The organism is Pseudomonas sp. B26(2017) (genome assembly GCF_002113045.1).
Lineage (GTDB): Bacteria > Pseudomonadota > Gammaproteobacteria > Pseudomonadales > Pseudomonadaceae > Aquipseudomonas.
The window spans coordinates 1-56,027 of the sequence record NZ_NEJJ01000008.1 but is presented as its reverse complement, the minus strand read 5'-3'; the positions used below and the strand labels follow the sequence as shown (position 1 = coordinate 56,027).

Below are 56,027 nucleotides of genomic sequence, written 5' to 3'. Positions count from 1 at the left end.
TGCGGCTGCGGAGGCCGGTGTCGGTGCCGGGCTGGTGCGTGGGTTATTGGCTGCCGATGCGTTGCGCAGCGGACGGCTGGTGGCGTTGAACGAGGCGCAGATTGCGGCGCATTACAACCTGTATGCGGTGTGGCCCCATGGGCAGGCCGAGCGGGTGGCGCCGGTGGTTGATGCGATCAAACAGCTGGCTTTGCATACACAATTCTGACGTCTTCGCGAGCAAGCTCGCTCCCACGGGTGGCGGCATTCCAACGGGGTGAATGCGGTCAAATTGTGGGAGCGAGCTTGCTCGCGATGAGGCCATCACTATCACCACAAAAAACCAAAACCATATCGAACAAGTATCACCACCCCACCCAATTAATATTGTACGAACCCTCCCCCGCCTTCCAATACTCGCCTCAAGCAACCACCCACCCGGGCCGGATGCGAACAGGCGAGGGAATGCGCGATTGCCGCGCATAGAAACGGCCGATTGCCCGGGACGTGGATGCTGTGAGCCGCAAGGCTCCCTTCCCCGCTATCAGGAGATCGACTTCAATGATCATCGATATCAGCTGCTATCCCACGGATCTCGTGGACCTCGCCTGGAGGCATGACGGTGACCCGTTCACCGGCGAGCGTCTGCTGGAGATGATGGATGGCCCGTACATGGTCAACGGCAAACCTCGCCGCATCGACAAAGCCTTCATCCAGCCGCCGCAGGGCAACACCATTTACACCTGGACCGACGGCGAACTGTCGGGCCGCGAATCCATCGACGCCTACATGGCCTACACCCTGAAAATGGTCCAGACCTACCCGGACCGTTTCATCGGCTGCTTCGTGTACAACCCGCGCTGCGGCGTGGAGAACGGCGTCGAGGCGATCGAGCGCTACGTGAAAGAGCACGGTTTCAAGATGGTGCAGATGCAGGCCAACATGCACGCCTACCGTCCTGACCGTGCACTGGACTGGGTGCGCCCGGCCTTCGAGAAATGCGCCGAGCTTGGCATTCCGGTCAAGCTGCACACCGGCGACGGGCCTTACAGCATCCCGTCGGAATGGGTGCCGATGATCAAGGAATTCCCCAACGTCGATTTCATCATGGCCCACTTCGGCGTGCAGACCGGCGGCGTCTATGTGTTTGAACCGATGCAGTGGGCGATGGAGTTGCCCAACGTCTATTGCGAATCCGGCTGGTGCCTGCAATCGCGGATTGTCGAGTTCGCCAAAGTCCTGCCGCCCCACAAGATCCTGTTCGGCACCGACACCCCGCCGAACGAACCGGGCATGTGGCTGCGCCTGCTCGAAGTGCTCTGCCACGAGCCGCCGCAGGGCCTGAACCTCGACGAGGACACCCTCGAAGACTACCTGGGCAACAACACCGCACGGATGATCGGCCTCGAGCCGTCCCCGCCGCCGCGTTCCGTTTCCGAAGCAGAGGCGCAACTCAAGCGCCCCGTCACCACCCAACTGGCCAGGAGCTGAACCGATGATCATCGACACCCATCTGCACCCCACCAACCTGGTCGACGAGGCCTGGCGCCACACCGGCGAACCGTTCACCGGCGAGCGCATGCTCAAGCTCATGGACGGCCCGTACATGATCAACGGCAAGCCGCGCCGGATCGACATGGGTTTCATCCAGCCGCCACCGGGCAACACCGGTTATCGCGACGGCAACCGCCGTGGCCGCGAGGGTGTGCGTGACTACATGTCGTACGTCGCCGAGCTGTGCGTGAAGTACCCCGACCGCTTCATCGGCAACTTCAACTTCAACCCGCGCTGGGGACCGGAAAACGGTGCGGCAGAGCTGGAATTCCACATCAAGGAATACGGCTTCAAGATGCTCAAGCTGCACGCCAACATGCACGGCTATCGTCCGGATCGCGCACTCGACTGGCTGCGTCCGGCGATGAAAGTCTGCGCCAAGTACAACATCGTGGTGCTGATTCACACCGGCGACGGCCCGTACACCATTCCAACGATGTTCTACCCGATCATCCGCGAGTTCCCGATGGTCAATTTCATCATCGGTCACTTCGGCATCCAGACCGGTGGCAACTACTCGTTCGAGGCGTTCTGGATGGCGATGGACACGCCGAACGTGTACTGCGAGTCCGGCTGGTGCTTCCAGTCGCGGATCGTCGAGTTCGCCAAGGAACTGCCGCGCAACAAGATCGTGTTCGGCACCGACTCGCCGCCGAACGAGCCGGGCATGTGGCTGCGCGAGCTGGAAGTGTTGTGCTCGCCGGCGCCGCAAGGCCTGGGGATCGACGAGGATCACCTCGAGGACTACCTGGGCAACAACATCGCAAGGTTGTGCGGAATCGAACCGACCCCGCCGCCCAAAGACCTGGCCGAGGCGGACATTCGTCTGACCACGACCTACCTCTAAACCCGTACACAGCGACTTTACAGGCGCGAAGATGACCCGGCGTTCGCTCGACCGGCAGGCCAACGGCTTGTCGATCGAACGCCGGCCTCACCCCTGCGCGCCTGCTTTTTACGAGGTGAAACCATGACCCGTTCGACGCTCGGCGACTCTCAGGACTTTCACGTATTCATCGACGCCTATCGCCGCCAGTACCCGGACGATGTGCTGACCATCACCCACCCTCTTTGCGCCGATCAGGACGTCACCGCCCTGGTCGATGCCCTTGCCGCCCAGGGTCGCGATCCACTGCTGATCTGCGAAAACGTCGGCAACCTCGGTGTGCCGGTGGCAACCAATCTGTTCGCCTCCCGCCGGCGTATCGCCCGACTGTTCGGCGTCGGCGCCGCGCAGTTACACGAAACCTTCCAGACCCGCGCCAACCAGCCGATCGCGCCGCGCTACGTCGAAACCGGCCCGGTACTCGACGAGGTGTTCGAAGGTGAAGCGCTGGACCTCGCACTGCTGCCGATGCTCAAGCATTTCGACAGTGATCGCGGCCCGTACATCACCAACGCCATCATCATCGCCGAGGACCCGCTCACCGGCATCGCCAACATGAGCTATCACCGCTCGATGCGCCACGCCCGTCAGGCATTGGCCACCAGCCTGCATTCACGCGGACATCTGTGGCGGATGTTGCAGACCGCCCGCGAACGTGGCGAAGAATTGCGCGTGGCCATGGTGGTCGGCGCGCACCCGCTGTTCATGCTCGCCGCCGCTGCCCGCCTGCCCTATGGCAGCGATGAACGCGCGGTGGCCGGCGGGCTTTTCGGTGCGCCGCTGGAACTGGTCAAGACCCCGCGCTACGGCATCGGCGTGCCGGCTTACGCCGAGTTCGTGCTCGAAGGCGCGATAGACCCGACGGCCTATGCCGAAGAAGGTCCGTTCGGCGAATTCAGCGGTTATTCCTCGGATCGCTCGACCAACAACGTGCTGCGCGTCGACACCCTGTTGCGGCGCAGGGACGCGTGGCTGGTGGACGTGATGGGCGGACGTTACGCCGAGCACCTGACGCTGGCGCGGCTGCCCCGTGAAGCGGAAATGAGCGAGAAGCTCAAGGCACGCTTTCCCGCCGTCACCGCCGTGCATTACCCGAACTCCGGCACGCATTTTCATTGCTACGTGGCGCTGGACCAGAGCCGCGACGGCGAGGCCCGGCAGATCATGCTGGCCCTGCTCGGCTGGGATCCGTATCTGAAAACCGTGATCGCGGTGGACAGCGATATCGACCTCACCGACGACAGCCAGGTGCTGTGGGCACTGGCCACGCACTTCCAGCCGCACCTCGACATCTTCACGATTGACGGTTTGCCCGGCAGCCCGCTGGACCCGTCATCCTCGGTCAATGGCACCACCTCGCGCATGGGCCTGGATGCCACGCGCGGCTCGGGGTTTGACGGGATCAAGGCGCAGCTCGATCAGGACGTGCTCGAACGCGCGCGGCAACTGCTCGACGGTCTGCCATCGTGAACCGTCAGCGGATGGTGGTCGGTATCAGCGGCGCGTCCGGCTTCATTTATGGCGTACGCCTGCTGGAGCTGCTGGCCGAGCTGAACATCGAAAGCCACCTGATCATCAGCCGCGCCGCGCTGCTGACCATGGCCCACGAAACCGACTACAAACTGGCGGACGTCATCGCCCTCGCCAGCCATTACCACCGCGCCGATGACGTCGCCGCCGGGATCGCCAGCGGTTCGTTCCGCTGCCTGGGCATGGTGGTTGCGCCGTGTTCGATGAGGACGCTGGCGGAGATCGCCACCGGCACGTCATCGGGTCTGATCGGCCGCGCCGCCGACGTCACCCTAAAGGAACGCCGCACTCTGGTACTGATGGCCCGCGAAACACCGCTGACCCTCGCGCACCTGCGCAACATGACTGCCGTCACCGAAATGGGCGGCATCATCGCCCCGCCGGTGCCGGCCTTCTACGCCCGCCCCGACAGCCTTGCGCAAATGGTCGATCACAGCCTCGGCCGCGTCCTCGACCTGTTCGGCCTCGATGCCGGCGTCGCCCGCCGATGGCGAGAACCCACAGAACCCTGTGGGAGCGATCTTGCTCGCGATGGCGGTCGATCAGTCGCCATCACCGCTAAATGACACACCGCTATCGCTAGCAAGCTAGCTCCCACAGTAAAGCGTCATCACTCAATTCATCGTGCACCGGTAATCACCAAGGAGCCTCACATGAACACCCCCTTCAACGCCCCGACCCCGAACACCAAAATCCCGGTCACCATCCTCACCGGGTTCCTCGGTGCCGGCAAAACCACCCTGCTCAATTACATCCTCAAGGAGAACCATGGCCGCAAGATCGCGGTGATCGAAAACGAGTTCGGCGAGGTCGGCATCGACGGCGATCTGGTGCTCAGCTCCGAGACCGAAGAGATCTACGAAATGGTCAACGGCTGTGTCTGCTGCACCGCAGAAGTCCGCGAAGACCTGGTGCGCATCGTCCGCGAACTGGTGGCGCGCCCGGTACGGCTCGACCATATCCTGATCGAGACCAGCGGCCTGGCCGACCCGTACCCGGTGGCCCAGAGCTTTTTTATCAACGACCCGATTGCCGAGGAAGTCGAACTCGACGCCATTGTGACCATGGTCGATGCCAAGCACATCGCCCAACACCTGGAAGACCTGCAACTGGACGGCGTCGACAATCAGGCGGTGGATCAGATCGTCTGCGCCGATCGTATCGTCATCAACAAGGTCGATCTGGTCAGTCCTCAAGAGGTGGAAACCCTGCGCGGCAAGATCCGTGGCTTGAACGCCACGGCGGATCTGGTGACCTCGACCCACGCGCAGATCGACCTGTCGAAAATCCTCGGTATCGGCGCCTTCGAATGCACGCAGAAGCTGATGGAAATCGGCGCGAATCAGCACGATCACGATCACCACGACCACCCCGCTGAAGAGCCCGACCACGAACACGATCCGAGCGTGTCCTCGGTGGGCATCGCCGTGGATGGCGCCGTCAACCTGATGGCGTTCCACCGCTGGATCAGTGAGTTGCGCAACGCTCAGGCCGACAACCTGTACCGCATGAAAGGCGTGCTGGCGGTGGCCAACGAAGACCAGCGCTACGTGCTGCAAGGCGTGCACAGCCTGGTGGAGTTCCGCGCCTCGACCGCATGGGGCAGCGAGCCGCGCTCAAGCAAGATCGTGTTCATCGGCCGCGACCTGGATCGGGTGGCGCTGAACCAGGGCTTTGCCGCCTGCCTGGCCGGCTGAAGCCCGGCATCGGAGCCGGTGGATGGCGGTTCCGGGCACACAGAACGAATGACTGATGCACGCCATGGGAATAACACAAAACCCTGTGGGAGCGAGCTTGCTCGCGAAGAGGTCGGCACACTCAACCCCTCAGTTGACTGACCTGCCGCTTTCGCGAGCAAGCTCACTCCCACAAGGTTCCACAGTGTTCTCGAGCCAAGCCGCATCAGACGAATACCCCTCTGTACCGAATAACAACAGCTAGAGGTGATTCCCCATGTCGTCAGCCAGTTCCTCCTCCACCGTCCACCCTGTCGACCGCGTCTTGCCGGTGCGACAGATGCTCACCCTCGGCCTGCAGCACATGGCCGTCTCGTACATTGGCGCCATCGCCGTGCCGTTGATTGTCGCCAGTGCCCTGAAGATGTCCCACGCCGACACGGTGATACTGATCAGCACCACGCTGTTCTGCTCGGGCATCGCCACGCTGTTGCAGACCGTCGGTTTCTGGAAGTTCGGCGTGCGCCTGCCGATCCTGCAAGGCGTGGCGTTCAGCAGCGTCGGCCCGGTAATCGCCATCGGCAGCAACCCGGAAGTGGGATTTGCCGGGGTCTGCGGGGCGGTGATCGGTGCGGGGATTTTCACCCTGCTGATGGCGCCGTTCGTGGGTCGCTTGCGACGCTTCTTTCCGCCGGTGGTGACTGGATGCATCGTCACAGTGATCGGCTTGCAACTGTTCCCGATTGCCTATGAATGGGTCGGCGGCGGGCGCAACGCGAGCAATTTCGGCGCGCCGGCGTTTCTCGCCGTGGCCGTGGTGGTGCTGCTGACCATCCTGCTGGTCAACCGTTATGGCAGCCCGTTGCTGCGCAACATGGCGGTGCTGGTGGGGATGTTGGTGGGCGCCGGTCTGGCTTACGGTCTGGGGATGGGCAACTTTCACAGCGTCGAAGACGCACCGTGGCTGACCGTGCCCTACCCGTTCTATTTCGGCCTGCCGACCTTCAGCCTGATACCCATCGCCACCATGGTCGTCGTGATGATCGTGCAGATGGTCGAGTCCATGGGGCTGTTTGTAGCCATCGGCGACATCGTCGACAAACCGGTAGACGACAGACAAGTAATCAACGGCCTGCGCGCCAATGGCCTGGCCAGCACCATCGCCGGGATGTTCGCCGCGTTCCCGTTCATCGCCTTCATGGAAAACGTCGGGCTGGTGATCCTGACCGGTGTACGCAGCCGCTGGGTGGTGGCGATCAGCGGTTTGCTGATGTGCTCGATTGCACTGGTGCCGAAAGCCGGGGCGATTATCGCCTCGATGCCGACCGCTGCGCTGGGTGGTGCCGGCATCGCCATGTTCGGCGTGGTCGCGGCGGCCGGCATCCAGACCCTGGCCAAAGTCGACTACGAGAGCAATCGCTACAACGTGCTGATCGTCGGTTTCACCATCGCCGCCGCTCTGGTGCCAGTGCTCGCCCCGACCCTGTTCAAACAACTGCCCGAGTGGTCACAGCCGTTCCTGCACAGCAGCGTGGTCATCGCCTGCCTGGTGTCGGTGCTGCTCAACGCGGCGCTCAACGGCGTCAGCGTGCCAGAAACCACACCCGGCAAATCCGCCTCGCATATCCTCTGACTGGAGCTGCCCATGACTCAACTTCAAAACATCCTGATCAAGCAACCGGTCGCGGTGATGAGCGGCCTGCGCGGCCCCCGCGCACGGGCCGGCGCCCTGGACATCCGCGTGGTCAATGGCCGGATCGCGGAAATGGCCGCCAACCTCGAGCCGCAACCTGGTGAACGAGTGATCGACGCGCGTAATTCGTTGGTCTATCCGGGCTGGATCAACACCCACCATCACCTGTTCCAGAACCTGCTCAAAGCCGTGCCCGAAGGCTTGAATCAGGACCTGCAAGGCTGGCTGGCGAGCGTGCCTTATCCGCGCCTGAACCGCTTCACTCCGCAACTGGCGCGGATCGCCGCACGGCTGGGGATGGTCGAGTTGCTGCTGTCTGGCGTCACCACCTGCGCCGATCACCACTACCTCTACCACGCCCACGGCAGCACCGAGACCGGCGACTTGCTGTTCGACCTCGCCGAAGAGTTCGGCCTGCGTTTCGTGCTCTGCCGTGGCGGCGCACTGGAGTCCGCGAGCGCGCATCCGGGTTTCTCGAAAACCGCGCTGCAACCGGAATCCCTGGAGCAAATGGTCGGTGATATCGAACGGCTGAAATCACGCTACCACCAGGACACCCCGGATGCTCTGCGCCGGGTGGTCGTGGCGCCAACCACGCCGACCTTCTCGCTGCCGCCAACCCTGCTGCGCGAACTGGCGCATACCGCGCGAGGCATGGGACTGCGTCTGCACACGCACCTGTCGGAAACCCAGAACTACGTGAATTTCTGCCGCGACAAGTACAACTGCCTGCCGGTGGAATTCGTCGCCGAACACGAATGGCTCGGCCCGGACGTCTGGTTCGCCCACGCTGTACACCTGCAACCGGGGGAAATCCGCATGCTTGCCCAGACCGGCACCGGTGTCTCCCACTGCCCGGTGAGCAACGCACGGCTGGGCAGCGGCGTTGCGCCGATTCCGCAAATGTACGAGGCCGGCGTGCCGATCTCCCTCGGAGTCGACGGCGTCGCCTCCAACGAATCCGGGAGCATGGTCGGCGAAGCCAACACCGCATGGCTGATCCACCGCGCCGAGCAAGGCGCCTCGGCCACCACCGCCGAAGACGTGATCCACTGGGGCACGGCCGGCGGCGCACAAGTGCTCGGCCTCGGCGCGGTCGGTTCGCTGGAGGTTGGTCAAGCGGCTGATCTGGTGATCTACAGCCTCGACCATCCGCGCTTCTACGGTTTCCACGACAGCGCCGTCGCACCAGTCGTCGCGGGTGAGCCAATCGCTGTGAAATACAGCCTGGTGGGTGGGCGAATCGTCGTCGATAACGGCGTGATTCCGGGGCTGGATATCGAACGGATGCGGGCCGAGGCCTGGGAGGGTGTGCAGGCGATGATGAAGGCCGATGATTGATGCATGACCAATGGGAGCGGCGGTGCGACGATTCGCCTCGTCAGCTCCCACCGGCGGCATTAGCGCCCTGCGATTTTGTCGACTAAAGTCAGTACCTCATCGGATTGAGCCACTGCCAGCGACACCGGGCTCTTGATCAAGGAGAGACTGATGACATCCAACCGCCTCATCGAACAGACCTATCGCACCTGGTCCAGCCCCATCCTGCTGGAGCTGAAAAAGCGCGAACACGAGATGGCGCCGGCCGAACGTCAGGCGCTTGAGAATGTGCTGGTGGAAAGACGATTGCTGGACGTTGGCAATCCGAATGGCAGTAACCGTCGCAGAGGTTCGGCAAACAACAACCAAAGGCCCGGGTAATCGTGTACCGAATCTGTGGGAGCAAAATCGCTCCCACAGGTAAAACCTTGCCTGGCTATTGAATGTTGTGCCGATTCATCCAGCGCACTGTGTTTACACCGCCCGTTGTCCTTTTGCCACCGCCGCCGAAGCCGCCAGCATCGCCCGCAACAACACCGCACAACCGGCTGCCAGATCATCCGGCGCGGCGTTTTCGATTTCGTTGTGGCTGATGCCGCCTTCGCACGGCACGAAGATCATCCCGGCCGGACCGAGTTCGGCGAGGAAAATCGCGTCGTGGCCGGCGCCGCTGACGATGTCCATGTGCGACAGGCCCAGCCCCTTGGCTGCGCCGCGCACGGCTTCGACGCAACCTTTTTCGAAATAAAGCGGCGGGAAGTCGGCGGTCGGGGTCAGTTCATAGGTCAGGCCGTGTTCTTCGCAGGTGGTTTCGATGACTTGCTTGACCTCGGCGATCATCGAGTCGAGGCGCGCCGGTTCAAGATGCCGGAAGTCGAGGGTCATGCGCACTTCGCCGGGAATCACGTTGCGAGAGCCGGGATAGGCTTGCAGGCAACCGACCGTGCCGCAGGCGTGGGGTTGATGGCCGAGGGCCGCGCGATTGACCGCGCCGACGATGACCGAGGCGCCGACCAGAGCATCCTTGCGCAGGTGCATCGGGGTCGGACCGGCGTGGGCTTCGACGCCGCGCAGTTTCAGGTCGAACCACTTCTGCCCCAGTGCGCCGAGCACTACGCCGATGGTTTTTTGTTCATCCTCAAGGATCGGACCTTGCTCGATGTGCGCCTCGAAATAGGCACCGACCTTGTGTCCGCTGACCTTGCGTGACCCGGCGTAGCCAATGGCGTTCAGCGCTTCGCCGACCGTAACGCCGTCGGCATCGACTTTGGCCAGGGTTTCTTCGAGGGTGAATTTTTCCGCGAACACCCCGGAGCCCATCATGCACGGGGCGAAACGCGAGCCTTCTTCGTTGGTCCAGACCACCACTTCCAGCGGCGCCTCGGTTTCCACGCCAAGGTCGTTGAGGGTGCGCAACACTTCGACCCCCGCCAGCACGCCGAAGCAACCGTCGAACTTGCCGCCGGTGGGCTGGGTGTCGATGTGACTGCCGGTCATCACCGGCGGCAGGTTCGGATTGCGACCGGGCCGACGGGCGAAGATGTTGCCGACTTCATCGATCGTGACGCTGCAACCGGCGTCCTTGCACCACTGCACGAACAAGTCGCGGGCCTGACGGTCGAGGTCGGTCAGGGCCAGGCGACAGACCCCGCCCTTGACCGTGGCGCCGAGCTTCGCCAGCTCCATGAGCGACGCCCACAGGCGATCGCGGTTGATGTGCTGATGGGTCGATTGCAGAACGTCTACGGCTGCGTTCATGGGGATCTCCTCAGGCAGTTTTCTTATCGATAGTTCCCACGTCCAGGCGTCGAACCGTTTGCGTGGGAATTCATCCATGGACGCTCTGCGTCCGCTTTGGGGACGCAGAGCGTCCCGGGCTGCATTCCCACGCAGAGCGTGGGAACGATCATCTGCTATACCGGTGATTTCACTACCGAAGGCGTCGTACGCATCGCGCACAACCCGTAATAGATCAACCCGCCCAGCGCCGAGCCGGTGAACCAGCCGTAGCTGTAGAACCAGCTGAATGCGCTGCTGCCCAGCGACAGCAGGGTCAGCGCCACCGGCACGCCGAACGCGATGAACCCGGACCAGTTCCACGCCGGGTACACGTCGTCGCGATACAGGCCGGCCAGGTCCAGTTGCTGTTTCTTGATCAGGAAATAGTCGACCACCATGATCCCGGCAATCGGCCCGAGCAGGCTGGAATAGCCCAGCAGCCAGTTCGAATACACGGTTTCCAGGCTGACATCGGAGACGATCAGACCCAGCTTTTTCAGCAGTTCATGCCCCATCAACGCGAGCCCGACGAACCCGGTGAGGATCACCGCTTTTGTGCGGTTGATCACCTTGGGCGCAATGTTCTGGAAGTCGTTGGTCGGCGAAACGATATTGGCGGCGGTGTTGGTCGACAGCGTGGCGATGATGATCAGCGCCATGGCTACCGCGACCCACACCGGGCTCTGGATATGGCCGATCAGAGTCACCGGATCGGAAACGCTGACGCCCACCAGTTTCACCGATGCCGCAGTCATCACCACGCCCAGCGCGGCGAACAGGAACATGGTCAGCGGCAGGCCGAAAATCTGCCCGAGGATCTGATCCTTCTGGCTGCGGGCATAGCGGCTGAAATCGGGAATGTTCAACGACAATGTGGCCCAGAAACCGACCATCGCCGTCAGTCCCGCAGCGAAGTAACTGACCACGCTCGCGCCTTCGGGACGCTTCGGCGGAATCGCCAGCAGTTCAGTCATCGACACATTCGGCATGGCCCACACCAGCAACCCGATACCGACCGCCACCAGCAGCGGCGCCGACAGGGTTTCCAGCCACTTGATCGACTCGGCGCCACGGATCACCACCCAGAGGTTCAGCGTCCAGAAGATCATGAAACCGATCACCTCCCCCGTCCCGCCGAGGGATTTCCAGCCCTCGAACACCGAGCCGAGAAACAGATGAATCGCCAGCCCGCCGAACATGGTCTGGATGCCGAACCAGCCGCAGGCCACCAGCGCGCGGATCAGGCACGGCACGTTGGAACCGAGGATCCCGAACGACGAGCGCAGCAGCACCGGAAACGGAATGCCGTATTTGGTGCCGGGAAACGCATTCAGCGTCAGCGGGATGAGGACGATGATGTTGGCGAACAGAATCGCCAGCAGCGCCTCGCCGACGGTCAAACCGAAATAGGCGGTGAGCACGCCGCCCAAAGTGTAGGTCGGCACGCAGATCGACATGCCGACCCACAGCGCGGTGATGTGCCATTTGTTCCAGGTTCGTTCGCGCACCCTGGTCGGTGCCATGTCGTGGTTGTAACGGGGACTGTCGAGGACGTCGCTGCCGGCTTCGAGTTCGAACAAGCCGTCGCGCTCGGTAACTTGCGATCTGTTCTGTTGCATGGCCGCTCCACTGTTCTTCTGATTATTTTTTGCTCATCAGGCGGCTGCACACGCGGGTGCGAGCCGGACGATGGCCGGAGGAACTGACAACTTTCATGCACCGGCCATGGTGTCAGCGGCGGCATCAATAAACGTGCCGGGGGAACCGCCTGGCGCCAGGGCCGTGCTTTCTATTTCCTGCAACTTACTGATGTTTAACAGTTTTAATTATTCACCGGGTGAGGCCGCGAAAACTTGACTGAACACTCAGGCCAAATGCCAGGCAAGTTGTCCGAACTGTCAGGACTCAATCTGGTGCACTGCAATATTTTTCTTCAGAACGCATCACCCGCAGCTCAACTTCAAGCGGCTGATTTCACATAGGAAATCTTGCTCATATTTCCAACCTGTCAAGTGCGTCAAAATGGTGAAGCGCCTCACCATTTTGGTGATTTTTCATTTTTATCGTTATTTTTCAGCAAGTTAAAACATACATAAGCTTATAAAAAATAATCTTGATCAATTGCAGAACTGCGACTAGCGTCTATTCCTGACAGCGCTGACAAGATTACGCATTTCACGCTGCAAACAATAAAACATCTAGAACCGGCACAAGTCGGTCATGCCTGCGAGGAACTCGGAATGTCTCTGTTGATCCGTGGCGCCACCGTTGTTACCCATGATGAAAGTTACCGCGCCGATGTCTATTGCGCTGACGGCGTGATCAAAGCCATTGGTGAAAACCTGGATATTCCCGCCGGCGCCGAAGTGCTCGATGGCAGCGGTCAATTCCTGATGCCCGGCGGCATCGATCCGCACACCCACATGCAACTCCCGTTCATGGGCACCGTGGCCAGCGAAGACTTCTACAGCGGCACTGCCGCAGGACTGGCCGGTGGCACCACCTCAATCATCGATTTCGTGATTCCCAATCCGCAGCAATCGCTGCTCGAAGCGTTTCACCAGTGGCGTGGCTGGGCGGAAAAGTCCGCGTCCGACTACGGCTTCCACGTCGCGATCACTTGGTGGAGCGAGCAGGTCCGCGAGGAAATGGCCGAGCTGGTCAGCCATCACGGGATCAACAGCTTCAAGCATTTCATGGCTTACAAGAACGCGATCATGGCCGCCGACGACACGCTGGTGGCGAGCTTCGAGCGTTGTCTGGAACTCGGCGCGGTGCCGACCGTGCATGCGGAAAACGGCGAGCTGGTCTATCACCTGCAACGCAAGTTGATGGCCCAGGGCATCACCGGGCCGGAAGCGCACCCACTGTCACGTCCGTCGCAGGTTGAAGGCGAAGCCGCGAGCCGCGCGATCCGAATTGCTGAAACCATCGGCACGCCGCTGTACCTGGTGCACGTCTCGACCAAAGAAGCCCTCGACGAAATCACCTATGCCCGCAGCAAGGGTCAACCGGTCTACGGCGAAGTGCTGGCCGGGCACCTGCTGCTGGACGACAGCGTCTACCAGCACCCGGACTGGCAGACCGCCGCCGGTTACGTGATGAGCCCGCCGTTCCGCCCGCGCGGGCATCAGGATGCGCTTTGGCAGGGTTTGCAGAGCGGCAATCTGCACACCACCGCCACCGACCATTGCTGTTTCTGCGCCGAGCAGAAAGCCGCCGGCCGCGACGATTTCAGCAAGATCCCCAACGGTACCGCAGGCATCGAAGACCGCATGGCGGTGTTGTGGGATGAAGGGGTGAACACCGGGCGGTTGTCGATGCAGGACTTCGTCGCCCTCACCTCCACCCACACCGCCAAGATCTTCAACCTCTACCCGCGCAAAGGCGCGATCCGCGTCGGCGCCGATGCCGACCTGGTGCTGTGGGATCCGCAAGGCACCCGCACCATCTCCGCCAAGACCCACCATCAGCAGGTGGACTTCAACATCTTCGAAGGCAAGACCGTAACAGGCGTGCCGAGCCATACCGTCAGCCAGGGGAAAGTGGTCTGGGCCGATGGCGACCTGCGCGCCGAGCGCGGGGCGGGCCGGTATATCGAGCGTCCGGCGTATCCGGCGGTGTTTGGTTTGCTGAGCAAGCGGGCTGAGTTGCATAGGCCTGTGGCCGTCAAGCGCTGATTCCCTGATTGCCGATGATCGTTCCCACGCTCTGCGTGGGAACGATCAAACACAACACACAAAACCACTGCCCGACAGAGGCAGAAAACCTCAAATAACCGTGAGGCAAAAACCGTGATCGAGACCCTGAACCATCTCCCGCATCCGCACGAAAGTGCGGCCGCCCTCGCCGGCCATTTCAGCGATCTGGCGCCGCCGCTCAACGACCGTCAGGCGCATCTGGAAGCCTCGCGCTGCCTGTATTGCTACGACGCACCATGCGTGAATGCGTGCCCGAGCGAAATCGACATCCCGTCGTTCATCCGCAATATCCATCAGGACAACGTGCAGGGTGCGGCGCAGAAAATCCTCTCGGCAAACATCCTCGGCGGCAGTTGCGCCCGGGTCTGCCCGACCGAAATCCTCTGCCAGCAAGCCTGCGTGCGCAACAATGCTCACGAGTGCGCGCCGGTGCTGATCGGCCTGCTGCAACGCTACGCCGTGGACAACGCGCACTTCACCGAGCACCCGTTCCAGCGCGCCGCCGCCACCGGCAAACGCATCGCCGTGGTCGGTGCCGGCCCGGCGGGTTTGTCCTGCGCGCATCGCAGCGCCATGCACGGGCATGATGTGGTGATTTTCGAAGCCAGGGAGAAGGCCGGCGGCCTCAACGAATACGGGATCGCCAAGTACAAACTGGTCGACGACTACGCACAGAAGGAGCTGGATTTCCTCCTGCAAATCGGCGGCATCGAAATCCGCCATGGCCAGAAACTCGGTGAAAACCTGACCTTGAGCGAACTGCATCAGCAATTCGACGCGGTGTTCCTCGGCCTTGGCCTCAACGCCAGCAAGCAACTCGGCCTGGCCCACGAAGACGCCCCCGGCCTGCTCGCCGCCACCGACTACATCCGCGAGCTGCGCCAGGCCGATGACCTGTCGCAACTGCCGCTGGCCGAACACTGCATTGTCCTCGGCGCCGGCAACACCGCCATCGACATGGCCGTGCAAATGGCCCGTCTCGGTGCGCGCGACGTCAATCTGGTCTATCGCCGTGGCGCGGCGGACATGGGCGCCACCGGCCATGAGCAGGACATCGCCAAGGCCAATCAGGTGCGGTTGCTGACCTGGGCGCAACCGGACGAAGTGCTGCTCGATGCTCAAGGCAAGGTGCGCGGTATGCGCTTCGCCCGCACCCATCTGGTGGAAGGTCGCCTGCAAACCACCGGCGAGACTTTCGAACTGGCCGCCGATGCCATCTTCAAAGCCATCGGTCAGGCTTTCGACGGCAGCGCCCTCGCCGACCCGCTGGCCCGTGAGCTGAAACGTCAGGGAGAACGGATTCAGGTCGATGAAAACCTGCGCACCAGCATTCCCGGTGTGTACGCCGGCGGCGACTGCACCAGCCTCGATCAGGACCTGACCGTGCAAGCGGTGCAACACGGCAAACGCGCTGCCGAGGCGATCAACGCTCAACTGATGCTCAACGTGGAGGCTGCGTAAATGGCCGATCTCTCGATTGTCTTCGCCGGAATCAAAGCCCCCAATCCGTTCTGGCTGGCCTCCGCGCCGCCGACCGACAAGGCCTACAACGTGGTGCGCGCCTTCGAGGCCGGCTGGGGCGGCGTGGTCTGGAAAACCCTGGGTGAAGACCCGGCGGCGGTCAACGTGTCCTCGCGCTACTCGGCGCATTACGGCAACAACCGCGAAGTGCTGGGTATCAACAACATCGAACTGATCACCGACCGCTCGCTGGAGATCAACCTGCGGGAAATCACCCAGGTGAAAAAGGACTGGCCGGATCGCGCGCTGATCGTGTCGCTGATGGTGCCCTGCGTCGAAGAGTCGTGGAAACACATCCTGCCGCTGGTGGAAGCCACCGGCGCCGATGGCATCGAGCTGAATTTCGGTTGCCCCCATGGCATGCCCGAACGCGGGATGGGCGCGGCGGTCGGTCAGGTGCCGGAGTACGTCGAGCAGGTCACGCGCTGGTGCAAGACCTATTGCTCGCTGCCGGTGATCGTCAAACTGACGCCAAACATCACCGACATCCGCGTCGCCGCCCGCGCCGCACACCGAGGTGGTGCCGATGCGGTGTCGCTGATCAACACCATCAACTCGATTACCAGCGTCGATCTGGAACACATGGTCGCCCTGCCCACCGTCGGCAGCAAAAGCACCCACGGCGGTTATTGCGGCTCGGCGGTCAAACCGATCGCGCTGAACATGGTCGCGGAAATCGCCCGTGATCCGCAGACCCAGGGCTTGCCGATCTGCGGCATCGGCGGCATTGGCAGCTGGCGTGATGCAGCGGAGTTCATCGCCTTGGGCAGCGGCGCGGTGCAGGTGTGCACGGCGGCGATGCTGCATGGTTTCCGGATTGTCGATGAAATGAAGGATGGCTTGTCGCGGTGGATGGACAGTCAGGGTTACGCCAGCATCGCCGAGTTCTCCGGGCGTGCGGTGGGCAACACGACTGATTGGAAGTACCTGGACATCAACTATCAGGTCATCGCGAAGATCGACCAGGAGGCGTGCATCGGTTGCGGGCGTTGCCACATTGCCTGCGAGGACACGTCACATCAGGCGATCAGCAGTCTGAAACAGGCCGATGGCACGCATAAATATGAAGTCATCGATGATGAGTGTGTGGGGTGCAATCTGTGCCAGATCACCTGCCCGGTGGCGAACTGCATCGAGATGGTGCCGATGGAGACGGGCAAACCGTTTCTGGACTGGAATCATGATCCGAGGAACCCGTATCACGTCAGCCCTTGAATGATCGTTCCCACGCTGGAAGATCGTTCCCACGCTCCGCGTGGGAATGCAGCCCGGGACGCTCTGCGTCCCACTGGAACGCGGAGCGTCCCTTGAGGCATTCCCACGCAGAGCGTGGGAACGATCAGTTACGGCTCCAATCCAATCCCCCGCAAAATCACGCTGGTCACCGTCTGTACCGCCCGCTCGAACTGCATGTCCGACAACGGCTGATGCTCATTCAGGATATTCACCTGATGATCAAAGTCGGCATAGTGCTGGGTCGACGCCCAGATCATGTACAGCAGGCTCGACGGTTCCACCGGTAGAATCCGCTTGTCCTCGACCCACTGCCGGATCTTCGCCTCTTTCATCTTTGCCCAGTCATACAGGCTCACATCCAGCGCCTCGCCAAGGGTCGGGGCGCCGTGAATGATTTCGTTGGCCCAGACTTTCGAGCCGTAGGGCCGGCTGCGCGAGTGGTTCATCTTGGCGCGGATGTAGCTGCTGAGCACCACGCGCGGATCGTCGAACATCTCGAAGCACAGCGCGTCCTGCTTCCACACTTCCAGCAGGTCGAACAGCACGGCGCTGTACAACTCGCTCTTGGTTGAAAAGTAGTAATGCAGGTTGGATCGCGGCAGCTGTACTTCAGCAGCGATGTCCGCCATGGCGGTGCCACCGAAACCTTTTTCGGCGAAGACTTTTTCCGCTGCCAGCAGAATCTTGTCGACGTTGGTGCGGCGGATTTCGATCTTGTGATTGCCCATGAGGGCTCCCTGAAGACAACGTTGTTGAAGACTAGCATCCGCTCTGGGCAAGGGGCGACAGCCGAGAACGATTCTTCACACACTTGGGCTTTTTTCTGGTTTAGGATCGCCCTCCTTCTTCCCGTCAGACACTGAAGGATCCTGTCCATGACCATTCGAAAGCGCATCGCTGCGGATGATCCGCAACTCGCCGCGCTATGGGAGCGCTCGGTCCGCGCCACCCACGATTTCCTCCCGGAAGACGACATCCACCGGCTGTTCCCGCTGGTGCGTGACACCTACCTGCCAGCCCTGGACGTGCAGGTTTTCGAGAACCCCGACCACTCCCCGGCAGGCTTCATCGCCACCGACGACGACACCGTGCAGATGCTGTTCATCGACCCGGCTCAGCGTGGTCAGGGGATCGGCCGGCGCTTGCTCGACCATGTCCGCCGCCCGCTGCTGAAGGTCGATGTCAACGAACAGAACCCGCAGGCCCACGGCTTCTACCAGCACTACGGATTCGAAGACATCGGCCGCTCGGCACTCGACGGCGAAGGCCGGCCGTTTCCGGTCATTCACATGCGCCTGAAAGCCTTGTGATCCAGGTTCTATACTCAGCCCGCCATTTCACTGAAGGGAATCTTTCCATGTCGATGAAAAACCTGTTCACCGCTGGCGCGCTGCTGGCTTCGCTGATTGTCACTTCTCAGGCTTTCGCCCACGCCCATCTGAAAAGTCAGACCCCGGCCGCCGACAGCACCGTCGCGGCACCGGCGGATCTGCGTCTGGTGTTTTCCGAAGGCGTCGAAGCCAGCTTCACCAAAGTCACCGTGACCCACGACGGCAAGCCGGTGGCGGTCAAACCGCTGACCACCGAAGGCGACAAGAAAACCCTGATCGTCACCCCCGAAGCACCGCTGACCGCGGGCGAATACAAGGTCGAATGGCACGCGGTGTCGGTCGACACGCACAAGAGCGAAGGCGCCTATCAGTTCAAGGTTGGCCAGTAATTCATGAGTGAAGCGCTGGTGCTGTGCCGGTTCCTGCATTTCATCGTGGTGTTGATGCTGTTCGGGGCTTGGCTGTTCAGGCCGCTGCTGCTCAAGGGTGAAGCGCCGGCACTGGACCGGCATCTGGCGCGGCTGGCTCGTTGGCTGGTGGCGATCGCGCTGGTTAGCGGCGTTGGCTGGGCGTTGCTGATTACCGCCAGCATGGCCGGTTCGGCGGCTGCGGCGTTTGATCCGGCCACTGTCGAGCTGGTCCTCGGTCATACATTTTTCGGCCAGGTCTGGCGCTGGCATCTGTTGGTCAATGCCTTGCTGCTGGCGGTGCTGTTTACGCCGTGGCGTTCGAACCGGCCGTTGCCGCTGGGCCTGAGTGCGCTGCTGCTGATGACGCTGGCACCGGTCGGACACGGGGCGATGCTCGACGGTTTCAGCGGCCAGATGTTGATCCTCAATCAAGTGATCCATCTGACCTGCGTCGGCGCCTGGCTCGGCGGGCTGTTGATGCTGGTGATGATCCTGCGCCAGTCCGGCGAAACGGTGCGCTACGTCTTGCAGCGCTTCAGCGGGGTCGGCTACGTGTTGGTTGCCGGTCTGCTGATCACCGGTTTGATCAATGTGCGCGTCCTCACCGGCCAGTGGTGGCCGACGCCGCTGTTCTCGGGATTTGCCCTGATCCTGCTGATCAAAGCCTTGCTGGTGCTCGGGATGTTGGGGCTGGCGCTGTTCAACCGCTTGCGCATCCTTGACTGCGAACAGCGGATCGACACCCTCAAGCGCAGCGTCATGCTCGAATGGCTGCTGGGGATCGGCGCCGTGGCGGCGGTTTCGGTGCTTGGCACCCTGCCGCCGATGATCGCCGCCTGAGGTCAGTGTTTCTGGGTGTCGCCCGCCGCCGTGTCAATGCTGACCACCACCGACATCCCCGGCCGCAAGCGTTCGCTCTCCTGCTGATCCGGATCGATGGTGATGCGCACCGGCACCCGCTGGGCGATTTTCACGAAGTTGCCGGTGGCGTTATCGGCCTGCAACAACGCGAATTCGGAACCGGTGCCCGGCGAGATGTGCTGCACGTGGCCGGTGAATTTGCGGTGGTTCAGCGCATCGACGGTGAAGCTCACCGGTTGCCCGACCCGCACGTTATCCATCTGGGTTTCCTTCATGTTGGCGATCACCCATTTTTGATCCGGCACCAGCGCCATCAACTGCGCCCCGGAGTTGACGTAAGCGCCCAGACGCACGCCAATCTGCCCGAGCTGACCGTCACGCGGAGCGATGATCCGCGTGTTGGACAAGTCGATCCGCGCCAGTTGCACCGCCGCTTCGGCACTGGCCACCGCCGCTTCCAGAGAGCCGCGATTGACGATCACCGTTTGCAGATCCTGCCGGGCGATTTCCAGATTGGCCTTGGCCTGCGCCAGCGCCGCAATGCTCTGCGCGTTGGCGGCCAGCGCCACGTCCATCTCGCGCCTGGACACGGAGCCGTCATTGACCAACGCCTTGTTGCGCCGCAGATCCGCCTCGCTTTTACGCAGCTGCGCCTCGCTATCGGCCACCACCGCCTGCCGCAGCTTGATCGTGGCTTCGGCGCTGTTGCGCTGCTGCACCACGTTGGCCAGCGAGGCCTTTTGCACCGCCAGCTGCGCCAGCGACTGATCCAGACGCTGCTGATAGATCCGGTCATCGAGGCGCACCAGCAAATCGCCCGCCTTCACAAACTGGAAGTCCTGCACCGGCACCTCGAACACGTAACCACTGAGCTGCGGCCCGATGATCGTCACCTGCCCGCGCACCAGGGCGTTTTCGGTGGTCTCGACCGCGCTGCTGAACGGCGGCAACTGCCAGGCATACAGCACGATCAACACACCGACGATGGCAATCGCGGCGAAGCCCAGCGACGAGATGATCCGCACCCGCAACGAGCGCGGCTCGGTGTTCGGTGATGACGGTGGCGCCACGCCTTCAGGGGTGGCGGCGATGGCATTGGTGGTCGTGGTAGTCGGTTCGGTCATGAAGAAGTGGCACCGCTGGAAGGTACGGAAGGTGTCGGGGCGACGGTTCTGGTGGTGCTGATCAGCCACAGCGCACGGATGGAAATCCAGATCATGGTCAGAATCGCGATCACCGCGATCAGCATGAACACATCGTTATAGGCCAGCACGTTGGCTTCGCGGGTGGCCGCGTTGGCCAGGCTGCGAATGCCTTGCAGGTTGCGCAGGCTTGGGTCGGCAATCACGGAACCGACCGCCGAACCGCCGCTCTGAACCCGGGCGGCGACGCGCGGGTCGGACATTACCAGTTGCTCGACGATGTGGCTGGAATGAAATTTCTCGCGCACGATCTGGAACGTCCCCAGCAACGCTGCGCCGATCAGGCCACCGAGGTTGTTGCAGATCCCGAACAACACCGAAAAACTCACAAGGTTGCGCGGATTGGTCAGCACGTTGCGCGTACCCAGCACCATGGTCGGGCCGAGGAAGAACGTACTGCCGAACGCCAGCAGGAACTGGCTGAAATACAGGTTGCCGGGGCGGGTCAGGTTGTTCGATGAGCTGTCCATGATCGAGCCGGTGGCCATCAACGCCAGCGAGACGATCAGCGGCATCAGCAGGTGTTTCGGGTCGATGGTCAGCGCGCTGGTCAACAGCCCCGCGACGCTGCCGATCAGCATCACCACGTACAGGCTATGAAGCTGCTGGCTGCTCATGTTCAGGTTTTGCATGAAGCCCACGGCGCCGGTGGACTGCTCCGAGATAACCATGCGAATCAGGATCACCGCCAGCGCCAGGCGGATCATCACCCCACTGCCGAGCCAGCGGGTCATCAACATCGGGTTGCTGCGGTTATGTTCGATCGCCAGCCCCGCGAGAATCAGGACAATTGAAGCGGCCAGGGCGATGCCGATCCAGTCGGCTTCCAGCCACCAGTCGATCCTGCCCAGGGACAACACGGCACACAGCAGCGCCACGCCACTGGCAAGGATCGCGAAGGTGAGGAAATCGAGAGGCTCGAAGGTCTTGAACCGGTCACCCGGCGGCAGCTTGAGCATCAACACGCAACCCAGCGACAGCAGCGCCATGCCCAATTCGAACAGGTACAGACCACGCCATTCGGCGATCTGCAACAGATCCTCGGAAAACAGTCGTGCCAGCGGCAAAGCCAGTTGCGAAGTGCCAAGCCCCAGCACCAGCGCCTTCATCCGCCATTTGGCCGGGAACGCCTGCACCATGTAATACAGGCCCAGCGAACTGAGCGCCGCACCGACCATGCCGTGGGCCGCACGCACAGCGACCGCCGAATTCAGGTCATTGACGAACAGATGGCCGAAGGTCACCAGCGCGTACAGCACCAGAAACACCTCGGTGAACGCCCGCAAACCGAACTGCTGGCGAAACTTCACCAGCAGCAGGTTCATCGATACGTTGGTCATCACATACGCCGCCGGCAGCCAGGCCATCTCCGCCGTGGTCGCCCCGAGCGCGCCTTGCAGATAAGGCAGGTTGGCGACCACCAGCGAATTGCCCAACCCGCCGGTCAATGCCACCAGCAACCCGACCAGCGCATAGGCCAGGCGCTTGGGGTTGGAGTGCAGCGGCGTCGAAGGGGAACCGGGCAGACTGGGCTTCTCGTGCGGCTGCCAGTTGCGCGGGGCGTATTGATCCATTGAAAGGCCTTGTCTGGTAGTCGCTTAAGTGTGCCGCAAATCCTGGCCAAACACCTATCCACTGTGGGAGCTCGCTGCCACGAAGGGATTTTGGGTGGATTCGTAAATTCTGTTTAAAAGACATCTCGCCCGCAGCCGATTTTTCCCAAGCGTAGCGGATGCCAACCTTGCAGCACTTCTCAACCTGCAAGGTGCCCGATATGACCACTCCCCGCTCGCAACGCTCCCCCCGTCTGCTGAAAAACCTGCTGGCCGCCGCGCTGTTGTTGCCCGCCCTCGCCTTCGCTCAGGAACGCCCATGGCCGGATGGCTCGCAACTGGTGATTTCGGTGTCGATGCAATTCGAAACCGGCGGCCAGCCCGAAGGCGCTGAAAGTCCGTTCTCCGGTACACCACTGCCGAAAGGCTACCCGGATCTGCCGGCCCAGACCTGGTTCGATTACGGCTACAAGGAAGGTCTGTGGCGCATGCTCGATCTGTGGGATCGCACCGGTATCAAAGTCACTTCCCACGTGGTCGGCGAAGCGGCGCTCAAGCACCCGGAACTGGCCAAGGCGATCGCCGAGCGCGGTCATGAGCTGGCGGCCCACGGCATGCGCTGGGCCGATTCGTACAACATGAATTACGCCCAGGAAAAACAATTCATCGGCGACGGTGCCGCGGCGGTGGAAAAAATCACCGGCCAGCGCTCGGTCGGCTACAACGCCAACTGGCTACGGCGCAGCCCCAATACGCTGAAGGTGTTGCAGGACCTGAACTTCACCTATCACATCGACGATGTCAGCCGTGACGAGCCGTTCGTGACGATGGTTCGCGGGCGCAAATTCGCCGTAGTGCCGTACACCCTGCGCAACAACGACATCGTGCTGGTCGAAGGTCGGCACTTCTCCGCCGAGCAGTTCTACCAGCAACTGGTGCTGGAATTCGATCACCTCTACGCCGAAGGCGCGAGCAAGCGGCGGATGATGTCGGTGAGTCTGCACGACCGGATCGGCGGCACGCCGGCGATGGTCGAGGCCATGGAGCGTTTTATCCGGTACGCCCAATCGCATCCGAAGGTGAGTTTCATGCGTAAGGATCAGATCGCGCAAATCGTGCTGACCGAAAAAAACCCACTGATCGATAACACTGAAGCGCTCTACAACCAGTAAAAACGGTCGAAAGCAGCCCTCTTCACAGCGTTTGGAGGGCTGCCCGCTCACGCAAAGTCATCGTACAACGCCCTGTTGACATTTCCGGAAAACCTCGCAAATATCCGCAACCATGTTGTACGACGACGTATAACAAATAATAAAAACAACAAACGAAACAGGGAGCGTCACAGTGAGCACACTCGTCCGCAATTCCGTCCGCACGTCCCGTTTTTCTGTCCCCCGCCCGCGTTCCACCCTGAGTTTGATCGGCTGCAGCGGTCTGGCCCTCATCTTGCCGATGAGCGCCGATGCCGAGGGCTTCATCGAAGACAGCAAAGCCACGCTGAACCTGCGTAACGCCTACTTCAATCGCAATTTCGTCAACCCGGACTATCCGCAAGGCAAGGCTGAAGAGTGGACACAGAACTTCATTCTCGACGCCAAATCCGGCTTCACGCAGGGCACTGTCGGCTTTGGCCTGGATGTACTGGGGCTGTACTCGCAGAAACTCGATGGCGGCAAAGGTACCGGAGGTACGCAGTTATTGCCGATCCACGATGATGGCCGCCCGGCGGACAATTTCGGGCGCCTGGGCGTGGCGCTCAAGGCCAAAGTGTCGAAGACCGAATTGAAGGTCGGTGAATGGATGCCGGTGCTGCCCATCCTGCGCTCGGACGATGGCCGCTCCCTGCCGCAGACCTTTCGCGGTGGCCAGGTCACGTCTACCGAAATCAATGGCTTGACCCTTTACGGCGGCCAGTTCCGCGGCAACAGTCCGCGCAACGATGCAAGCATGGAAGACATGTCGATGAACGGCCGAGGCGCATTTACCTCCGACCGCTTCAACTTCGGCGGCGGCGAATACACCTTCAACGACAAACGCACGCTTGTCGGTGTGTGGTACGCCGAACTCAGCGACATCTACCAGCAGCAGTATTTCAACCTCAGCCACAGCCAGCCCCTGGGCGACTGGACACTGGGCGCCAACCTCGGCTTTTTCACCGGCAAGGAAGACGGCAGCGCTCAGGCCGGCGATCTCGACAACAAAACCGCGTTCGCCCTGCTTTCGGCCAGGTACGGCGGCAACACGTTCTACATAGGCCTGCAAAAGCTCAGTGGCGACGATGCCTGGATGCGCGTCAACGGCACCAGTGGCGGCACTCTGGCCAACGACAGCTACAACGCCAGTTACGACAACGCGAAGGAGCGCTCCTGGCAGATTCGCCACGACTACAACTTCGTTGTTCTCGGCGTCCCCGGGCTGACGTTGATGAACCGCTACATCAGCGGTGACAACGTGCACACCGGCACCATCACCGATGGCAAGGAATGGGGTCGCGAGTCGGAACTGGCCTACACCGTTCAGAGCGGTCCGCTGAAGAATCTCAACGTCAAATGGCGCAACGCGACGATTCGCCGGGACTTCAGCACCAATGAATTCGATGAGAACCGGATCTTCATCAGTTACCCGATTTCGTTGTTGTAAACAGCGGCATGGCGTGAACGGAGAGTGCATCCGCCTTCTGTCACTTACACCGAAAGTCGCGTTGACAAGTTCCGGAAACCCTACCGATACTTCAGCGCAGTCATACGACAACCTACAACAACCCTAATAACAACGCGTAAGGGATTGCCATGACGCCCACCTCCACCGCCCCAACTCCGTTCAATCGCCTGCTGCTGACCGGCGCCGCCGGTGGCCTGGGCAAAGTCTTGCGTGAACGCCTGCGCCCGTATGCCAACGTGCTGCGCCTGTCGGACATCGCCGCCCTCGCCCCGGCCATCGATGACCGGGAAGAAATCGTGCTCTGCGACCTCGCCGACAAAACCGCCGTGCATCAACTGGTCGAAGGCGTGGATGCGATCCTGCATTTCGGTGGCGTTTCAGTGGAGCGCCCCTTCGAAGAAATCCTCGGTGCCAATATCTGTGGCGTGTTCCACCTCTATGAAGCGGCACGCCGCCACGGCGTCAAACGGGTGATCTTCGCCAGCTCCAACCATGTCATCGGCTTTTACAAACAGGATGAGCGCCTCGACGCCAGCTCTGCTCGCCGTCCCGACGGCTATTACGGTCTGTCCAAGTCCTACGGCGAAGACATGGCCAGTTTCTACTTCGATCGCTATGGCATCGAAACCGTCAGCATCCGCATCGGCTCGTCGTTTCCCGAACCGCAGAACCGCCGAATGATGCACACCTGGCTGAGCTTCGATGACCTCACCCAATTGCTGGAACGTTCGCTGTACACCCCCGACGTCGGCCACACCGTGGTCTATGGCATGTCCGCCAACAAGGAGGTGTGGTGGGACAACCGCTTCGCCAGCCACCTCGGTTTCGCGGCCAAAGACACGTCTGAAGTGTTTCGCGAAAAAGTCGAGGCGCAGCCGATGCCCGCCAACGATGACCCGGCGCGGATCTATCAGGGCGGAGCCTTCGTTGCGGCCGGCCCTTTTGGCGACTGACCGGCGCGATTGACGTCTCCAATAAAACCAAGGGAATGAGTATGCAAGCCGAAATGATCGTCGACACCCGCAACGCGGTGGGTGAAAGCCCGGTGTGGGTGCCGCAGGAAAATGCGCTCTACTGGGTCGATATCCCCAACGGTGGACTGCAACGCTGGAGCGCCGACACGGGCCACGTCCACGCTTGGAAGGCTCCCGAAATGCTCGCCTGCATCGCGCGACACAGCAGGGGCGGCTGGGTGGCCGGCATGGAGAGCGGGTTCTTCCACTTGCAGCCGCACGGCGATGGCAGCCTCGACAGCGACCTGCTCGCTCCGGTCGAGCACAGCCGCCAGGACATGCGCCTGAACGACGGCCGCTGCGACCGGCAGGGCCGGTTCTGGGCCGGCAGCATGGTGCTGAACATGGGCCTGAATCTGCCCGAGGGCCGGCTCTATCGCTACGCTGCCGGTCAGACGGGCGTGATCGAAGCGCAGCTTGATGGCTTCATCGTGCCCAATGGTCTGGGCTTCAGCCCGGATGGCAAAACCCTGTACCTGTCGGATTCGCACCCGAGCGTGCAACTGATCTGGGCTTTCGATTACGACACCGAGACAGGCACCCCCTCCAATCGACGGGTGTTCGTGGACATGCATCATTATTACGGCCGCCCTGACGGCGCGGCGGTGGATGCCGAGGGTTGTTACTGGATCTGCGCCAACGACGTCGGCCTGATCCACCGGTTCACCCCCGAAGGTCGCCTCGACCGCTCGCTGCAGGTGCCGGTGAAAAAACCCACCATGTGCGCCTTTGGCGGAAGCCGGATGGATACCTTGTTCGTGACCTCGATCCGCCCCGGCGACGACCAGGATCCACACTCCCTGGCCGGCGGGGTGTTCGCCCTCAACCCCGGCGTCAAAGGCTTGCCGGAGCCAATCTTCGATGACCTGCTGTAACCGCCCCCGCTGCATCGCTGTGCCTTGAACACAAAAACAACAAGACTGGAGAACCCCTCATGGACTTCAAACGCACGTTGCTCGCCGCCGCCCTGCCCCTCGCGCTCACCTTCGGCAGCGCGGCCCAGGCACTGGAAATCAAATTCGCCGACATCCACCCCGCCGGTTATCCGACCGTGGTCGCCGAAGAACAATTGGGCAAGACCCTGGTCGCCGAAAGTGACGGCAAGCTGACCTTCAAGATGTTCCCTGGCGGCGTACTCGGCTCGGAAAAGGAAGTGGTCGAACAGGCCCAGGTCGGTGCCATCCAGATGGCCCGCGTCAGCCTCGGCATCGTCGGCCCGGTGGTACCGGACGTAAACGTGTTCAATATGCCGTTCGTGTTCCGTGACCAGGCGCACATGCGCAAGATCATCGACGGTGAAATCGGTGACGAGATCCTCGACAAGATCACTCAATCGGAATTCAACCTCGTCGCCCTGGCGTGGATGGACGGCGGCACGCGCAACATCTACACCAAGAAACCGTTGCGCAGCCTGGCAGACCTCAAGGGCATGAAAATCCGCGTGCAGGGCAATCCGATGTTCATCGAAACCATCAATGCCATGGGCGGCAACGGGATCGCCATGGACACCGGCGAAATCTTCAGTGCCCTGCAGACCGGCGTCATCGATGGCGCGGAAAACAATCCACCCACCCTGCTCGAACACAACCACTACCAGAACGCCAAGTTTTACAGCCTGACCGGGCACCTGATCCTGCCCGAGCCCATCGTGATGTCAAAAATCACCTGGGACAGACTCACCCCCGATCAGCAGACGCTGGTGAAGAAAGCCGCCAAGGCTGCGCAGGCTCAGGAGCGCACGCTGTGGGACGCCAAGTCCGTCAGCAGTGAGGAAAAACTCAAGGCGGCCGGCGTAGAGTTCATCACCGTCGACAAGAAACCCTTCTACGAGGCCACCGCCTCGATCCGCGAGAAATACGGCGCCCCCTACGCCGACCTGATCAAGCGCATCGAAGCCGTTCAGTAACCCTCCCAGCCCTCTGCAAAAGGCCCGGCAGCGCTGACGTCGCCTGATGTCCGCGCGTGCCCGGTTACGGTGGAACCCGATGAAGAATTTGCTGCTGCGCATCAATGACCGGATCTACATGGCCTGCATCTGGGTCGCCGGTCTGTCGGTGCTGACCATTGCTCTGATCATCCCCTGGGGCGTGTTCGCCCGTTACGTGCTCGGCACCGGCTCGAGCTGGCCGGAGCCTGCCGCCATCCTGCTGATGATGGTCTTCACGTTCATCGGCGCGGCCGCCAGCTACCGCGCCGGCGCACACATGGCGGTGGCGATGGTCACCGACCGCCTGCAACCGAATATGCGCCGAACCATGAGCATCGTTTCACAGGTACTCATGGGCACCATCTGCCTGTTCATGACGATCTGGGGCACGAAGTTGTGCCTGTCGACCTGGAACCAGTTCATGAGCGCCCTGCCGACGTTGCGGGTCGGCATCACCTACATGCCGATCCCGATTGGCGGTGCGCTGACGCTGATTTTCGTACTGGAAAAACTGTTGCTCGGCGATCAAAGCAACCGCCGCGTGGTGCGATTCGACCTGGTTGAAGAAAACGAAGGGGCTGCCTGATGGACGCATTGATTCTGCTGGGCAGTTTTATCGCACTGATCCTGATCGGCATGCCGGTTGCCTACGCGCTCGGGTTGTCGGCGCTGATCGGCGCTTGGTGGATCGACATTCCGTTCCAGGCCTTGATGATTCAGGTGGCGGGCGGGGTGAACAAATTCTCGCTGCTGGCGATTCCGTTCTTCGTGCTCGCCGGAGCGATCATGGCCGAGGGCGGCATGTCGCGGCGGCTGGTGGCGTTTGCCGGGGTCCTGGTGGGTTTCGTGCGTGGTGGCCTGTCGCTGGTCAACATCATGGCCTCGACCTTTTTCGGCGCGATTTCCGGCTCGTCGGTGGCCGACACCGCATCGGTGGGTTCGGTGCTGATCCCGGAAATGGAGCGCAAAGGCTACCCTCGGGAATTCTCTACAGCGGTCACCGTCAGCGGTTCGGTACAGGCTCTGCTGACCCCGCCCAGTCACAACTCGGTGCTCTACTCGCTGGCCGCCGGCGGCACCGTTTCCATTGCTTCGCTGTTCATGGCCGGCGTGGTGCCGGGCCTGCTGATGAGCGCGTGCCTGATGGTGTTGTGCCTGATTTTTGCGCGCAAACGCGAATACCCCAAGGGCGAAGTGATCCCGCTGCGCGAAGCCCTGAAAATTTGCGGCGAAGCGTTGTGGGGCCTGATGGCGATGGTGATCATTCTCGGCGGGATTCTGTCGGGGATCTTCACGGCCACCGAGTCGGCGGCCATTGCCGTGCTGTGGTCGTTTTTCGTCACCATGTTCATCTACCGCGACTACAAATGGAGTGAACTGCCGAAACTGATGCACCGCACGGTACGCACCATTTCCATCGTGATGATTCTGATCGGTTTCGCCGCCAGTTTCGGCTACATCATGACCCTGATGCAGATCCCGGCGAAGATCACCACGCTGTTCCTGACCCTGTCCGATAACCGCTACGTGATCCTGATGTGCATCAACGTCATGCTGCTGTTGCTCGGCACCGTGATGGACATGGCACCGCTGATTCTGATCCTCACACCGATCCTGATGCCGGTGATTCTCGGTATCGGCGTCGATCCGGTGCAGTTCGGCATGATCATGCTGGTCAACCTCGGTATCGGCCTGATAACACCGCCCGTGGGAGCGGTGCTGTTCGTGGGTTCGGCGGTGGGCAAGGTCAGTATCGAAAGCACGGTGAAGGCGCTGCTGCCGTTCTACGCCGTGCTGTTCCTGGTGCTGATGCTGGTGACCTACGTTCCGGCGCTGTCGCTGTGGTTACCGCACCTGGTGTTGTAACGCGATTGCTGTGGCGAGGGCGTTCGTTCCCTCGCCACAGGTTTTGTCTCACGCACGCAGCAACATGTAAGCGGCGACCACCAGACACACGCTGGCGAACCCCACCTGCAACGTCCTTGCCGGCACCCGCGCGCAGAGTTTGCGGCCGACAATCATGCCGACGATGCTGGCGACGATAAACGATGCGCCCAGATGATCGATCCGCACCCCGGCATGAAACGCGCCGACCACGCCGATGGCAGAAATCAGGCTGATGACCATCAGTGAAGTGGCGACGATACCGCGCATCTGTACATCCGTCAGTTGCTTGAACGCCGGCACGATCAGAAACCCGCCGCCAACCCCCAGCAACCCGGACACCACACCAGTGACCGCACCCAGTACCGCAAGGGTTGCGGTGCATTTGGCGGTCCAGTCGAAACGGCCGGTCTGCTCATTGAGCATGCAGTTTTTCTGGCCCCAACTGGCGTGACCATGGTCGCTCGGCCCCTCCTGCTGGCGTTCGCGGCGCAGCATGCGCCACGCCACCATCACCATCAGCAGGCTGAACAGGATCATCAGAACCTTTTCCGGCAACTGATGGGCGAAGTAGATGCCCACCAGAGAAAACACCGCGCCAAGCGCCGCAATCAGCAGCGCCGCGCGATAACGCACCAGACCATGACGCAACCCATCAATCGCGCCGACCGCCGCCGCGCTGCCCACCGCGAACAACGCCACCGGCGCTGCTTGCGTCATCGTCCAGCCAAGACCCAGCACCAGCGCCGGCACGGCGAGAATCCCGCCACCGGCTCCGGTCAGACCGAGGATCAACCCCATCACCACGCCAAACAGACTTGCCAGCAACATAGAGTGTTCTCAGTCGACCCTGGACAGACTCGTCAGCCATTCGCGCCCCTTGAGCATGCCGTTCCAGTAGAACCATGGCAGCAGCGTCGCCTTCAGCCACCACGCGGAACGGCGTGGCACCGTCGGGTCGAGGGGAAAGGTCGGCAGCAGTTTTCCGGCGTAGCCAAACTCGGCGAGGATCACCTTGCCCTTCTCCACCGTCAGCGGGCAGGAACCGTAGCCGTCGTACTTCAGCGGCAGCGCCAGTGCCTTGCGCAGGGCCAACAGGTTTTCCGCCACCACCACGACCTGCTTGCGCACTGCCGCCGCGGTTTTCGCATTGGTGGTGCCGCAGATATCGCCCAGGGCAAACACTTCGGGATAGCGCGGGTGTTGCAGTGTGTGCGGGTTGACCTCGCACCATCCGGCAGCGTCGGCCAACGGGCTCTGGGCGACGAAATCCGGCGAAACCTGCGGCGGGACGACGTGCAGCAGATCGAATGTTTTCGCCTGACGGGTGACGTTGCCGTCCGCGTCCTTGACCTCAAACCAGGCGGTTTTCGCTGGGCCGTCGACTTTTACCAGATTGGAATTGAACGCCAGCCGCGCGTTGTATTTTTCGATGTACTTCATCAGCGGCGGCACGAAGGTCGGGACGCCGAACAGCGCGGCGCCGGCAAGATTGAACTCGACGTCGACCTTGCCCAGCACATTGCGCTTGAGCCAGTGATCGCAGGACAAATAAAGCGCCTTTTGCGGCGCGCCGGCGCATTTGATCGGGATCGGCGGCTGGGTGAACAGGGCTTTGCCGCCGCGCAGCTTCTGCACCTGATCCCAGGTGTATTGCGCGTGCTGATAGCTGTAGTTGGAGGTGACGCCGTGCTGGCCGAGGCTTTCCTGCAGGCCTTCGATCTTCTCCCACGCCAGGCGCAGGCCGGGGCAGACGATCAGGTTCTGATAGGTGACAGTGCGTTGATCGTTAAGCGTGAGACGGCGCTGATCGGGATCGATGCCGGTCACCGCCGCCTGAATCCAAGTGGCCTGGCGCGGCATCACCTTGTTCATCGGTCGGGCGGTGTCTTTGGCGTCATAGGCGCCGCCGCCGACCAGCGTCCAGGCCGGCTGGTAGTAATGCTGGGTACTCGGCTCGATCACCGTGATGTTCAGCCCGGGATCGCGCTTGAGCAGGCTTGCGACAAAACCGATGCCGGCAGTGCCGCCGCCGATGACCACGATGTCCGCACTGATGGTTGGGCCCCAGTGTTGATCGTTCATTGTTTGTTCCTTATGGCTGCACGCAAGGATAGCCGGGTCTATTGCGCCCAGCTTTTGAGCACGGCTCCGCAGTAGAGTCCGGACAGGGTTTTCATCACCTGGATCACTTCGTGACTGGCGAGACCGTAAAAAATGTACTTGCCTTCACGACGGGTCGCGACCAGCCCTTCATCGCGCAGGATGCCCAGTTGCTGGGACAGGGTTGGCTGACGCACGCCGGTCATTTTCTCCAGCTCGCCAACGTTGCGCTCGCCCTGGGTCAACTGGCACAGGATCAACAGCCGATCCTCGTTGGCCAATGCCTTGAGCAGCGAACAGGCCTTGGAGGCCGAGGCGCGCAGTTGGGCGACTTCACATTCGGTCAGACTGGATTGCATTTGCAGGATGCCTTCAACGTCACTTAAGCTGCGGACATTATGTGTTTACATAAAGTGTTGCAACCCTGACTTCCCACTTTCCTGCACAGGACCGTGTTCATGCCCGCGCTGATTGAAGCTTTCCTCGACCCCGCCTCTTCGACCTACAGCTACGTGGTCTACGAGGCCGACGGCGGGCAGTGCGCAATCGTCGATCCGGTGCTCGATTACGACGGCGCCGCCGGTCGCACCTGTACGGCTCAGGCCGACAGGATCATCGCCTTCGTTCGCGCCCATCACCTGCAAGTGCAGTGGCTGCTGGAAACCCATGCCCACGCCGATCACTTGTCCGCCGCTCCGTACCTGCGCCGGGAACTGGGCGGGAAAATCGCAATTGGCGAATCGATCAGCAAAGTGCAGAACGTGTTCAAGGCGCTGTTCAACCTGGAGCCGGAATTTCGCGTCGACGGCTCGCAGTTCGATCACCTGTTCGCACCCAACGAGTCGTTCCGGATCGGCAACCTCAAGGCCACCGCCCTGCACGTTCCCGGCCACACTCCGGCGGACATGGCTTACCTGATCGATGGAGAACAGATCCTGGTCGGCGACACCCTGTTCATGCCTGACGTCGGCACCGCCCGTTGCGACTTCCCGGGTGGCAACGCCCATCAACTGTTCAATTCGATTCACAAGCTGCTGGCCTTCCCCGCCAGCGTGAAGCTCTACGTCTGCCACGACTACCCGCCGCAAGGTCGCGCCTCGCAATGCCAGACCACCGTGGGTGAGCAGCGTAAAAGCAATATCCATGTGCATGACGGCGTCGACGAAGCCGCATTTGTGGAGATGCGCACCAAACGCGATGCCGGGTTGGGCATGCCGACGCTGTTGCTGCCGGCGATTCAGGTCAATGTGCGGGCGGGCAATTTTCCAGCGGCAGAAGATAACGGCGTGGTGTATCTGAAGATTCCGATCAACAAACTGTAATCAATTGATCGGGAGCGCCCGAGGCGGCACCCCCACGCAGAGCCTGGGAATGATCTTCAAACCCCCAGCGTCAAGCCATTCGCCGGCAACGGCAATGCTGTCTTGTAGCGCACCTGCTTGAGCGCAAAGCTTGAGCGGATATTTGCCACACCAGGGACTTTGGTCAGAAAGTCCATCATGAAGCGTTCAAGCGCCTGAATGGTCGGCACCAGCACCCGGATCAGATAGTCCGGGTCGCCGGCCATCAGGTAGCACTCCATGACTTCCGGCCGGTCGGAAATCGCCTCCTCGAAATGCTGCAGCGCTTCCTCTACCTGCTTCTCGAGGCTGACGTGGATGAACACGTTGACGTGCAGCCCCAGCAGGTCGGCGTCGAGCAGCGTCACCTGCTCGCGGATCAGCCCCAGTTCCTCCATCGCCTTGACCCGGTTGAAGCACGGCGTTGGCGACAGATTGACCGAACGGGCGAGGTCGGCGTTGGTGATGCGCGCGTTCTCCTGAAGGCTGTTGAGAATGCCGATGTCGGTACGGTCCAGTTTGCGCATGAGACAAAACCACCTGTTTTTTATGTTTATGCAGAATTTCTATCTGCAAATGATCGCCAGCGCAACGAAACAGAGAGAAATATTCTTCTTGCCCGGGCCTATGATTGTTGTAGGACAAGATTTCTTTTATCGAAGAATGACTGCCAGCTCACTACAAGAAATTCACAAGATCGAGCGTAGAAGCCATGACCCAAGCGTATGAACCGCTGCGTCTGCACGTCCCTGAACCCTCGGGTCGCCCAGGCTGCAAAACCGATTTCTCCTACCTGCATCTGACCGATGCCGGGACGGTGCGCAAACCTTCCATCGATGTTGAACCGGCCGACACCGCCGACCTTGCCCGCGGCCTGATCCGCGTGCTCGACGACCAGGGCAATGCCCTCGGCCCATGGGCCGAAAACGTGCCGGTCGAGATCCTGCGCAAAGGCATGCGCGCCATGCTCAAGACCCGGATCTACGACAACCGCATGGTGGTCGCCCAACGTCAGAAAAAAATGTCGTTCTACATGCAGAGCCTTGGCGAAGAAGCCATCGGCAGCGCCCAGGCCCTGGCCTTGAACATCGACGACATGTGCTTCCCGACCTACCGCCAGCAAAGCATTCTGATGGCCCGCGACGTACCGCTGGTCGACCTGATCTGCCAACTGCTGTCCAACGAGCGCGATCCGCTCAAGGGCCGTCAGTTGCCGATCATGTACTCGGTCAAGGACGCCGGTTTCTTCACCATTTCCGGCAACCTCGCCACTCAATTCATCCAGGGCGTGGGCTGGGGCATGGCCTCGGCGATCAAGGGCGATACCAAAATCGCCTCGGCCTGGATCGGCGACGGCGCCACCGCCGAATCGGACTTCCACACCGCCCTCACCTTCGCTCACGTTTACCGGGCGCCGGTGATCCTCAACGTGGTTAATAACCAGTGGGCAATTTCGACCTTCCAGGCCATCGCCGGTGGTGAAGCCACCACCTTCGCCGGACGCGGCGTCGGTTGCGGTATCGCCTCGCTGCGCGTTGACGGCAACGATTTCTACGCGGTCTACGCCGCCTCCGCCTGGGCCGCCGAACGCGCCCGCCGCAACCTCGGCCCGACCATGATCGAATGGGTCACCTACCGCGCCGGCCCACACTCGACCTCCGACGATCCGTCCAAATACCGTCCTGCCGACGACTGGAGCCACTTCCCGCTGGGCGACCCGATTGCCCGCCTGAAACAGCACCTGATCAAGGTCGGTCACTGGTCGGAAGAAGAGCACGCCGCCGTCAGCGCCGAACTCGAAGCCGAGGTGATCGCCGCGCAGAAACAGGCCGAGCAGTACGGCACCCTCGCCGGCGGCCAGATTCCGAGCGCCGCGACCATGTTCGAAGACGTCTACAAAGAGATGCCGGAGCACTTGAAGCGCCAGCGTCAGCAGTTGGGGATCTGACATGAACGATCACAACAACAATATTCAGTTGGAAACCGCCATGACCACGACCACCATGACCATGATCCAGGCCCTGCGCTCGGCCATGGATGTGATGCTTGAGCGTGACGACAACGTTGTGGTGTTCGGCCAGGACGTCGGCTACTTCGGCGGCGTGTTCCGTTGCACCGAAGGCCTGCAGGCCAAGTACGGCACCTCGCGGGTGTTCGATGCGCCGATCTCCGAGAGCGGCATCGTCGGCGTCGCCGTGGGCATGGGTGCTTATGGCTTGCGTCCGGTTGCCGAGATTCAGTTCGCCGACTACGTGTACCCCGCGTCCGACCAGATCATTTCCGAAGCCGCCCGTCTGCGTTATCGCTCGGCCGGCGAGTTCACCGCGCCGATGACCCTGCGCATGCCTTGCGGCGGCGGCATCTACGGCGGCCAGACCCACAGCCAGAGCATCGAAGCGATGTTCACTCAGGTCTGCGGTCTGCGCACCGTCATGCCGTCCAACCCGTATGACGCCAAAGGCTTGCTGATCGCCTCCATCGAAAACGATGACCCGGTGATCTTCCTCGAGCCGAAACGCCTGTACAACGGCCCGTTCGACGGCCACCACGATCGCCCGGTAACCCCGTGGTCGAAACACCCGGCCGCGCAAGTGCCGGACGGTTACTACACCGTACCGCTGGATGTCGCCGCGATCACCCGTCCGGGCAAGGACGTGACCGTGCTGACCTACGGCACCACCGTTTACGTGTCGCAAGTTGCCGCCGAAGAATCCGGCGTTGATGCAGAGGTCATCGACCTGCGCAGCCTGTGGCCGCTGGACCTGGAAACCATCGTCAAATCCGTGAAGAAAACCGGCCGTTGCGTGGTGGTGCACGAAGCCACCCGCACCTGCGGTTTCGGCGCCGAACTGGTGTCGCTGGTGCAAGAGCATTGCTTCCACCACCTGGAAGCGCCGATCGAGCGCGTCACCGGTTGGGACACCCCCTACCCGCACGCGCAGGAGTGGGCGTATTTCCCTGGGCCGTCCCGAGTGGGCGCGGCGCTGAAACGGGTCATGGAGGTCTGAATGGGCACGCACGTTATCAAGATGCCGGACATCGGCGAAGGCATCGCAGAAGTAGAACTGTCGCAGTGGCACGTCAAGGTTGGCGATCTGGTCGTTGAAGATCAGGTACTGGCGGATGTGATGACCGACAAGGCGATGGTCGATATTCCCTCGCCGGTACACGGCAAGGTGATTGCGTTGGGCGGTCAGCCGGGTGAAGTGATGGCGGTCGGCAGTATCCTGATCAGCATCGAGGTTGAAGGCGCCGGCAATCTGAAGGAGTCGGACAAGCCGGCGCCTGTTGCGGCGAAAGAAGCACCTGCCGCACCCAAAGTTGAAGCGGTCGTCGAAAGCAAACCTGCTGTCACCGCGCCGCGTCCGGCGGCTGCCGTTTGCCAGGGCCCAATGGTTGCCCGTGAAGCCGATGAGCGTCCTCTGGCCTCGCCGGCCGTGCGCAAACACGCGCTGGATCTGGGTATTCAATTGCGTCTGGTGCGCGGTTCCGGCCCGGCCGGTCGCGTATTGCACGAAGACCTCGACGCCTACCTGGCACAGGGTCAGTCGAACGCTTCGGCACCGGTCGCCGCCGCTTACGCCCAGCGTCACGATGAAGAACAGATTCAAGTGATCGGCATGCGCCGCAAGATTGCCCAGCGCATGCAGGAAGCGACCCAACGTGCTGCGCACTTCAGTTATGTCGAGGAAATCGACGTCACCGCGCTTGAAGAACTGCGTTCACACCTGAACGAAAAACATGGCGCCAGCCGTGGCAAGCTGACTTTGCTGCCGTTCCTCGTACGTGCCTTGGTCGTCGCCCTGCGCGACTTCCCGCAGATGAACGCCCGTTACGACGACGAAGCCCAGGTCATCACCCGTCTCGGCGCGGTGCATGTCGGCGTCGCCACCCAAAGCGACGTCGGCCTGATGGTACCGGTGGTGCGTCACGCCGAAGCGCGCAGCCTGTGGGACAGTGCGGCGGAAATTTCTCGTCTTGCCACTGCCGCCCGCAATGGCAAGGCCAGCCGCGATGAGCTGTCCGGCTCGACCATCACCCTGACCAGCCTCGGCGCCCTTGGCGGCATCGTCAGTACCCCGGTGCTGAACCTGCCGGAAGTGGCGATCGTCGGCGTCAACAAAATCGTCGAACGCCCGATGGTCGTCAAAGGCCAGGTGGTGATCCGCAAGATGATGAACCTCTCCAGCTCCTTCGATCACCGCGTGGTCGACGGCATGGACGCGGCGCTCTTCATCCAGGCCATCCGTGGTCTGCTCGAACAACCCGCGACCCTGTTTGTGGAGTGATGGCATGCAAACTCTGAACACCACGCTGCTGATCATCGGCGGCGGCCCCGGCGGTTACGTAACGGCCATTCGTGCCGGGCAACTGGGCGTTCCGACCATTCTGGTCGAGGGCGAATCGCTGGGCGGCACTTGCCTGAACATCGGCTGTATTCCGTCGAAAGCGCTGATTCATGTGGCCGAACAGTTTCACCAGACTCAACACCACAATCAGCATTCGGCACTGGGCATCAGCGTTTCGGCGCCGACCCTCGACATCAGCAAAAGCGTCGAGTGGAAGGACGGCATCGTCGATCGCCTGACCACTGGCGTCGCCGCGTTGCTGAAGAAGAACAAGGTTCAGGTCATCAACGGCTGGGCCAGGGTCATCGATGGCAAGACCGTGGAAGTCGGCGACACCCGCATCCACTGCGAACATCTGGTGCTGGCCACCGGTTCGAAAAGCGTCAATCTGCCGATCCTGCCGATTGGCGGGCCGATCATTTCGTCTACCGAGGCGCTCGCGCCGAAGTCGGTTCCGAAGCGTCTGATCGTGGTGGGTGGCGGTTACATCGGTCTGGAATTGGGCATTGCTTATCGCAAGCTCGGCGCCGAGGTCAGCGTGGTCGAGGCGCAGGATCGCATCCTGCCGGCCTACGACGCAGAACTGACCCAACCGGTGCACGACGCGCTGAAGCAACTGGGCGTGAAGCTGTATCTGAAACACAGCGTTCTGGGCTTCGACGGTACGTTGCAGGTGCGCGATCCGAACGGCGACACCCTGAATCTGGAAACCGATCAGGTGCTGGTGGCCGTCGGTCGCAAACCCAATACCCTAGGCTGGAACCTTGAAGCGCTGAACCTGGACATGAACGGCTCCGCGATCAAGATCAACAACCGTTGCCAGACCAGCATGCGCAACGTCTACGCCATCGGCGACCTGAGCGGCGAGCCGATGCTGGCCCACCGCGCCATGGCTCAGGGCGAGATGGTGGCCGAGCTGATCAGCGGCAAGACCCGCGAATTCAACCCGACCGCCATCGCTGCGGTTTGCTTCACCGACCCGGAACTGGTGGTCGTCGGCAAGACGCCGGACGAAGCGAAAGCTGCGGGACTGGACTGCATCGTGTCGAACTTCCCGTTCGCGGCCAATGGCCGGGCGATGACCCTGGAATCGAAAACCGGCTTCGTGCGGGTGGTCGCTCGTCGGGACAATCATGTGATTGTCGGTTGGCAGGCAGTGGGTGTCGGGGTGTCGGAGCTGTCGACCGCGTTCGCGCAAAGCCTTGAAATGGGCGCACGACTGGAAGACATCGGCGGCACCATTCATGCGCACCCGACCCTGGGCGAAGCGGTGCAGGAAGCGGCGTTGCGTGCGCTTGGGCATGCGTTGCACCTGTAACTCTCGGTCGCAGATCGTTCCCACGCTCCGCGTGGGAATGCCTCCACGGACGCTCCGCGTTCGACTGTCGGGACGCAGAGCGTCCCGGACTGCATTCCCACGCAGAGCGTGGGAACGATCAAAGGCAGAGATTTCGGGCTGCGAAACCGCTCAAGAATGAAGTATTGTTGTGCCCATCCAAAAAAACGTCAGAAGCCTTGAACCGCTTCGGCGGTTGTTCAGTGATAGAGGGTGTCATGGGTAACGAAAGCATCAACTGGGACAAGCTGGGTTTTGACTACATCAAGACCGACAAACGCTATCTGTCGTACTTTCGCAACGGCGAGTGGGACAAAGGCACCCTGACCGAAGACAACGTGCTGCACATCAGCGAAGGCTCCACTGCGCTTCACTATGGTCAGCAATGCTTCGAAGGCCTGAAGGCCTATCGTTGCAAGGACGGCTCGATCAACCTGTTCCGTCCGGACCAGAACGCTGCACGCATGCAACGCAGCTGCGCCCGCCTGCTGATGCCACATGTGTCCACCGAGCAGTTCATTGAAGCGTGCAAGCAAGTGGTTCGTGCCAACGAGCGCTTCATCCCGCCTTACGGCACCGGCGGCGCGCTGTACCTGCGTCCTTTCGTGATCGGCGTGGGTGACAACATCGGCGTGCGTACCGCACCTGAGTTCATCTTCTCGGTGTTCGCGATTCCGGTTGGCGCCTACTTCAAGGGCGGCCTGACCCCGCACAACTTCCAGATCTCCACCTTCGACCGCGCCGCGCCACAAGGCACCGGTGCCGCCAAGGTCGGTGGCAACTATGCCGCCAGCCTGATGCCAGGCTCCCAGGCCAAGAAAGCGCACTTCGCTGATGCCATCTACCTGGATCCGCTGACCCACAAGAAGATCGAGGAAGTCGGTTCGGCTAACTTCTTCGGGATTACCCACGACAACAAGTTCGTGACCCCGAACTCGCCGTCGGTACTGCCGGGTATCACCCGTCTGTCGCTGATCGAACTGGCCAAGTCCCGCCTGGGTCTGGAAGTGGTCGAAGGCGACGTGTTCATCGACAAGCTGTCGGACTTCAAGGAAGCCGGTGCCTGCGGTACCGCTGCGGTGATCACCCCGATCGGCGGCATTAGCTACAACGACCACCTGCACGTGTTCCATAGCGAAACCGAAGTCGGCCCTGTGACCCAGAAGCTCTACAAAGAGCTGACCGGCGTGCAGACCGGCGACATCGAAGCGCCAGCAGGCTGGATCGTCAAGGTTTGATCTGACAGCCAGATGCACAAAAGCCCCCATCGAGTGATCGATGGGGGCTTTTTCATTCGTCCCGTTCGCTAACCTTCATGGCAATCCGCTTGCCCGCGCGACCGGCAATCCCGCTCGCCTGTCCGTTCTGCTGCTTGCCCATGCGCGCCTGGGTAATCAATCCGGGAATCAGCTCCCCCTCCGGCAGGTTCTTCCAGAACCGCGTCGGCAAATGCCCTTGCATGACTTTCTCGTTCAACCGCGCCGGGTTGAAGATGTGGCTGTAGTACGTCAGCCATAAATCACCGTGGGGATCATCGACGTTCTGCGCCAGTTGCTGCCACTCCACCGGGCATTGCCGTTGATGGATCAGTCGTTCGCCATCGTAATAAACGCCGTCGCGGGGCGTAGCTATCAGCCAGCGATGCCGCCCCATGCGCCCGACGAAATGTTCGCTGGCGCTGTGCAGGATGTCGTGGGCCGGTTCGTGCCACGCTACATATTGCGGCCCCGGCAGATCCGCCGAGCGCTCGATGAAACGCACGAACGCATGCAGATGATGGGCTTCGCGCTGCACCTGCTTGATCCGGCGCTGCAACTCGCTGCCCAGTTTGTCACCGGCCATCATTGCGGTGCGATCGCCATGGCTGACGCGCCACAGCACTTCATACAGCAGACTCCAGCGTTGATCGCCCCGGTATCGAGATGCTTGTTCCAGGGTGTCAAGCAATGCACGCGGAATCCGAGCCTGAAACGGCCCCTGCCCTTCGGGCACCGACACGTCACTGGCGAACAGATCGCTCACGCCTTCCGACGCCCAGCTCACCAGACTCGGGTCGATTTCATGGCTGAGCAGCCAGCGCGCCTGCTGGCGCCAGATGTCGAACAGGTCGTCGCAATCGAGATTGATCATCCCCAAAGTCCCATCTGTTGCGGCATCGGCCGGTCGCGCAGTTGCTGATAGAGCATCTGGCTGGTGACTTCTGCCTGCTGCGGGTGGTAATCGCTGGTGATGATGAACGGCTTGGCCTTGGCCAGCACGCAACGCATACGCGCCACGTCTTCGTAGCGAATGCGCCGCTGCCGACGCAGCTCCACCAGACGTTCGGTGGTGCGCAGGCCGATGCCGGGAATGCGTGAGATCAACGCCGGTTCAGCGCGGTTGAGGTCCAGCGGAAACACCTCGCGGTTCTGCAGCGCCCAGGCCAGTTTCGGGTCGATGTCCAGCGCCAGATTGCCCGGCCCCTGAAGCAACTCACCGGCGGTATAGCCATAACCGCGCAACAGAAAATCAGCCTGATACAAGCGGTGCTCACGCATCAGCGGCGGCGCGGCCAGCGGCACGCTTTTCGGGCTGTCGGGAATCGGGCTGAACGCCGAGTAATAGACCCGGCGCAGACGGAAGTTGCCGTAGAGCGCCTGAGCGCTGTGCAGGATTGTGCTGTCGTCGGTGTCATCGGCGCCAATGATCATCTGCGTGCTCTGCCCGGCCGGGGCGAACTTTGGTGCGCGGGGTTCGTTAAGCACGGTCTGCACGCCGGTGTAGATGGTGTTCATCGCCTGCTTGATCGAACCGATGTGCTTCTCCGGCGCCAGCGTCTGCAAACTGGCATCGGTGGGCAATTCAATGTTGACGCTCAAGCGGTCGGCATAACGCCCGGCCTCTTCGATCAGGGCAGGATCCGCGTCGGGAATGGTCTTGAGATGAATGTAGCCACGAAACTCATGCTCTTCGCGCAGCAGCTTCGCGACACGCACCAGTTGCTCCATGGTGTAGTCCGCCGAGCGGATGATCCCTGAACTGAGGAACAACCCGCTGACGCAATTGCGCCGGTAGAAATCCAGGGTCAGCGTCACCACCTCCTCTGGAGTGAACCGCGCGCGGGGCACGTCACTGGAGCGGCGGTTGACACAGTATTGGCAGTCGTAGAGACAGAAGTTGGTCAGCAGAACCTTGAGCAGCGACACGCAACGCCCGTCCGGCGTGTAGCTGTGGCAGATGCCCATGCCATCGCTCGATCCCAGCCCGCTCTTGCCCTCGGAGCTGCGCTTGGGCGCGCCACTGCTGGCGCAGGAGGCGTCGTACTTGGCGGCATCAGCGAGGATGCTGAGCTTGTCGATAATTTGCATGGCACGCACTCAATACTGTTCGCATATACAGTATAGAGACCAATTGGCTCATACAAGGTGCAATGCCGCTCTTCGTCGGATTGTCGCGCCGCAGCAGTCAGGTCAATTTGACTCAATGGCAGTCAGATTGACTCGATATCACGAAGGTCATAATGACTATCAAATCTGCGCAGCCCCTGATATTCAAGGCTGTCCGGCATGGCCCGAAAATTGACTGACTCACGGTAGCCATTTGGCTGAAGACCAAAAACGGGAGTTGAACATGGATCATGTTTTTCAGGGCAAGCTTGCGGTCATCACCGGCGCCAGTTCGGGCATAGGCCTGGCCGCTACCGAGCGCCTGCTCGACCAAGGTGCACGCGTGTTGGCCATGTCGCGAAAGCCCGGAGCACTGGCCGAACTGCTTGAGCGGTATCCACAGCAACTGGTCTGGCATCCCGGCGATGTCACTCAAGCCTCTGACCTTGCCTCCTTGGCCGAGCAGGCTGCGAGTCTGGGCCCGGCAAGCTTCGTGGTGCCCAATGCCGGTATCGCAGAACTCGCTGACGGGCTCGACAGCTCGGCGTTCGATCGCCAATGGGCGGTGAACGGCGCCGGAGCCCTGAACACCTTGGCCGCCCTGCGCCCGCACCTTGCAGAAAAGGCGTCAGTGGTGTTCATCGGTACTTTTCTGGCCCAAATCAGTTTCGCGGGGCTGGCCGCCTACATCGCATCAAAAGCAGCGTTGATCGCCCATGCCAGGACCCTCGCGGTCGAGCTGGCACCCCACGGCGTGCGCATCAACTGCGTCTCCCCCGGCCCGACTGCAACGCCGATCTGGTCGACATTGGGCCTGAGTGACGAAGCGCTCCGGGACGTGGCCCAAGGCGTCAACAACCGGCTTTTGAGCGGGCAGTTTCTCGAACCTGCGGCAGTGGCCGACGTCATTCTGTTCCAACTGGGCAATGGTGCTCGCGGCGTCATCGGTCAGGATTGGGTGGTCGATAGCGGTTATACCCTGAGCTAACGCGCATGCACCGATCCGGGCGTGGAATCCGTCAGCTTGCGACCTGACGAGTCCCGCCCGGCTTCGGGCAAAACCAGACCCCAGCGTGACGCAAATTCTCGGCGCCCTTGCACCGTCAACGTCAGCGCCCGGCAGTCCAGATCCTGAGTCACCCATTTGCGCTTCAACGCAGCCTGCAATAACGCCGCCCCGAGCGAACCGCCTAAGTGCGGCCGGCGCATGCTCCAGTCCAGACACGTCGGCACCAATGTCAGGGGCAAAGGCCGGCGATGACGATTGCCAGCGACGATCAGTGAAATCCTCGCTCATGACATCGACCTGAAGCGGTTCGCCTGGCATTACCGCCCTTCGCTGAACGGGCGAATTCCGCTGTTCAGCGAAGTACGGGCTTAGGCGTTGCGTAATTCGATCGTCAGGTGCGACAACTCATGCACCGGTGCCAGACGCTCGCGAATCGCTTCAGCAGTCACGCCAGCCGCCGCGACTACGCTGACAATCGCCGCCCGCGCCTGCGGGCCGACCTGCCAGACGTGCAAATCGCTGATGCGTACGTCATCGGAGGTTTCCAGCAGTTCGCGGATCTCCTCGGCCACCGGCTCATCGGTGGTATCGAGCAGCACGGCGGCGCTGTCGCGCATCAGGTTCCAGGCCCATTTGGCGATGACGACGGAACCGACAATGCCCATCACCGGGTCCATCCACACCAAGCCCAGATAGCGACCGGCCAGCAGCGCGGCAATCGCCAGCACCGAGGTTAACGCGTCTGCCAGTACGTGCATGTAGGCTGATCGCAGGTTGTTGTCGTGATGGTGATGATGACCGTGATCATGGCTGTGGTCGTGACTATGGCCGTGGTCATGATGGCTGTGATGGCCGGCCAGCAAAAACGCACTGAGCAGGTTGACGCCCAGTCCGACCACGGCGATCAAGGTGGCTTCGCCGAACGCCACGCTGGTCGGCTGGAACAGACGGAAAACCGATTCCCCGGCAATCCCCAGCGACACCAGCCCCAGCACCATAGCCGAGGCAAAACCCGCCAGATCGCCGACCTTGCCGGTGCCGAAACTGTAGCGCCGGTTGTTGGCGTTGCGCCGGGCAAAACCGTAGGCCGCCGCCGCGATGCCCAAGGCGCCGGCGTGAGTCGCCATGTGGAAACCGTCGGCCAGCAATGCCATCGAACCGGTGAGATAACCGGCGGCAATCTCGCCGATCATCATCACGAAGGTCAGAACCACCACCCACAGCGTGCGGCGGGCATTTTCATCGTGGGAAGCACCGAGAAACTGGTGGTCGTGGGAAAAGTCATCAACCTTGAAGGTCATGATATCGGCGCTCACTTGGAATATCGGCGGATGGCCAGCAACAACTCTTCCACGCCTTGGGCGCGGGCCTCGTCGCTGAGGTCGGGACGGGCGACATGCTCGCGGGCGTGGGCCTCGATGAACTGCTCCATCAGGCCGTTGATCGCCCCGCGAACCGCCGCCATCAAATGCAACGTCTTGGCGCAATCGGCCTCGGACTCCAGCGCTTTTTCGACGGCCTGAACCTGCCCGGCAATACGCCGGACGCGGTTAAGCAACTCGCCTTTGTGTTCGTGTGTGTGCGACATACCTATACCCCCTACCCCTATAAGGCGAGCATACTCGCTGTTTAGATCAGAAGGGGCAAGGCCTGCTTTCGACCATCCGTCGCGGCTTGAAATTTTGATGTGAATGAGGCGGCACGTCAGACGGCGCCGCCTCTGGAAGGCTGTTCAGAGGCAGGGCCGTTGGGAACCCTCGTCTGTCAGGCCCATTGCAGTGGCGGGGACGACGAGAAGCAGAGGTCTACGTCCAGTTGCGCGGCGGCCGACAGGTTGACCAGCGCATCGAGAGAGAATTTGTCGATTTTGCCGTTGAGTACGTCGTTGAGGCGCGGCTGGGTGATGCCAAGACGCTTGGCCGCCTCCTTCTGCGGAAGCTCCCAGGCACGAATCGTTTCGCACAGCGTGCGCATCAGCTTGGCCCGCAGGCGCATGTTGGCCGCTTCCTGCGGCGTGTCTTCCAGTGCATCCCAGACGCTTGAGAAACGCTGGGAAGAGTTTTGATGATCCGTCATGGTTCAACCTATTTCCTGGTATCTGGCCCGTGCCAGTTCTATGTCTCGCGTCTCGGTTTTGCGCGTGGTCTTTTGCAGGGCGTGCAGCACATAAATCGCGTCAGGCCGGTTGACCACATAAAACACTCGAAACGCCCCTGAATCCTCGGTGATTCTGATTTCATTGACGCCCCGCCCGACTGTTTTCATGGGGCGCCAGTCAAAGGGTTCGTCGCCCTGTTGCAACAGATCCAGTTGGAATCCTGCAGCTCTGCGAGCATCGAGGGGAAAAGCTCTCAAATCCTTGAGCGCACTCCCGACAAACACCACGTCCTTGTGTCTTGGCATTGGCTTCTCCTGTGTTGGAAGGAAAAGCGTAATAGCCCGGACGGAATCGTGTCGCGGCGGTGTGTTGCAAGGAATGGCAGCGATCACATACAGCAGACTATATCGAAACCGATATAAATCAAGTTTGAATTGGCTTATCTGACATTTGGTATCACAAAGCAGAAATTGGCGAGTCGGCACACTTGTTAAGCCCACACAGATCCCCTGTGGGAGCGAGCTTGCTCGCGATGGCGGACTGAAAAATGACGCATCATTTTGCCCCCATCCGGGAGGCTACATTGCCTTGCGCCTTTGCCTACAACTACGCCAGAATCCGCCGGCTTGTGCGGTTTTGAGGGCGTCGGTAACTTGATTCGCATCACTGAATGGTCAGTGAACGGGTTTAGTCGCTCGATGATTTCTCAAAACTTTACATGTGCTCCAGACAAGTCAGGTGACCTTCATCTGCACTCTATGGCGGCTGTGTGCAGGGCACCCTCGGGTGCGCCGGTTTTGGGAAGTCGCCGGTCGACTAACCTGCGTACAGCTGCCACCTATTCGTTTAGTCGCGAGGTGGTGTCGGCATCACTTTGAGGCTTTCCCGAATGTTCAAATACGTACCCGATCCACCCGAAAAAGACGCTCCCAACGAGTCCGACCCGACTTCGCCCTACTCGTCCACCGACTCAAAGAAACTCCACGAAGCCGCCGAGCGCGCTCTCGACCACTACCTGAAACCCACCGCCCCGAAACAGCACTGCCCCTGCCGCATGTTCCTCATCGCCCCCCACATCGATCAACATGCCTTGCTGGCCCACGCCTGCGAATCGATGACTTCGGCCAGCGTGATGCTCAGCGACTTCGCCGCGCTGCTGGACCCGCCCTACCGCAGCACCGTGCTGGGCATCGCCCAAGTGGTGATGTGTGGCGAACTGGCGGTCAATCGGGCGCTGGACACTCTCGATGCCACGACCTGAGGAACACCCATGGAAAGCAAATCCGATGCACACATCGTCGCCGCCCTGATCTCCATCGGCCTCAACGAAAAAGACAGCCAGTGGGCCCAGAAAGTCTGTCTGCTACTGCTCGAGAGCGAACGAAAATCCATCGTCACTGCCGCACTCAACGCCCTTACCCAACTCGCCCGTGACCATGGCGAACTGGACCGCAATCGACTGCTGCCCGCACTCACCAGCGTAAAGCGCCGATTTCCAAGCCTGACCAGCACGGTTGCCGCGACGCTGGATGAGATGGCGATTGCCGCGTAACGCCTCAGGTAAAAGGCAAGAAAAAACCCGCTGCCTCCGTGAAAGGAGACAGCGGGTTTTATGACCTCAGCAGTGAAACGGGCAATCAATCCTCCCGCGTCAAAACCTCCAGCAACTCAATCTCAAACACCAGATTCGAATTCGGCGGAATCTTGCCCATCGTCCGCTCGCCATAACCCAGATGCGCCGGCACCAGCAGCTTGCGCTTGCCGCCCACCTGCATGCCCATGATCCCTTGATCCCAACCCTTGATGACCCGGCCAGTGCCAATCACGCACTGGAACGGTTTGCCCCGGCTCCAGGACGAATCGAATTCGGTGCCGTCTTCCAGCCAACCGGTGTACTGGGTGGTGATCAACGCGCCTTTGACGGCGGCTTTTCCGTCGCCGGGCTGAAGATCGATTATCTGCAGTTCATCATTCATGACTTTCACTCTATTGTTCCGCTGGCGGCCGTTTTCCCAGAAATACCGGCCCTTGGCAACCGTTTGACCCCGTGTTGGCCGTGATGGATGATGGCCACCCGCCACCCATCCCGAATCGATACGCCATGTCAGCGATGTTTGAATGACTCAACTCTGGATCGGCTTTGCCATTGTCGTTGTGCTGATGGTCGTGATCGCCGTTCTGATCCGCCGAGTGCGCGAGCTTCGTCAGCAACTCGCCGAGTATCGCGAACTGCTCACCCGTGCGGCCGAAGGACAGAACATTCACCAGGATGGCGACGCCGACCGCTTCAAGCGCAGCCAGTATTTCGCCCGGATCGGCACCTGGGACTGGGAGGTCGACACCGACCGGCTCTACTGGTCGGATGCGATCTTCGGCATGTTCGGGTTCAAGATCGGCGAGGTGACACCCTCCTACGCCCTGTTTTGCTCGTGCGTGCACCCCGATGATCGCGCCAAGGTGCGCGCCGGAGAATTGCGCTGTCTGGAAACCGGAGAAAACCACGATGAGGAATACCGCGTGGTCTGGCCCGACGGCACGATTCGCTGGCTGCGGGAAACCGGCAACGTGGTACGCAACGATCACGATGCGGTGATCAAGATGATGGGCGTGGTGCGCGACATTACCGAAGAAAAGGCTTCGGCCAGCTATCTCCAGCATCTGGCCCATTTCGATCCGCTGACCGGTCTGCCGAATCGGCTGGTGCTGGAAGAACGGCTATCGGAAGCACTCGAACATGCCCGCGTGACCGAGACGCGGGTGGCGCTGGTGTTCATCGATCTCAACGGCTTCAAAGCAATCAACGACCGCTACGGTCACGCCGCCGGCGACCGCGTTTTGATCACTACCGCCACTCGCCTGAAACGCATCCTGCGAGTCAGCGACACCGTCGCGCGGATCGGCGGCGATGAATTCGTGGTCATCCTGCAAGGCCTCGCCCCCGGCCTGAACCTGCAGGACGAAGCCCGCAGCATCTGCCAGAAAATCTTCATCGAATTGTCCCCACCCATTCCGATCGGCAACGACCAACGCCACATCGGCACCAGCCTCGGCGTCGCCGTATTCCCCGACCACGCGCCGACCATGGATCGCTTGCTGCACATTGCCGATCTGGCGATGTATGAGGCCAAGCGCAGCGGGAACAATCAGTATCGGTTGGGTGGCGGACAGTTGCTGAGTCATGGCCGGGTTGATTGAGTCCCCAAGCTATTTCTCGACCGGCTGAATCGCCACAATCGTCCCGTTGGTAATCATCACCATCACGTATTTATCGTTGATCTGCACCCACTGCGCCTGCGGCTCTGGTTGCTTGAGGCCTTTCTGTTTCCAGTTTTTGATGGCTTTTTCGCTGCGCTGGTAGATATCCGGGGCGCGGTCGTTGACGTTCAGTTCGCGTTTGCCGGTCGGTGATTGTTCGACAGTATCGTTCGAGGTTTGCGCCGCTTGAACGAGTGGGGTGATCCCGGCGATGCCGGCGACGAGGGCCAGGCTGGCGATTAGGGTCTTGTTGTTCATCGGTGAACCTCCTTCAGATGTGTGATACCTGAACTCCGACTGCGGGGTTCGGGAATCATTCCGTGTTTTTGGTCTCGGCTGACCGAGAGACTGTAGTCGTCAAAAAGACCGCTATCGCTGGCAGGCTGAATCATTAACTCCATTCTGCGGATTCAGGCTCGCGTTTACGCTTGAACAGTTTGTTGAACATCGACAGTCGCCATTTCTTCGCGGGTGAACAACCAGTACGGCACCTTGCTCAAGCCATCCCTGCTCAATGCAGCCCCGCCGCTTTGCAGGCATCGACGAAGTTGGTGCCTTTTTTGTCCATGGCGTGTTTGACCAGAGCGTTGGCTTTTTGCAGCGCGGGGCTGGGTTTGGCCCATTGCTCGGGAGGCAGGGGTTGCGACCAGGCTTGCACGCTGTCCGGCAGGGTCGGACGACCTTTGCGGTGGGCCCATTCGGCGATCAGGTAGGGCATTTTCCAGAAGGTCAGGACGCGGCGGACGTACCACCAGCGCAGGGGCCATCGGGTGCGTTTACCGTAACCGTAACGGTGGCGCTGTTCGGCGCTCAGGTCTTCGGCGCCATCGTCTAACGAGCCCATGAAGCGCGCTCCTTTACGTTCAATTTCAAACGTATGCAGTCCTTCATAAGGTTTGAGCTCGTCTTCGGTCGGGGTCAGCCCCAGCAGAACGAGCATGGGATTGGGCGTATCCACCAACTCCCCTTCCTCCATGTAATTGCGAATCGACGCCCACATGCCCAGCGCATGCGCGTCGCTGGGCTGGGCCATCAAGATAAATTGCACGGTGTCGTGCTCTTCGTCCTCCAGCCCCATGCCGAAGGTGTAGTCACGCAGGGCGCCGTAACCGGTGACGCCCTGACTGCGCGCGACCCAGGCCACCACACTTTCCCACGGCACGATCAGTACGCGATGGGTGGTGTCGTCGATGTAGCAGACTTCGCGGCGTTGGCGGTTGAAGCGTACGGGGTAGCTTTTGGCGAGGGTTCGGACGTTGGAGAGCATGCCGTAGATGAAGGCGCCGATGGGAATAATGAACAAAGATGCCCCCGTCGCGAACACTTGAACTACATTCCCGATAATGTCGAGAAACTTGCGGTCAATCTCTGGAGGGCTTGCAATCACGAGCCACAAACAAATGAGTACAGGTGCAATAAAAGCCAAAGCGAAAGCCAACCATATCTGGATAGCCAATCTTTTGCCCAATTCAACCATCCCGAAGTTGCTCCCCCCCAACTCCAGATAGGTTTCGTTCATCGCCGAAAAACTACGCCGAGACACCTGGGCCTGTCCGGTGTAAACCGGCAGCGGCGCCAGAAACAGGGTTTCATTCAGCCCGCGGACCCGCAGCTCCCCGGCACTCGGGCGTTGGCTGCGAATGTCCGGTGCCGGGTCTTTGGTTTCGGGCTTGCTTTTACGCTTGAACAGTTTGCTGAACATCGACAGTCGCCATTTCTTCGCGGGTGAACAACCAGTACGGCACCTTGCTCAAGCCATCCCTGCTCAATGCAGCCCCGCCGCTTTGCAGGCATCGACGAAGTTGGTGCCTTTTTTGTCCATGGCGTGTTTGACCAGCGCGTTGGCTTTTTGCAGCGCGGGGCTGGGTTTGGCCCATTGCTCGGGAGGCAGGGGTTGCGACCAGGCTTGCACGCTGTCCGGCAGGGTCGGACGACCTTTACGGTGGGCCCATTCGGCGATCAGGTAGGGCATTTTCCAGAAGGTCAGGACGCGGCGGACGTACCACCAGCGCAGGGGCCATGGGGTGCGTCGGGAGTAGCCCCAACGCTTTCGTTCTTCAGCAGTCAGATGGCCGCCTCCATCGTCCAATCGGCCCAATGCTCTGGCGTCGAGCCGTTCGATTTCAAAGGTATGCAGCCCTTCATAAGGTTTGAGCTCGTCTTCGCTCAGAGTGATACCCAGCGCGGCGAGCATGGGGCTGGGCGTATCCACCAACTCCCCTTCCTCCATGTAATTGCGAATCGACGCCCACATTCCCAGCGCATGCGCGTCGCTGGGCTGGGCCATCAGGATAAATTGCACGGTATCGTGCTCTTCGTCCTCCAGCCCCATGCCGAAGGTGTAGTCACGCAGGGCGCCGTAACCGGTGACGCCCTGACTGCGCGCGACCCAGGCCACCACACTTTCCCACGGCACGATCAGTACGCGATGGGTGGTGTCGTCGATGTAGCAGACTTCGCGGCGTTGGCGGTTGAAGCGTACGGGGTAGCTTTTGGCGAGGGTTCGGACGTTGGAGAGCATGCCGTAGACACAGGCGCCAAGAGGAAGAAACCCACCTAGAGAGACCAGTGCTGCAGCCTTTGAAAGCGCCAGAAGATCATGTAGTGGCGTTGGGAAGTTTTCTGGATAAAAAAATACCCCATGCGTGATTACAAGCCCCGGAAAAACAAAAGTTAAAAAAAGGGGAATCCAGATATATATCGTCAAATTTTTCCCGGATTCGACCATCCCGAAGTTGCTCCCCCCCAACTCCAGATAGGTTTCGTTCATCGCCGAAAAACTACGCCGGGACACCTGGGCCTGTCCGGTGTAAACCGGCAGCGGCGCCAGAAACAGGGTTTCATTCAGCCCGCGGACCCGCAACTCCCCGGCGCTCGGCCGTTGGCTGCGAATGTCCGGTGCCGGGTCTTTGGTTTCGGCCTTGCTTTTACGCTTGAACAGTTTGCTGAACATCGACAGTCGCCATTTCTTCGCGGGTGAACAACCAGTACGGCGCCTTGCTCAAGCCATCAGGCAAGGTTTCGACGGGGTCGAGGGTGAACCGGCCCTGGGCCGGCAAACGTACACCACGTTCCGTGGCGATGCGCAGATCGCGCAGGATGAAACAGGTGCGGTGTATCAGGTCACGCCCGGTTTCCAGTTGGTAACCGATGTTGAGCGCCAGGGCAAAATCCGATGTTTGCAGGGTATCGGAGACTGGGAATTGCAAGGTCAAGGCTTCGTCCTCCTGACTCACGACTACGGCAACTGCGGCCCACGCGGCGCTGCTTTCCTGCCAGCGCCGGGGTGGCAGCTGACTGTTGTAGGGACCGGGAATCGGTACGGCACGGGTCTGTTGATGGGCCAACAGTTGCAATTGACGGCTGTCCATTTCCCGGGTGCATACGCCGGGCAGTCTGAGCTGCAAACAGGTGCGCTTACCCTCGCGGATCAGTTCGCAGGTTGGCTGTTGCACCACCCTTGCCAATGCGCTCCAGTCTTCCGGCAGGCTGCGTTGCAGGTCGGCGGTGCCCCAGGCACTCGCTTGCAGCCACTTTTGCAAGGCGTCCAGATTGAAGTAGTTGTACAAGCCCTCGCCCAGCAGTTGCAGAGCCGTACCGATCAAACCCACAAGGTTGGCCTGGGCGGCGATGCCCAGCAGTCGGGGACTGGCTTCAGCCCAGGCAAGGGCTCGTAGTTCGGCGGGTTTTCTCAGAACCTGAGTGATGATCGACGTCGTGTGTTTAGCACCCCAGGTATTGGTCCCGACAAGAGTGACGTCGCCGGCAATTTGTAGGGTCGTGGCTGCTAAAGCCTGATGATTGCCTTCGGCCAATGCGTTGGCCCATTGCATGGAGTGTTTTCCTGAATCAAAAGCGGCTGCCAACGCTCCGAACCCGAACGCAGTGTTCCCTGCAATACCACTCCAACTCCCTAATCGGCTCATGGTATTGAGTTTTCCAGCGGCACTAACCATATGTTCGATATGCGCTTGGAAGATCGTCACCGACAAACCTTGTATCGCTGCAAATCCGGCAGCGGACATGTTCAGAAAAGACTCGATGAGAGTCCATGTTTCTGAATAAGGGGGATTAGTTTTGTTATCAAAACCACTCAACGCCTCAACAAACTTCTGCCCCTGATAAACAAACAGCAACAACGCAATCCCGTCGCCCTTGGACTTCAACGCACTCGCCATCGGTTTGCCAAACGTTCCCGTCGCGCGGAAATCACGTACGGTGCGCTGCATTTCTTCCCGTAACCCCGGGGCCATGCCGTCGATCACCGTGCCGATCTGGCCCGGCCCGCTTGAACCGACGGTCAGGGCGCGACTGAGGTTGTCTTCCAGCGGCAGGAGCGCAGCCTTGAGCTGGTTGATCCGCTGGTTGTGCACCTGCTCACTGCCTGGGGCGGCGAGGCCGTAGATCTGCCGCGACAATTCGCGATGACGCAGTTTGTAGGTCTCACTGAGCTGGCGACGCAGGTCGAGCGCGGCATCGCGACTCTTGTTGAAGGCCTGAAACTCGGACGCCGACGCTGCCCGCAAGGTCAAGCCGCTACGGGAAAACTCGCGCAGCAACTGCAGTCGCGTTGAGATACCGAGACCACGGATGAAGCTGTTGGGATCGATGTTTTGTCGTTGTTTGAACGCGCTGAAGGCATTGTCTAGTTCGTCGGAAATACTGAGCTGCCGCGCCGGGTTATACGCCCCATCCAACAAACTCTGCAGCCCACTAAACCGCCCATTCAGATCCGCAAAGTTGGGTAACCGCTCATTCATCAAGCTTCTGAACTGATTGGTCAGCACGTTAACCGCATCAAGACTTTCCTGCGCCGCCGCGGCCTTGATCGAGAAGCTGCTCAGGTCCATGAGTTTCTTGCTCACGTCCCGCTGATCGGCCAGGGTCAAGGTGTCCAGCCCTGGCACGACGGTCAGCAGGTTGCTTTCCAGATAGGCCGCCAGTTTTTCCGTGGCCTCACGGTTCCAGCACAGGGCTGCGACGCAGAGGAACTCGGTTTCAAGGCGATGGCGGATCTGTTCGTCGTTGCGAAAGTCGTAATACCAGGCCGCCCGGTGAAAGTGACCGGCGACGATCATGTCCAGGCGATCTTCGCGAATGGCCTGCAAGCGCGTGTGCCAGTGGCTCAGCAGCGTCTGCTGCTGGCTGACGAACGCTTGCATGTCGGCGCGGTTGATCAGGTGATCGATGCCGCGCTGGCCGAGCTCCTTTCCGAAAAGCGCCTGCCATGTCTGCAAGTGCAGTGCCGCGATAGTGTCTCGGTGTTTTTGCCAAAGCACCTGACCCAGGGCGTCCAGCAGGTTGACGGTCGCGCGCGCATAAGGATCGGTCGCGGCCACTTTTCGCCAATGGTCTTCATCGCCAAATATTGGCCGCCCGGCGTGGTCGCGTTTGGTACGCAAGTAGTCCTCAATGACTGCCTGTTGCTCAGCGTTGGTTTCGTCCCTCAGGGCTTTGGCGGCGGGGTCGGTGCTGGCCAGTGCATCAAGGCGTGCCGGGGTCACTTCGTACAACGACTGGATGTAGGCGCCGGTGAGGTAGCGACGCTGGGCGGCCTCATCGCTACTCCAATGATCGAGCCAGTCCGCGACCTTCAGTTGGGCGCTGGCCAGGTCGCGCATCACACCAAAGTCGTCACGCAAAACCAGAAACAGGTAATCGTTCTGATGCGCCCCCAGCACTTGGCTGGTGAGGGTTTCTATCGACGTGTTCTTGAACAGTGATGTGTCTTCCCAAGCGTAAGACTGGCGTTGCTGCGGGTTGGCACCCTCGGGCAGATCCATTGGCGCGGTTTTTTCCGCAACCTCGGCCAGCCAGGTATCCGCCTGACGTCGGCTCAGCAGGTGCATGCCGCCCTTGTCCGGACAGGCACTCGCCAGTTCGATACGTTGCATCCAGTGCTCACGCTCAGCGACGTCCTTGAGCACTTGCGAACATTTGTAGGCCGTCCACTGGATTTCCGAATAGCTGGCGAACAACGTGTGCTGCCGGGAGAACACCAATTGCGGCTCGCCAATCGACGTGGTGCGCATGTCGCTGGCGACTTCCCGACCCTTCCAGACCAGTTTGCTGATCTGGCCTTGCTCAATGCGGTATTCATGCAGGTAACCGGTGCCGTTATCAATGATGTACAGGTAGCCGTCACGCAGCAGACGAATGCCCAACGGTTGGCTGTTCAGCTTGAGCGGTATGCTCAGTTCGGCTGAAGGATCGAGGTTTTCCACCAGACCGTAGCGCAGGGGCAGCAACTGCACTTTTTCGCTCATCAAGAAGCACTGCCCCATAGGTGAGCGGATGTCTTGGGTGCTTTTGGCCAGGGCGGCGATATTGGCGGCGGCTGTCATGAAAAGTCTCCCGGCAGACGGGTCGAACGTTCATGCGCCAGCTCGGCAGCGCGTTGCACGCGTTTCAGCGGGGACTGCTGTGAAGGCACGGTCAGCAGCTCGACAATGTCCGGGTGACTCTCCAATGGCTGCCCGGCCAGATAGCCCAACACGTTGGCGTAGAGCGTGATTTCCTGTTCTGAGGTGAAGCCTTGTTCATAGGCCTGTTGCGCTGTTTTTTCGGCAAATCGAAGGCGTTCCCGATCTGCGCAGGACGCCATGAATCCGGGGAAATACCGCCGCAAGTGATCGTTGAGGCCAATCACCGACTGATGAAACTGTGCCTCTCCCAGCGCCGTGAGTTCCCCTTCGGTCAACTGATAGATCTCGGGGGTGTCGGGCGCGGCATGATCCACACGTTGATGTTGTAGCCAGGTGGCCCGAAGCCCATCAGGCAGGCACAGATGCTGGACGGGGCCAAACCAGCGTGTGCTGTTGGCCTGCTGCGCAAGGTCGAGCAATTGATGCATGACAGCGGGATCGCCGATGCGCAGCATGACCTCCACCGTGCTCGGATGTTTGACGGCGAGCAGACGACGCCAGTGCTTGCAGAGCGTTGCTGTATCAGCATCGCTGAACAGCAAAAATCCCCATTCCAATGCGGCGCTTTCCTGAAAGTACGTCAGCAACGGATCGTCTGCGCCGTTGAGGGTGATCAGGTACGGCGATATATCTGCCAGTTCCTGCCAGCGCGTGCCTTGATAGAGGCAATACGCCGGGCTGTTCCAACGTTGCAGGCATTGCGGCAGATCGGGGGTGCTCACACCGTCCAGCAGCAAGTAAGCCGGCACGGACCAAGGCAAGTCATGGGGTAACGAAGGGAGTTCAAGCATCGGCCTCTCCACGTGGTTGGGTGGCTTCGCACACCGCGCAGATCGGCCTTCTGGCCATCAGGGCCAAACGCTGTGACTGGAGCAATACGGGGGCCGGAGGTTTTTTTTCGGTTGATGGCGTTGCTGATAACGCCGCGATACCCGCCACCGGCGCACCACCCTCGACAATCGCCACGCTGCTGAAGATCCCGCCCGAATTGATCACGATGTGATGCCCGCCCGCCGTCAGCGTCAGGCTG

53 protein-coding genes and 3 pseudogenes (1 of these 56 running past the window's edge) are annotated in these 56,027 nt (G+C 60.9%); 33 read left to right on the top strand and 23 right to left on the bottom strand.

All coding sequences use genetic code 11. The features are described from left to right. The 9 genes from CAF79_RS13505 to CAF79_RS13460 form a co-directional block, all read left to right on the top strand. A protein-coding gene (locus CAF79_RS13505; RefSeq protein ID WP_085698171.1) for a LysR substrate-binding domain-containing protein crosses the window boundary here: on the top strand, positions 1-208 show its final stretch. The gene continues 683 nt to the left of window position 1, outside the view; 208 of the gene's 891 nt are visible here — the last part of the coding sequence; its start codon lies beyond the left edge, outside the window; its stop codon occupies positions 206-208. Positions 209-540: 332 nt separating this feature from the next. Next, positions 541-1,470 carry an amidohydrolase family protein gene (locus CAF79_RS13500; protein WP_085698170.1) on the top strand — a complete coding sequence of 310 codons (930 nt, stop codon included), beginning with the start codon at positions 541-543 and terminating at the stop codon, positions 1,468-1,470. Between the two features lie 4 nt (positions 1,471-1,474). Continuing rightward, the gene (locus CAF79_RS13495) at positions 1,475-2,380 is read left to right on the top strand and encodes an amidohydrolase family protein (protein WP_007952854.1); all 906 of its coding nucleotides are present in this window, start codon (positions 1,475-1,477) and stop codon (positions 2,378-2,380) included. 123 nt (positions 2,381-2,503) lie between these two features. Beyond that, positions 2,504-3,889, top strand: coding sequence for a UbiD family decarboxylase (locus CAF79_RS13490; RefSeq protein WP_085698169.1), 1,386 nt, complete (start codon positions 2,504-2,506; stop codon positions 3,887-3,889). 11 nt (positions 3,890-3,900) lie between these two features. Continuing rightward, positions 3,901-4,515 (top strand): UbiX family flavin prenyltransferase, encoded by a 615-nt coding sequence (locus CAF79_RS13485; protein ID WP_170929734.1) that lies wholly within the window; start codon positions 3,901-3,903, stop codon positions 4,513-4,515. 87 nt (positions 4,516-4,602) lie between these two features. Further along, on the top strand, positions 4,603-5,646 hold the full coding sequence (locus CAF79_RS13480) for a GTP-binding protein (protein ID WP_085698167.1): 1,044 nt from the start codon (positions 4,603-4,605) through the stop codon (positions 5,644-5,646). A 256-nt stretch (positions 5,647-5,902) separates the two neighbouring features. Then, the gene (locus CAF79_RS13470) at positions 5,903-7,258 is read left to right on the top strand and encodes a nucleobase:cation symporter-2 family protein (RefSeq protein WP_085698165.1); all 1,356 of its coding nucleotides are present in this window, start codon (positions 5,903-5,905) and stop codon (positions 7,256-7,258) included. Between the two features lie 12 nt (positions 7,259-7,270). Then, on the top strand, positions 7,271-8,659 hold the full coding sequence (locus CAF79_RS13465) for an amidohydrolase family protein (RefSeq protein ID WP_085698164.1): 1,389 nt from the start codon (positions 7,271-7,273) through the stop codon (positions 8,657-8,659). 150 nt (positions 8,660-8,809) lie between these two features. Further along, complete coding sequence (locus tag CAF79_RS13460; protein WP_085698163.1) at positions 8,810-9,019, top strand: hypothetical protein; 210 nt, start codon at positions 8,810-8,812, stop codon at positions 9,017-9,019. Positions 9,020-9,112: 93 nt separating this feature from the next. Here CAF79_RS13460 and CAF79_RS13455 read toward each other — a convergent pair whose 3' ends face one another. Both CAF79_RS13455 and CAF79_RS13445 read right to left on the bottom strand, forming a co-directional pair. Then, the gene (locus CAF79_RS13455; RefSeq protein ID WP_085698162.1) at positions 9,113-10,396 is read right to left on the bottom strand and encodes a Zn-dependent hydrolase; all 1,284 of its coding nucleotides are present in this window, start codon (positions 10,394-10,396) and stop codon (positions 9,113-9,115) included. A 155-nt stretch (positions 10,397-10,551) separates the two neighbouring features. After that, on the bottom strand, positions 10,552-12,036 hold the full coding sequence (locus tag CAF79_RS13445) for an NCS1 family nucleobase:cation symporter-1 (RefSeq protein WP_085698160.1): 1,485 nt from the start codon (positions 12,034-12,036) through the stop codon (positions 10,552-10,554). Positions 12,037-12,657: 621 nt separating this feature from the next. Here CAF79_RS13445 and hydA point away from each other — a divergent pair. The 3 genes from hydA (at position 12,658) to preA (ending at position 16,854) form a co-directional block, all read left to right on the top strand. Beyond that, the gene (gene hydA, locus CAF79_RS13440; protein WP_085698159.1) at positions 12,658-14,097 is read left to right on the top strand and encodes a dihydropyrimidinase; all 1,440 of its coding nucleotides are present in this window, start codon (positions 12,658-12,660) and stop codon (positions 14,095-14,097) included. A gap of 114 nt (positions 14,098-14,211) precedes the next feature. Beyond that, positions 14,212-15,579 carry an NAD(P)-dependent oxidoreductase gene (locus CAF79_RS13435; RefSeq protein ID WP_085698158.1) on the top strand — a complete coding sequence of 456 codons (1,368 nt, stop codon included), beginning with the start codon at positions 14,212-14,214 and terminating at the stop codon, positions 15,577-15,579. Next, positions 15,580-16,854, top strand: coding sequence for an NAD-dependent dihydropyrimidine dehydrogenase subunit PreA (gene preA, locus CAF79_RS13430; RefSeq protein ID WP_085698157.1), 1,275 nt, complete (start codon positions 15,580-15,582; stop codon positions 16,852-16,854). A gap of 128 nt (positions 16,855-16,982) precedes the next feature. Here preA and CAF79_RS13425 read toward each other — a convergent pair whose 3' ends face one another. Continuing rightward, positions 16,983-17,603, bottom strand: coding sequence for a TetR/AcrR family transcriptional regulator (locus tag CAF79_RS13425; protein WP_007952885.1), 621 nt, complete (start codon positions 17,601-17,603; stop codon positions 16,983-16,985). A 147-nt stretch (positions 17,604-17,750) separates the two neighbouring features. Here CAF79_RS13425 and CAF79_RS13420 point away from each other — a divergent pair, with 147 nt between their 5' ends. From CAF79_RS13420 to copD, 3 genes are read left to right on the top strand one after another with little or no spacing between them, the layout of a single operon-like run. Next, entirely contained in the window at positions 17,751-18,185 is a 435-nt protein-coding gene (locus CAF79_RS13420; RefSeq protein WP_085698156.1) for a GNAT family N-acetyltransferase, read from the top strand. A gap of 47 nt (positions 18,186-18,232) precedes the next feature. Further along, the gene (copC, locus tag CAF79_RS13415; RefSeq protein WP_085698155.1) at positions 18,233-18,595 is read left to right on the top strand and encodes a copper homeostasis periplasmic binding protein CopC; all 363 of its coding nucleotides are present in this window, start codon (positions 18,233-18,235) and stop codon (positions 18,593-18,595) included. Positions 18,596-18,598: 3 nt separating this feature from the next. Further along, entirely contained in the window at positions 18,599-19,456 is an 858-nt protein-coding gene (gene copD, locus CAF79_RS13410; protein ID WP_085698154.1) for a copper homeostasis membrane protein CopD, read from the top strand. Positions 19,457-19,458: 2 nt separating this feature from the next. On the opposite strand, the gene CAF79_RS13405 is transcribed toward copD, so the two are convergent. Together CAF79_RS13405 and CAF79_RS13400 are read right to left on the bottom strand one after the other, a co-directional pair. Further along, positions 19,459-20,601, bottom strand: coding sequence for an HlyD family secretion protein (locus CAF79_RS13405; protein WP_085698153.1), 1,143 nt, complete (start codon positions 20,599-20,601; stop codon positions 19,459-19,461). Beyond that, positions 20,598-22,253, bottom strand: a complete 1,656-nt coding sequence (locus CAF79_RS13400) for an MFS transporter (protein ID WP_085687569.1) — start codon at positions 22,251-22,253, stop codon at positions 20,598-20,600. The genes CAF79_RS13405 and CAF79_RS13400 overlap by 4 nt, the downstream gene beginning before the upstream one ends. A 200-nt stretch (positions 22,254-22,453) precedes the next feature. Between CAF79_RS13400 and CAF79_RS13395 the strand changes: the two genes are divergently transcribed. From CAF79_RS13395 to CAF79_RS13365, 7 genes are all read left to right on the top strand, one after another. After that, entirely contained in the window at positions 22,454-23,404 is a 951-nt protein-coding gene (locus CAF79_RS13395; protein ID WP_085698152.1) for a polysaccharide deacetylase family protein, read from the top strand. 172 nt (positions 23,405-23,576) lie between these two features. Continuing rightward, positions 23,577-24,872 carry an OprD family porin gene (locus CAF79_RS13390; RefSeq protein WP_085698151.1) on the top strand — a complete coding sequence of 432 codons (1,296 nt, stop codon included), beginning with the start codon at positions 23,577-23,579 and terminating at the stop codon, positions 24,870-24,872. Between the two features lie 149 nt (positions 24,873-25,021). Next, a complete protein-coding gene (locus tag CAF79_RS13385; protein WP_085698150.1) occupies positions 25,022-25,846 on the top strand; it encodes an NAD(P)-dependent oxidoreductase in 825 nt (274 codons plus the stop codon). Between the two features lie 41 nt (positions 25,847-25,887). Continuing rightward, on the top strand, positions 25,888-26,781 hold the full coding sequence (locus CAF79_RS13380; protein ID WP_085698149.1) for an SMP-30/gluconolactonase/LRE family protein: 894 nt from the start codon (positions 25,888-25,890) through the stop codon (positions 26,779-26,781). A 59-nt stretch (positions 26,782-26,840) separates the two neighbouring features. Further along, positions 26,841-27,812: a TRAP transporter substrate-binding protein gene (locus tag CAF79_RS13375; RefSeq protein WP_085698148.1), complete on the top strand. Its 972-nt coding sequence runs from the start codon at positions 26,841-26,843 to the stop codon at positions 27,810-27,812. Between the two features lie 79 nt (positions 27,813-27,891). Next, positions 27,892-28,419 (top strand): TRAP transporter small permease, encoded by a 528-nt coding sequence (locus tag CAF79_RS13370; RefSeq protein WP_085698147.1) that lies wholly within the window; start codon positions 27,892-27,894, stop codon positions 28,417-28,419. Then, on the top strand, positions 28,419-29,699 hold the full coding sequence (locus CAF79_RS13365; protein WP_085687555.1) for a TRAP transporter large permease: 1,281 nt from the start codon (positions 28,419-28,421) through the stop codon (positions 29,697-29,699). The genes CAF79_RS13370 and CAF79_RS13365 overlap by 1 nt, the downstream gene beginning before the upstream one ends. 48 nt (positions 29,700-29,747) lie before the next feature. Here the strand turns inward: CAF79_RS13365 and CAF79_RS13360 are convergent, their stop codons facing one another. Genes CAF79_RS13360 through CAF79_RS13350 form a run of 3 tightly spaced genes read right to left on the bottom strand, consistent with a single transcriptional unit; the run spans position 29,748 to position 32,179 of the window. Beyond that, positions 29,748-30,548 (bottom strand): sulfite exporter TauE/SafE family protein, encoded by an 801-nt coding sequence (locus tag CAF79_RS13360; protein WP_085698146.1) that lies wholly within the window; start codon positions 30,546-30,548, stop codon positions 29,748-29,750. A gap of 9 nt (positions 30,549-30,557) precedes the next feature. Beyond that, positions 30,558-31,802, bottom strand: coding sequence for an FAD/NAD(P)-binding oxidoreductase (locus tag CAF79_RS13355; protein WP_085698145.1), 1,245 nt, complete (start codon positions 31,800-31,802; stop codon positions 30,558-30,560). A gap of 38 nt (positions 31,803-31,840) precedes the next feature. After that, complete coding sequence (locus tag CAF79_RS13350) at positions 31,841-32,179, bottom strand: helix-turn-helix transcriptional regulator (RefSeq protein ID WP_007952897.1); 339 nt, start codon at positions 32,177-32,179, stop codon at positions 31,841-31,843. A 99-nt stretch (positions 32,180-32,278) separates the two neighbouring features. Here CAF79_RS13350 and CAF79_RS13345 point away from each other — a divergent pair, with 99 nt between their 5' ends. Further along, complete coding sequence (locus CAF79_RS13345) at positions 32,279-33,142, top strand: MBL fold metallo-hydrolase (protein WP_085698144.1); 864 nt, start codon at positions 32,279-32,281, stop codon at positions 33,140-33,142. A gap of 56 nt (positions 33,143-33,198) precedes the next feature. Here CAF79_RS13345 and bkdR read toward each other — a convergent pair whose 3' ends face one another. After that, positions 33,199-33,687, bottom strand: coding sequence for a Bkd operon transcriptional regulator BkdR (bkdR, locus tag CAF79_RS13340; protein WP_085698143.1), 489 nt, complete (start codon positions 33,685-33,687; stop codon positions 33,199-33,201). Between the two features lie 185 nt (positions 33,688-33,872). On the opposite strand from bkdR, the gene CAF79_RS13335 reads away from it, so the two are divergent. The 5 genes from CAF79_RS13335 (at position 33,873) to CAF79_RS13315 (ending at position 40,083) form a co-directional block, all read left to right on the top strand. Next, positions 33,873-35,108: a 3-methyl-2-oxobutanoate dehydrogenase (2-methylpropanoyl-transferring) subunit alpha gene (locus tag CAF79_RS13335; RefSeq protein WP_007952906.1), complete on the top strand. Its 1,236-nt coding sequence runs from the start codon at positions 33,873-33,875 to the stop codon at positions 35,106-35,108. A 1-nt stretch (position 35,109) separates the two neighbouring features. Beyond that, on the top strand, positions 35,110-36,168 hold the full coding sequence (locus CAF79_RS13330) for an alpha-ketoacid dehydrogenase subunit beta (RefSeq protein WP_085698142.1): 1,059 nt from the start codon (positions 35,110-35,112) through the stop codon (positions 36,166-36,168). Beyond that, complete coding sequence (locus CAF79_RS13325) at positions 36,169-37,449, top strand: dihydrolipoamide acetyltransferase family protein (protein ID WP_085698141.1); 1,281 nt, start codon at positions 36,169-36,171, stop codon at positions 37,447-37,449. Between the two features lie 4 nt (positions 37,450-37,453). Continuing rightward, on the top strand, positions 37,454-38,827 hold the full coding sequence (lpdA, locus tag CAF79_RS13320; protein WP_085698140.1) for a dihydrolipoyl dehydrogenase: 1,374 nt from the start codon (positions 37,454-37,456) through the stop codon (positions 38,825-38,827). Between the two features lie 236 nt (positions 38,828-39,063). Beyond that, entirely contained in the window at positions 39,064-40,083 is a 1,020-nt protein-coding gene (locus CAF79_RS13315; protein ID WP_085698139.1) for a branched-chain amino acid aminotransferase, read from the top strand. A 52-nt stretch (positions 40,084-40,135) separates the two neighbouring features. Here CAF79_RS13315 and CAF79_RS13310 read toward each other — a convergent pair whose 3' ends face one another. Next, entirely contained in the window at positions 40,136-40,975 is an 840-nt protein-coding gene (locus tag CAF79_RS13310) for a TIGR03915 family putative DNA repair protein (RefSeq protein ID WP_085698138.1), read from the bottom strand. Beyond that, positions 40,972-42,192 (bottom strand): putative DNA modification/repair radical SAM protein, encoded by a 1,221-nt coding sequence (locus CAF79_RS13305; RefSeq protein ID WP_085698137.1) that lies wholly within the window; start codon positions 42,190-42,192, stop codon positions 40,972-40,974. The genes CAF79_RS13310 and CAF79_RS13305 overlap by 4 nt, the downstream gene beginning before the upstream one ends. A gap of 262 nt (positions 42,193-42,454) precedes the next feature. On the opposite strand from CAF79_RS13305, the gene CAF79_RS13300 reads away from it, so the two are divergent. Beyond that, positions 42,455-43,198, top strand: coding sequence for an SDR family NAD(P)-dependent oxidoreductase (locus tag CAF79_RS13300; RefSeq protein ID WP_085698136.1), 744 nt, complete (start codon positions 42,455-42,457; stop codon positions 43,196-43,198). Here CAF79_RS13300 and CAF79_RS13295 read toward each other — a convergent pair. After that, positions 43,195-43,434, bottom strand: a pseudogene (locus tag CAF79_RS13295) (transcriptional regulator); the annotation flags it as partial. The gene CAF79_RS13300 and the pseudogene CAF79_RS13295 sit on opposite strands and share 4 nt — an antisense overlap. Positions 43,435-43,437: 3 nt before the next feature. Between CAF79_RS13295 and CAF79_RS29430 the strand changes: the two are divergent. Further along, a pseudogene (locus CAF79_RS29430) lies at positions 43,438-43,591 on the top strand (cytochrome P450); the annotation flags it as partial. Here the strand turns inward: CAF79_RS29430 and dmeF are convergent. From dmeF to CAF79_RS13275, 4 genes are all read right to left on the bottom strand, one after another. Beyond that, complete coding sequence (gene dmeF / locus CAF79_RS13290) at positions 43,588-44,520, bottom strand: CDF family Co(II)/Ni(II) efflux transporter DmeF (RefSeq protein ID WP_085698345.1); 933 nt, start codon at positions 44,518-44,520, stop codon at positions 43,588-43,590. The pseudogene CAF79_RS29430 and the gene dmeF overlap by 4 nt on opposite strands. An 11-nt stretch (positions 44,521-44,531) precedes the next feature. Continuing rightward, the gene (locus tag CAF79_RS13285) at positions 44,532-44,807 is read right to left on the bottom strand and encodes a metal/formaldehyde-sensitive transcriptional repressor (protein ID WP_085698135.1); all 276 of its coding nucleotides are present in this window, start codon (positions 44,805-44,807) and stop codon (positions 44,532-44,534) included. 176 nt (positions 44,808-44,983) lie between these two features. Further along, positions 44,984-45,295 carry a helix-turn-helix domain-containing protein gene (locus CAF79_RS13280; protein WP_085698134.1) on the bottom strand — a complete coding sequence of 104 codons (312 nt, stop codon included), beginning with the start codon at positions 45,293-45,295 and terminating at the stop codon, positions 44,984-44,986. Between the two features lie 3 nt (positions 45,296-45,298). Beyond that, positions 45,299-45,622, bottom strand: coding sequence for a type II toxin-antitoxin system RelE/ParE family toxin (locus CAF79_RS13275; protein WP_065258430.1), 324 nt, complete (start codon positions 45,620-45,622; stop codon positions 45,299-45,301). 584 nt (positions 45,623-46,206) lie between these two features. Between CAF79_RS13275 and CAF79_RS13270 the strand changes: the two genes are divergently transcribed. Both CAF79_RS13270 and CAF79_RS13265 read left to right on the top strand, forming a co-directional pair. Further along, positions 46,207-46,578 carry a DUF6124 family protein gene (locus CAF79_RS13270; RefSeq protein ID WP_085698133.1) on the top strand — a complete coding sequence of 124 codons (372 nt, stop codon included), beginning with the start codon at positions 46,207-46,209 and terminating at the stop codon, positions 46,576-46,578. 9 nt (positions 46,579-46,587) lie between these two features. After that, on the top strand, positions 46,588-46,869 hold the full coding sequence (locus CAF79_RS13265; protein ID WP_085698132.1) for a hypothetical protein: 282 nt from the start codon (positions 46,588-46,590) through the stop codon (positions 46,867-46,869). Positions 46,870-46,954: 85 nt separating this feature from the next. Here CAF79_RS13265 and CAF79_RS13260 read toward each other — a convergent pair whose 3' ends face one another. Further along, positions 46,955-47,293: an FKBP-type peptidyl-prolyl cis-trans isomerase gene (locus tag CAF79_RS13260; RefSeq protein ID WP_007952931.1), complete on the bottom strand. Its 339-nt coding sequence runs from the start codon at positions 47,291-47,293 to the stop codon at positions 46,955-46,957. A 142-nt stretch (positions 47,294-47,435) separates the two neighbouring features. Between CAF79_RS13260 and CAF79_RS13255 the strand changes: the two genes are divergently transcribed. Beyond that, positions 47,436-48,512: a sensor domain-containing diguanylate cyclase gene (locus CAF79_RS13255; RefSeq protein ID WP_085698131.1), complete on the top strand. Its 1,077-nt coding sequence runs from the start codon at positions 47,436-47,438 to the stop codon at positions 48,510-48,512. 9 nt (positions 48,513-48,521) lie between these two features. Here CAF79_RS13255 and CAF79_RS13250 read toward each other — a convergent pair whose 3' ends face one another. The 6 genes and pseudogenes from CAF79_RS13250 to CAF79_RS29325 form a co-directional block, all read right to left on the bottom strand. Continuing rightward, positions 48,522-48,830: an RcnB family protein gene (locus CAF79_RS13250; protein ID WP_085698130.1), complete on the bottom strand. Its 309-nt coding sequence runs from the start codon at positions 48,828-48,830 to the stop codon at positions 48,522-48,524. Positions 48,831-49,083: 253 nt separating this feature from the next. Further along, positions 49,084-50,274: a DUF6708 domain-containing protein gene (locus CAF79_RS13245; RefSeq protein ID WP_256579267.1), complete on the bottom strand. Its 1,191-nt coding sequence runs from the start codon at positions 50,272-50,274 to the stop codon at positions 49,084-49,086. 63 nt (positions 50,275-50,337) lie between these two features. Beyond that, on the bottom strand, positions 50,338-51,525 hold the full coding sequence (locus CAF79_RS13240) for a DUF6708 domain-containing protein (RefSeq protein ID WP_170929731.1): 1,188 nt from the start codon (positions 51,523-51,525) through the stop codon (positions 50,338-50,340). Continuing rightward, positions 51,500-54,916 carry a toxin VasX gene (locus CAF79_RS13235; RefSeq protein ID WP_085698129.1) on the bottom strand — a complete coding sequence of 1,139 codons (3,417 nt, stop codon included), beginning with the start codon at positions 54,914-54,916 and terminating at the stop codon, positions 51,500-51,502. Before CAF79_RS13235 ends, CAF79_RS13240 begins: the two co-directional genes overlap by 26 nt. Then, the gene (locus CAF79_RS13230; protein WP_085698128.1) at positions 54,913-55,788 is read right to left on the bottom strand and encodes a DUF4123 domain-containing protein; all 876 of its coding nucleotides are present in this window, start codon (positions 55,786-55,788) and stop codon (positions 54,913-54,915) included. The genes CAF79_RS13235 and CAF79_RS13230 overlap by 4 nt, the downstream gene beginning before the upstream one ends. Next, a pseudogene (locus CAF79_RS29325) lies at positions 55,781-56,027 on the bottom strand (type VI secretion system tip protein VgrG); the annotation flags it as partial. The gene CAF79_RS13230 and the pseudogene CAF79_RS29325, both read right to left, overlap by 8 nt.

Coding starts and splice junctions, on each gene's coding strand:
- CAF79_RS13385 (WP_085698150.1), top strand. CDS start 25,022: ATGACGCCCACCTCCACCGCCCCAACTCCGTTCAATCGCCTGCTGCTG.
- CAF79_RS13370 (WP_085698147.1), top strand. CDS start 27,892: ATGAAGAATTTGCTGCTGCGCATCAATGACCGGATCTACATGGCCTGC.
- CAF79_RS13260 (WP_007952931.1), bottom strand. CDS start 47,293: ATGAATGATGAACTGCAGATAATCGATCTTCAGCCCGGCGACGGAAAA.
- CAF79_RS13265 (WP_085698132.1), top strand. CDS start 46,588: ATGGAAAGCAAATCCGATGCACACATCGTCGCCGCCCTGATCTCCATC.
- hydA (WP_085698159.1), top strand. CDS start 12,658: ATGTCTCTGTTGATCCGTGGCGCCACCGTTGTTACCCATGATGAAAGT.
- CAF79_RS13275 (WP_065258430.1), bottom strand. CDS start 45,622: ATGCCAAGACACAAGGACGTGGTGTTTGTCGGGAGTGCGCTCAAGGAT.
- CAF79_RS13335 (WP_007952906.1), top strand. CDS start 33,873: ATGACCCAAGCGTATGAACCGCTGCGTCTGCACGTCCCTGAACCCTCG.
- CAF79_RS13470 (WP_085698165.1), top strand. CDS start 5,903: ATGTCGTCAGCCAGTTCCTCCTCCACCGTCCACCCTGTCGACCGCGTC.
- CAF79_RS13455 (WP_085698162.1), bottom strand. CDS start 10,396: ATGAACGCAGCCGTAGACGTTCTGCAATCGACCCATCAGCACATCAAC.
- bkdR (WP_085698143.1), bottom strand. CDS start 33,687: ATGCGCAAACTGGACCGTACCGACATCGGCATTCTCAACAGCCTTCAG.
- CAF79_RS13445 (WP_085698160.1), bottom strand. CDS start 12,036: ATGCAACAGAACAGATCGCAAGTTACCGAGCGCGACGGCTTGTTCGAA.
- CAF79_RS13325 (WP_085698141.1), top strand. CDS start 36,169: ATGGGCACGCACGTTATCAAGATGCCGGACATCGGCGAAGGCATCGCA.
- preA (WP_085698157.1), top strand. CDS start 15,580: ATGGCCGATCTCTCGATTGTCTTCGCCGGAATCAAAGCCCCCAATCCG.
- CAF79_RS13395 (WP_085698152.1), top strand. CDS start 22,454: ATGACCACTCCCCGCTCGCAACGCTCCCCCCGTCTGCTGAAAAACCTG.
- CAF79_RS13250 (WP_085698130.1), bottom strand. CDS start 48,830: ATGAACAACAAGACCCTAATCGCCAGCCTGGCCCTCGTCGCCGGCATC.
- lpdA (WP_085698140.1), top strand. CDS start 37,454: ATGCAAACTCTGAACACCACGCTGCTGATCATCGGCGGCGGCCCCGGC.
- CAF79_RS13465 (WP_085698164.1), top strand. CDS start 7,271: ATGACTCAACTTCAAAACATCCTGATCAAGCAACCGGTCGCGGTGATG.
- CAF79_RS13270 (WP_085698133.1), top strand. CDS start 46,207: ATGTTCAAATACGTACCCGATCCACCCGAAAAAGACGCTCCCAACGAG.
- CAF79_RS13490 (WP_085698169.1), top strand. CDS start 2,504: ATGACCCGTTCGACGCTCGGCGACTCTCAGGACTTTCACGTATTCATC.
- CAF79_RS13235 (WP_085698129.1), bottom strand. CDS start 54,916: ATGACAGCCGCCGCCAATATCGCCGCCCTGGCCAAAAGCACCCAAGAC.
- CAF79_RS13495 (WP_007952854.1), top strand. CDS start 1,475: ATGATCATCGACACCCATCTGCACCCCACCAACCTGGTCGACGAGGCC.
- CAF79_RS13480 (WP_085698167.1), top strand. CDS start 4,603: ATGAACACCCCCTTCAACGCCCCGACCCCGAACACCAAAATCCCGGTC.
- CAF79_RS13350 (WP_007952897.1), bottom strand. CDS start 32,179: ATGCAATCCAGTCTGACCGAATGTGAAGTCGCCCAACTGCGCGCCTCG.
- CAF79_RS13420 (WP_085698156.1), top strand. CDS start 17,751: ATGACCATTCGAAAGCGCATCGCTGCGGATGATCCGCAACTCGCCGCG.
- copD (WP_085698154.1), top strand. CDS start 18,599: ATGAGTGAAGCGCTGGTGCTGTGCCGGTTCCTGCATTTCATCGTGGTG.
- CAF79_RS13460 (WP_085698163.1), top strand. CDS start 8,810: ATGACATCCAACCGCCTCATCGAACAGACCTATCGCACCTGGTCCAGC.
- CAF79_RS13425 (WP_007952885.1), bottom strand. CDS start 17,603: ATGGGCAATCACAAGATCGAAATCCGCCGCACCAACGTCGACAAGATT.
- CAF79_RS13400 (WP_085687569.1), bottom strand. CDS start 22,253: ATGGATCAATACGCCCCGCGCAACTGGCAGCCGCACGAGAAGCCCAGT.
- copC (WP_085698155.1), top strand. CDS start 18,233: ATGTCGATGAAAAACCTGTTCACCGCTGGCGCGCTGCTGGCTTCGCTG.
- dmeF (WP_085698345.1), bottom strand. CDS start 44,520: ATGACCTTCAAGGTTGATGACTTTTCCCACGACCACCAGTTTCTCGGT.
- CAF79_RS13405 (WP_085698153.1), bottom strand. CDS start 20,601: ATGACCGAACCGACTACCACGACCACCAATGCCATCGCCGCCACCCCT.
- CAF79_RS13305 (WP_085698137.1), bottom strand. CDS start 42,192: ATGCAAATTATCGACAAGCTCAGCATCCTCGCTGATGCCGCCAAGTAC.
- CAF79_RS13240 (WP_170929731.1), bottom strand. CDS start 51,525: ATGTTCAGCAAACTGTTCAAGCGTAAAAGCAAGGCCGAAACCAAAGAC.
- CAF79_RS13345 (WP_085698144.1), top strand. CDS start 32,279: ATGCCCGCGCTGATTGAAGCTTTCCTCGACCCCGCCTCTTCGACCTAC.
- CAF79_RS13315 (WP_085698139.1), top strand. CDS start 39,064: ATGGGTAACGAAAGCATCAACTGGGACAAGCTGGGTTTTGACTACATC.
- CAF79_RS13380 (WP_085698149.1), top strand. CDS start 25,888: ATGCAAGCCGAAATGATCGTCGACACCCGCAACGCGGTGGGTGAAAGC.
- CAF79_RS13365 (WP_085687555.1), top strand. CDS start 28,419: ATGGACGCATTGATTCTGCTGGGCAGTTTTATCGCACTGATCCTGATC.
- CAF79_RS13355 (WP_085698145.1), bottom strand. CDS start 31,802: ATGAACGATCAACACTGGGGCCCAACCATCAGTGCGGACATCGTGGTC.
- CAF79_RS13360 (WP_085698146.1), bottom strand. CDS start 30,548: ATGTTGCTGGCAAGTCTGTTTGGCGTGGTGATGGGGTTGATCCTCGGT.
- CAF79_RS13285 (WP_085698135.1), bottom strand. CDS start 44,807: ATGTCGCACACACACGAACACAAAGGCGAGTTGCTTAACCGCGTCCGG.
- CAF79_RS13255 (WP_085698131.1), top strand. CDS start 47,436: ATGACTCAACTCTGGATCGGCTTTGCCATTGTCGTTGTGCTGATGGTC.
- CAF79_RS13245 (WP_256579267.1), bottom strand. CDS start 50,274: ATGTTCAGCAAACTGTTCAAGCGTAAAAGCAAGCCCGAAACCAAAGAC.
- CAF79_RS13485 (WP_170929734.1), top strand. CDS start 3,901: ATGGTGGTCGGTATCAGCGGCGCGTCCGGCTTCATTTATGGCGTACGC.
- CAF79_RS13310 (WP_085698138.1), bottom strand. CDS start 40,975: ATGATCAATCTCGATTGCGACGACCTGTTCGACATCTGGCGCCAGCAG.
- CAF79_RS13375 (WP_085698148.1), top strand. CDS start 26,841: ATGGACTTCAAACGCACGTTGCTCGCCGCCGCCCTGCCCCTCGCGCTC.
- CAF79_RS13300 (WP_085698136.1), top strand. CDS start 42,455: ATGGATCATGTTTTTCAGGGCAAGCTTGCGGTCATCACCGGCGCCAGT.
- CAF79_RS13280 (WP_085698134.1), bottom strand. CDS start 45,295: ATGACGGATCATCAAAACTCTTCCCAGCGTTTCTCAAGCGTCTGGGAT.
- CAF79_RS13230 (WP_085698128.1), bottom strand. CDS start 55,788: ATGCTTGAACTCCCTTCGTTACCCCATGACTTGCCTTGGTCCGTGCCG.
- CAF79_RS13500 (WP_085698170.1), top strand. CDS start 541: ATGATCATCGATATCAGCTGCTATCCCACGGATCTCGTGGACCTCGCC.
- CAF79_RS13330 (WP_085698142.1), top strand. CDS start 35,110: ATGAACGATCACAACAACAATATTCAGTTGGAAACCGCCATGACCACG.